Origin of the sequence: Alcaligenes sp. WGS1538, assembly GCF_043187505.1 — a bacterium.
Taxonomy (GTDB): domain Bacteria; phylum Pseudomonadota; class Gammaproteobacteria; order Burkholderiales; family Burkholderiaceae_B; genus Alcaligenes.
This window is the reverse complement of record NZ_CP171109.1, coordinates 2,421,963-2,477,338: the sequence shown is the minus strand read 5'-3', so window position 1 is coordinate 2,477,338 and position 55,376 is coordinate 2,421,963. Positions and strand designations below refer to the sequence as shown.

Annotated in this window: 58 protein-coding genes (1 of these 58 only partly in view); 48 read left to right on the top strand and 10 right to left on the bottom strand. The window is 64.5% G+C overall.

Translation table 11 applies throughout. From position 1 onward, the window contains the following. On the bottom strand, positions 1-97 hold the start of the coding sequence (locus ACF3ND_RS11530; protein WP_394060559.1) for an MFS transporter. The gene continues 1,421 nt to the left of window position 1, outside the view; the window shows 97 of its 1,518 coding nt (coding positions 1-97); it begins with the start codon at positions 95-97; its stop codon lies off the left edge, out of view. 85 nt (positions 98-182) lie between these two features. Between ACF3ND_RS11530 and ACF3ND_RS11525 the strand changes: the two genes are divergently transcribed. After that, complete coding sequence (locus ACF3ND_RS11525; protein WP_394060557.1) at positions 183-1,049, top strand: LysR family transcriptional regulator; 867 nt, start codon at positions 183-185, stop codon at positions 1,047-1,049. Between the two features lie 6 nt (positions 1,050-1,055). Here the strand turns inward: ACF3ND_RS11525 and gph are convergent, their stop codons facing one another. The 3 genes from gph to ompA all read right to left on the bottom strand — a co-directional run bounded on the left by gph (position 1,056) and on the right by ompA (position 3,169). Beyond that, entirely contained in the window at positions 1,056-1,751 is a 696-nt protein-coding gene (gene gph / locus ACF3ND_RS11520; protein ID WP_394065827.1) for a phosphoglycolate phosphatase, read from the bottom strand. Between the two features lie 10 nt (positions 1,752-1,761). Further along, positions 1,762-2,490 (bottom strand): bifunctional 2-polyprenyl-6-hydroxyphenol methylase/3-demethylubiquinol 3-O-methyltransferase UbiG, encoded by a 729-nt coding sequence (gene ubiG, locus ACF3ND_RS11515; RefSeq protein WP_394060555.1) that lies wholly within the window; start codon positions 2,488-2,490, stop codon positions 1,762-1,764. Between the two features lie 82 nt (positions 2,491-2,572). Further along, complete coding sequence (gene ompA / locus ACF3ND_RS11510) at positions 2,573-3,169, bottom strand: outer membrane protein OmpA (RefSeq protein WP_394060553.1); 597 nt, start codon at positions 3,167-3,169, stop codon at positions 2,573-2,575. A 438-nt stretch (positions 3,170-3,607) separates the two neighbouring features. Here ompA and gyrA point away from each other — a divergent pair, with 438 nt between their 5' ends. The 15 genes from gyrA (at position 3,608) to cysM (ending at position 19,857) form a co-directional block, all read left to right on the top strand. Then, positions 3,608-6,292 (top strand): DNA gyrase subunit A, encoded by a 2,685-nt coding sequence (gyrA, locus tag ACF3ND_RS11505; protein ID WP_394060551.1) that lies wholly within the window; start codon positions 3,608-3,610, stop codon positions 6,290-6,292. Then, the gene (gene serC / locus ACF3ND_RS11500) at positions 6,292-7,401 is read left to right on the top strand and encodes a 3-phosphoserine/phosphohydroxythreonine transaminase (RefSeq protein ID WP_394060549.1); all 1,110 of its coding nucleotides are present in this window, start codon (positions 6,292-6,294) and stop codon (positions 7,399-7,401) included. The genes gyrA and serC overlap by 1 nt, the downstream gene beginning before the upstream one ends. Next, positions 7,394-8,485 (top strand): prephenate dehydratase, encoded by a 1,092-nt coding sequence (pheA, locus tag ACF3ND_RS11495; protein WP_394060547.1) that lies wholly within the window; start codon positions 7,394-7,396, stop codon positions 8,483-8,485. The genes serC and pheA overlap by 8 nt, the downstream gene beginning before the upstream one ends. A 2-nt stretch (positions 8,486-8,487) precedes the next feature. Next, a complete protein-coding gene (gene hisC / locus ACF3ND_RS11490) occupies positions 8,488-9,615 on the top strand; it encodes a histidinol-phosphate transaminase (protein WP_394060546.1) in 1,128 nt (375 codons plus the stop codon). A 2-nt stretch (positions 9,616-9,617) separates the two neighbouring features. Then, positions 9,618-10,523: a prephenate dehydrogenase gene (locus tag ACF3ND_RS11485; RefSeq protein ID WP_394060544.1), complete on the top strand. Its 906-nt coding sequence runs from the start codon at positions 9,618-9,620 to the stop codon at positions 10,521-10,523. Continuing rightward, on the top strand, positions 10,520-11,842 hold the full coding sequence (aroA, locus tag ACF3ND_RS11480; protein WP_394060542.1) for a 3-phosphoshikimate 1-carboxyvinyltransferase: 1,323 nt from the start codon (positions 10,520-10,522) through the stop codon (positions 11,840-11,842). The genes ACF3ND_RS11485 and aroA overlap by 4 nt, the downstream gene beginning before the upstream one ends. Beyond that, positions 11,839-12,519, top strand: coding sequence for a (d)CMP kinase (gene cmk / locus ACF3ND_RS11475; RefSeq protein ID WP_394060540.1), 681 nt, complete (start codon positions 11,839-11,841; stop codon positions 12,517-12,519). Before aroA ends, cmk begins: the two co-directional genes overlap by 4 nt. An 84-nt stretch (positions 12,520-12,603) precedes the next feature. Continuing rightward, positions 12,604-14,322 carry a 30S ribosomal protein S1 gene (rpsA, locus tag ACF3ND_RS11470; RefSeq protein ID WP_394060538.1) on the top strand — a complete coding sequence of 573 codons (1,719 nt, stop codon included), beginning with the start codon at positions 12,604-12,606 and terminating at the stop codon, positions 14,320-14,322. A 5-nt stretch (positions 14,323-14,327) separates the two neighbouring features. Then, entirely contained in the window at positions 14,328-14,687 is a 360-nt protein-coding gene (locus tag ACF3ND_RS11465) for an integration host factor subunit beta (protein WP_394060536.1), read from the top strand. A gap of 115 nt (positions 14,688-14,802) precedes the next feature. Next, positions 14,803-15,144: a lipopolysaccharide assembly LapA domain-containing protein gene (locus ACF3ND_RS11460; protein ID WP_394060534.1), complete on the top strand. Its 342-nt coding sequence runs from the start codon at positions 14,803-14,805 to the stop codon at positions 15,142-15,144. Positions 15,145-15,163: 19 nt separating this feature from the next. Continuing rightward, entirely contained in the window at positions 15,164-16,417 is a 1,254-nt protein-coding gene (gene lapB, locus ACF3ND_RS11455; RefSeq protein WP_394060532.1) for a lipopolysaccharide assembly protein LapB, read from the top strand. Further along, on the top strand, positions 16,414-17,343 hold the full coding sequence (gene rfaE1, locus ACF3ND_RS11450; protein WP_394065826.1) for a D-glycero-beta-D-manno-heptose-7-phosphate kinase: 930 nt from the start codon (positions 16,414-16,416) through the stop codon (positions 17,341-17,343). The genes lapB and rfaE1 overlap by 4 nt, the downstream gene beginning before the upstream one ends. Next, a complete protein-coding gene (gene rfaD / locus ACF3ND_RS11445; protein ID WP_394060530.1) occupies positions 17,340-18,338 on the top strand; it encodes an ADP-glyceromanno-heptose 6-epimerase in 999 nt (332 codons plus the stop codon). The genes rfaE1 and rfaD overlap by 4 nt, the downstream gene beginning before the upstream one ends. A 109-nt stretch (positions 18,339-18,447) precedes the next feature. Then, positions 18,448-18,834, top strand: a complete 387-nt coding sequence (locus ACF3ND_RS11440; RefSeq protein WP_394060528.1) for a ComEA family DNA-binding protein — start codon at positions 18,448-18,450, stop codon at positions 18,832-18,834. 117 nt (positions 18,835-18,951) lie between these two features. Further along, complete coding sequence (cysM, locus tag ACF3ND_RS11435) at positions 18,952-19,857, top strand: cysteine synthase CysM (protein WP_394060526.1); 906 nt, start codon at positions 18,952-18,954, stop codon at positions 19,855-19,857. Here the strand turns inward: cysM and mltB are convergent. Continuing rightward, on the bottom strand, positions 19,854-21,047 hold the full coding sequence (gene mltB, locus ACF3ND_RS11430; protein ID WP_394060524.1) for a lytic murein transglycosylase B: 1,194 nt from the start codon (positions 21,045-21,047) through the stop codon (positions 19,854-19,856). The two genes, cysM and mltB, sit on opposite strands and share 4 nt — an antisense overlap. 11 nt (positions 21,048-21,058) lie before the next feature. Between mltB and ACF3ND_RS11425 the strand changes: the two genes are divergently transcribed. The 6 genes from ACF3ND_RS11425 to ACF3ND_RS11400 all read left to right on the top strand — a co-directional run bounded on the left by ACF3ND_RS11425 (position 21,059) and on the right by ACF3ND_RS11400 (position 26,988). Continuing rightward, positions 21,059-21,982 (top strand): histone deacetylase family protein, encoded by a 924-nt coding sequence (locus tag ACF3ND_RS11425; protein WP_394060522.1) that lies wholly within the window; start codon positions 21,059-21,061, stop codon positions 21,980-21,982. A 79-nt stretch (positions 21,983-22,061) separates the two neighbouring features. After that, the gene (locus tag ACF3ND_RS11420) at positions 22,062-22,811 is read left to right on the top strand and encodes an electron transfer flavoprotein subunit beta/FixA family protein (RefSeq protein WP_394060520.1); all 750 of its coding nucleotides are present in this window, start codon (positions 22,062-22,064) and stop codon (positions 22,809-22,811) included. Beyond that, complete coding sequence (locus ACF3ND_RS11415; RefSeq protein WP_394060518.1) at positions 22,812-23,741, top strand: electron transfer flavoprotein subunit alpha/FixB family protein; 930 nt, start codon at positions 22,812-22,814, stop codon at positions 23,739-23,741. A 265-nt stretch (positions 23,742-24,006) separates the two neighbouring features. Continuing rightward, positions 24,007-25,827: an acyl-CoA dehydrogenase gene (locus tag ACF3ND_RS11410; RefSeq protein WP_394060516.1), complete on the top strand. Its 1,821-nt coding sequence runs from the start codon at positions 24,007-24,009 to the stop codon at positions 25,825-25,827. Between the two features lie 172 nt (positions 25,828-25,999). Next, the gene (locus tag ACF3ND_RS11405) at positions 26,000-26,641 is read left to right on the top strand and encodes a peroxiredoxin (RefSeq protein ID WP_394060514.1); all 642 of its coding nucleotides are present in this window, start codon (positions 26,000-26,002) and stop codon (positions 26,639-26,641) included. Between the two features lie 155 nt (positions 26,642-26,796). After that, on the top strand, positions 26,797-26,988 hold the full coding sequence (locus ACF3ND_RS11400) for a hypothetical protein (RefSeq protein ID WP_394060512.1): 192 nt from the start codon (positions 26,797-26,799) through the stop codon (positions 26,986-26,988). A 55-nt stretch (positions 26,989-27,043) separates the two neighbouring features. Here the strand turns inward: ACF3ND_RS11400 and ACF3ND_RS11395 are convergent, their stop codons facing one another. Continuing rightward, positions 27,044-27,814, bottom strand: a complete 771-nt coding sequence (locus tag ACF3ND_RS11395; protein ID WP_394060510.1) for a biotin/lipoate A/B protein ligase family protein — start codon at positions 27,812-27,814, stop codon at positions 27,044-27,046. After that, positions 27,811-28,086: a lipoate protein ligase C-terminal domain-containing protein gene (locus tag ACF3ND_RS11390; RefSeq protein WP_394060508.1), complete on the bottom strand. Its 276-nt coding sequence runs from the start codon at positions 28,084-28,086 to the stop codon at positions 27,811-27,813. Before ACF3ND_RS11390 ends, ACF3ND_RS11395 begins: the two co-directional genes overlap by 4 nt. Before the next feature lie 269 nt (positions 28,087-28,355). Between ACF3ND_RS11390 and rplS the strand changes: the two genes are divergently transcribed. After that, positions 28,356-28,730 (top strand): 50S ribosomal protein L19, encoded by a 375-nt coding sequence (rplS, locus tag ACF3ND_RS11385; protein WP_003799181.1) that lies wholly within the window; start codon positions 28,356-28,358, stop codon positions 28,728-28,730. Between the two features lie 61 nt (positions 28,731-28,791). Continuing rightward, positions 28,792-29,544, top strand: a complete 753-nt coding sequence (locus tag ACF3ND_RS11380; protein WP_394060504.1) for an NUDIX hydrolase — start codon at positions 28,792-28,794, stop codon at positions 29,542-29,544. A 36-nt stretch (positions 29,545-29,580) separates the two neighbouring features. On the opposite strand, the gene rsgA is transcribed toward ACF3ND_RS11380, so the two are convergent. After that, the gene (gene rsgA, locus ACF3ND_RS11375) at positions 29,581-30,483 is read right to left on the bottom strand and encodes a ribosome small subunit-dependent GTPase A (RefSeq protein ID WP_394060502.1); all 903 of its coding nucleotides are present in this window, start codon (positions 30,481-30,483) and stop codon (positions 29,581-29,583) included. Beyond that, complete coding sequence (locus ACF3ND_RS11370; protein ID WP_394060500.1) at positions 30,480-31,727, bottom strand: M48 family metallopeptidase; 1,248 nt, start codon at positions 31,725-31,727, stop codon at positions 30,480-30,482. Before ACF3ND_RS11370 ends, rsgA begins: the two co-directional genes overlap by 4 nt. Positions 31,728-31,771: 44 nt before the next feature. On the opposite strand from ACF3ND_RS11370, the gene orn reads away from it, so the two are divergent. The 15 genes from orn to ACF3ND_RS11295 all read left to right on the top strand — a co-directional run bounded on the left by orn (position 31,772) and on the right by ACF3ND_RS11295 (position 46,086). Further along, entirely contained in the window at positions 31,772-32,317 is a 546-nt protein-coding gene (gene orn, locus ACF3ND_RS11365; RefSeq protein WP_394060498.1) for an oligoribonuclease, read from the top strand. Positions 32,318-32,601: 284 nt separating this feature from the next. Continuing rightward, complete coding sequence (gene paaA / locus ACF3ND_RS11360) at positions 32,602-33,594, top strand: 1,2-phenylacetyl-CoA epoxidase subunit PaaA (RefSeq protein WP_394060496.1); 993 nt, start codon at positions 32,602-32,604, stop codon at positions 33,592-33,594. A gap of 93 nt (positions 33,595-33,687) precedes the next feature. Further along, positions 33,688-33,972, top strand: coding sequence for a 1,2-phenylacetyl-CoA epoxidase subunit PaaB (gene paaB / locus ACF3ND_RS11355; RefSeq protein ID WP_394060494.1), 285 nt, complete (start codon positions 33,688-33,690; stop codon positions 33,970-33,972). A gap of 8 nt (positions 33,973-33,980) precedes the next feature. Beyond that, positions 33,981-34,745, top strand: a complete 765-nt coding sequence (gene paaC, locus ACF3ND_RS11350) for a 1,2-phenylacetyl-CoA epoxidase subunit PaaC (RefSeq protein WP_394060492.1) — start codon at positions 33,981-33,983, stop codon at positions 34,743-34,745. A gap of 5 nt (positions 34,746-34,750) precedes the next feature. Beyond that, positions 34,751-35,251 carry a 1,2-phenylacetyl-CoA epoxidase subunit PaaD gene (gene paaD / locus ACF3ND_RS11345; RefSeq protein WP_394060490.1) on the top strand — a complete coding sequence of 167 codons (501 nt, stop codon included), beginning with the start codon at positions 34,751-34,753 and terminating at the stop codon, positions 35,249-35,251. A 13-nt stretch (positions 35,252-35,264) separates the two neighbouring features. Then, positions 35,265-36,347: a 1,2-phenylacetyl-CoA epoxidase subunit PaaE gene (gene paaE, locus ACF3ND_RS11340; RefSeq protein WP_394060488.1), complete on the top strand. Its 1,083-nt coding sequence runs from the start codon at positions 35,265-35,267 to the stop codon at positions 36,345-36,347. A gap of 135 nt (positions 36,348-36,482) precedes the next feature. Then, positions 36,483-38,147, top strand: a complete 1,665-nt coding sequence (paaN, locus tag ACF3ND_RS11335) for a phenylacetic acid degradation protein PaaN (RefSeq protein ID WP_394060486.1) — start codon at positions 36,483-36,485, stop codon at positions 38,145-38,147. Between the two features lie 15 nt (positions 38,148-38,162). After that, positions 38,163-38,954: a 2-(1,2-epoxy-1,2-dihydrophenyl)acetyl-CoA isomerase PaaG gene (paaG, locus tag ACF3ND_RS11330; RefSeq protein ID WP_394060484.1), complete on the top strand. Its 792-nt coding sequence runs from the start codon at positions 38,163-38,165 to the stop codon at positions 38,952-38,954. Continuing rightward, entirely contained in the window at positions 38,954-39,412 is a 459-nt protein-coding gene (paaI, locus tag ACF3ND_RS11325; protein WP_394060482.1) for a hydroxyphenylacetyl-CoA thioesterase PaaI, read from the top strand. The genes paaG and paaI overlap by 1 nt, the downstream gene beginning before the upstream one ends. Before the next feature lie 73 nt (positions 39,413-39,485). Next, positions 39,486-40,799, top strand: a complete 1,314-nt coding sequence (gene paaK, locus ACF3ND_RS11320) for a phenylacetate--CoA ligase PaaK (protein ID WP_394060480.1) — start codon at positions 39,486-39,488, stop codon at positions 40,797-40,799. 124 nt (positions 40,800-40,923) lie between these two features. Then, positions 40,924-41,382: a holo-ACP synthase gene (gene acpS, locus ACF3ND_RS11315; protein ID WP_394060478.1), complete on the top strand. Its 459-nt coding sequence runs from the start codon at positions 40,924-40,926 to the stop codon at positions 41,380-41,382. Further along, positions 41,379-42,434, top strand: coding sequence for a beta-N-acetylhexosaminidase (nagZ, locus tag ACF3ND_RS11310; RefSeq protein ID WP_394060477.1), 1,056 nt, complete (start codon positions 41,379-41,381; stop codon positions 42,432-42,434). Before acpS ends, nagZ begins: the two co-directional genes overlap by 4 nt. Continuing rightward, positions 42,397-44,220, top strand: a complete 1,824-nt coding sequence (gene uvrC / locus ACF3ND_RS11305; protein ID WP_394060475.1) for an excinuclease ABC subunit UvrC — start codon at positions 42,397-42,399, stop codon at positions 44,218-44,220. Before nagZ ends, uvrC begins: the two co-directional genes overlap by 38 nt. Positions 44,221-44,257: 37 nt before the next feature. Further along, complete coding sequence (gene pgsA / locus ACF3ND_RS11300; protein ID WP_394060473.1) at positions 44,258-44,830, top strand: CDP-diacylglycerol--glycerol-3-phosphate 3-phosphatidyltransferase; 573 nt, start codon at positions 44,258-44,260, stop codon at positions 44,828-44,830. A 2-nt stretch (positions 44,831-44,832) separates the two neighbouring features. Continuing rightward, positions 44,833-46,086, top strand: coding sequence for an MFS transporter (locus ACF3ND_RS11295; protein WP_394060471.1), 1,254 nt, complete (start codon positions 44,833-44,835; stop codon positions 46,084-46,086). Between the two features lie 63 nt (positions 46,087-46,149). Here the strand turns inward: ACF3ND_RS11295 and queF are convergent, their stop codons facing one another. Next, positions 46,150-46,977, bottom strand: a complete 828-nt coding sequence (queF, locus tag ACF3ND_RS11290) for an NADPH-dependent 7-cyano-7-deazaguanine reductase QueF (protein ID WP_394060469.1) — start codon at positions 46,975-46,977, stop codon at positions 46,150-46,152. Positions 46,978-47,282: 305 nt separating this feature from the next. Here queF and aceA point away from each other — a divergent pair, with 305 nt between their 5' ends. The 9 genes from aceA (at position 47,283) to ACF3ND_RS11245 (ending at position 55,361) form a co-directional block, all read left to right on the top strand. Next, the gene (aceA, locus tag ACF3ND_RS11285; protein ID WP_394060467.1) at positions 47,283-48,590 is read left to right on the top strand and encodes an isocitrate lyase; all 1,308 of its coding nucleotides are present in this window, start codon (positions 47,283-47,285) and stop codon (positions 48,588-48,590) included. A 435-nt stretch (positions 48,591-49,025) separates the two neighbouring features. Beyond that, positions 49,026-49,994 (top strand): hypothetical protein, encoded by a 969-nt coding sequence (locus ACF3ND_RS11280; protein ID WP_394060465.1) that lies wholly within the window; start codon positions 49,026-49,028, stop codon positions 49,992-49,994. Between the two features lies 1 nt (position 49,995). After that, entirely contained in the window at positions 49,996-50,184 is a 189-nt protein-coding gene (gene ccoS, locus ACF3ND_RS11275; protein WP_394060463.1) for a cbb3-type cytochrome oxidase assembly protein CcoS, read from the top strand. A 176-nt stretch (positions 50,185-50,360) separates the two neighbouring features. Then, positions 50,361-51,845, top strand: a complete 1,485-nt coding sequence (ccoN, locus tag ACF3ND_RS11270; protein WP_394060461.1) for a cytochrome-c oxidase, cbb3-type subunit I — start codon at positions 50,361-50,363, stop codon at positions 51,843-51,845. 10 nt (positions 51,846-51,855) lie between these two features. Continuing rightward, positions 51,856-52,515 (top strand): cytochrome-c oxidase, cbb3-type subunit II, encoded by a 660-nt coding sequence (ccoO, locus tag ACF3ND_RS11265; protein ID WP_394060460.1) that lies wholly within the window; start codon positions 51,856-51,858, stop codon positions 52,513-52,515. Then, positions 52,516-52,689 carry a cbb3-type cytochrome oxidase subunit 3 gene (locus ACF3ND_RS11260; RefSeq protein WP_394060458.1) on the top strand — a complete coding sequence of 58 codons (174 nt, stop codon included), beginning with the start codon at positions 52,516-52,518 and terminating at the stop codon, positions 52,687-52,689. Beyond that, on the top strand, positions 52,682-53,596 hold the full coding sequence (gene ccoP / locus ACF3ND_RS11255) for a cytochrome-c oxidase, cbb3-type subunit III (RefSeq protein WP_394060456.1): 915 nt from the start codon (positions 52,682-52,684) through the stop codon (positions 53,594-53,596). Before ACF3ND_RS11260 ends, ccoP begins: the two co-directional genes overlap by 8 nt. A 38-nt stretch (positions 53,597-53,634) precedes the next feature. Continuing rightward, positions 53,635-55,134, top strand: coding sequence for a cytochrome c oxidase accessory protein CcoG (ccoG, locus tag ACF3ND_RS11250; protein ID WP_394060454.1), 1,500 nt, complete (start codon positions 53,635-53,637; stop codon positions 55,132-55,134). A gap of 20 nt (positions 55,135-55,154) precedes the next feature. Continuing rightward, complete coding sequence (locus ACF3ND_RS11245; RefSeq protein ID WP_394060452.1) at positions 55,155-55,361, top strand: FixH family protein; 207 nt, start codon at positions 55,155-55,157, stop codon at positions 55,359-55,361. Positions 55,362-55,376: the final 15 nt, after the last annotated feature.

The following is a 55,376-nucleotide window of genomic DNA, read 5'->3' as shown; positions in this document are numbered from 1 at the left end:
TGAGCAGCAGCGCTACCGAGACAATGGCCAGGACCAGCCAGCGCCGGCTTGTGGTCGGGTGGGTCTGGGCTTGGTTGGGCGTCGTGGTGAAGGACATGGGAAAGCGTCGTTGTTGCGAAGCGTTTATGATCCATCAATAATAACTGCGTACAAAGTTAAATAGCATCTATAAATTTGATAGCATGGATTGGACCCTGGAAAGAATGAGGCACTTCGTGGCCGTGGCCGAGGCCGGCTCCATGACTCAGGCCGCCCGGAACCTGGGCAAGGTGCAGTCGGCGCTGAGCACATCCATAGGTTTGCTGGAAGCGGACCTGAATCTGGAATTGTTCGATCGTTCCCGGCGCGCGCTGAGGCTGACGGCGGCCGGCGAGGTCATGTTGCTGGAGGCGCATGCCTTGTTGCGCCAGGCCGATGTCCTGGAGCGGCGCGCCCTGGAGTTGTCCCAGGGGCAGCCCGCACGCCTGGAGATCGCCCTGGACGAAGCCCTGCCCCTGGAGCCGGTGTCGCTGCTGCTCAAGGAGCTGGCGGCCCGCTGGCCGGCGCTGGAGCTGACGGTGCTCAACGGCACGGCCTCGGAAGTGATGGCCTACGTGGCCGAGGGACGCTCCCGGATCGCTTTCCAGTTCGACCGCGGCCCCGCTGCGGCGCAGTTCGCGCAGCGCTACATAGGCACCGTGCCGCAAGCCATCTGCGTGGCGCGCACGCACAGCCTGGCGCGCCAGGGGCAGGTCAGCCGCAAGGATCTGGCCGGCCATCGCCAGCTGCTGATGCACATCGAAGGCGCGGAGCAGGCCGTCATCAGCCCCAGCGTCTGGCGTTCGGACAGCTTCTACGTGATCGCGGACATGGTGGCCGATGGTCTGGGCTGGGCCATCCTGCCCCTGAACATCGCCGAATACGAGAACCTGCGCGCCAAGCTGCGGCAGCTGCATTGCAAGGAGATGGTCCTGCCGCCTCTGGCGGTGCGCATGCTGTGGCGGCAGGGCGAGGCCTTGCCGCCGGCCGTTCTGTGGATGCAGCAACGCCTGTCGGCGCTGCTGCCCTGAGGAGAATCAGCAGGCCAGGGGGGAGGCGGCCTGGTGCCGGCCCTGGGCCCAGCGTTGGACGCCCTCCCAGATTTCGGCGACATCGTGGGCGATCAGGTCCGCCTTCCAGCTGGGTATGGCCGGGTCCTGCGCGCAATAGCCGTAGGCCGCCACCATGGTGGCCATGCCGGCGGCCTGGCCGGCCTGTATGTCGCGCTGGTCGTCACCCACGTAAAGGCAGTGCTGCGGCTGGAAGCCGGCTTTTTCGGCGGCGTAGAGCAGGGGGGCGGGATGCGGCTTGGCATGGCCGGTGGTGTCTCCGCCCACGGTGACGGCGCAGGCCTGCTCCAGGCCCAGGTGGCGTATCAGGGGCAGCGCCAGGTATTCCAGCTTGTTGGTGACGATGCCCCAGGTGTACTGGTTGTGCTGCAGCTGCTGCAGCATCTCGGCCACGCCTTCGAACAGATGGGTGAGCGAAGTCATGTTGGCCTCGTAGTCCTGCAGGAACTGCGCGCGCAGCTGGGCGTATTCGGGATGGTCCGGGTTCATGTCCAGGGCCGCCTTGAGCAGGCCGCGGGCCCCATGCGAAGCGTGGGGGCGCAAGGTCTCGTAGGGCAGGGCGGCCAGGCCGCGCTGCAGGCGCAGCCGGTTGGCGGCGGCGGCCAGGTCGGGGGCGGAGTCGGCCAGGGTGCCGTCGAAATCGAACAGGACGAGTTTCTTCATGGACATGGGGTCAGTCTTGCCGGCGGGTGGCCACCAGGTAATTGACGGAGGTGTCGCCGGACAGGCGATAGTGATCGGTGATGGGGTTGTACTCCAGGCCTTTCAGCTCTTCGGCCTCCAGTCCGCAGTGGCGCGCCGTCTGGATCAGTTCGCTGGGCTTGATGAAGCCTTCGTAGCTGTGCGTGCCCTTGGGGATCAGGCGCAGCACGTATTCCGCGCCCACGATGGCGAACAGAAAGGACTTGGGATTGCGGTTCAGGGTGGAGAAGAACACCCAGCCGCCCGGTTTGACCAGGCGCGAGCAGGCGCGGATGATGGAGCCCGGGTCCGGCACGTGCTCGAGCATCTCCATGCAGGTCACCACGTCGAAGCGCCCGGGGTGCCGTTCGGCCATGTCCTCGGCGCTGACGGTCTCGTACTGCACGGGTACGCCCGATTCCAGGCTGTGCAGCCGCGCGATCTTCAGGGAACGTTCGGCCAGGTCTATGCCGGTGACTTCGCCGCCGGCCTGCGCCAGGCTTTCGGACAGGATCCCGCCGCCGCAGCCCACGTCCAGCACCTGCTTGCCCTGCAGCGGACCGGTGTGTGAAAGAATCCAGTCCAGGCGCAGCGGGTTGATGGCGTGCAGCGGCTTGAATTCGCTGGTCGGATCCCACCAGCGGGAGGCCAGTGCGCTGAACTTGTCGATTTCTGCCTGATCGACGTTGGCGGTCGCGGCAGTAGGTGTGGAGACTGTCATGGTTCACCCAAAAAATTAAGGCCCCGCGAAAGCGGAGCCTTAATTGTAGCCTTAGCTACGGAAATGCGTGGCGCAGCAGGAATTACTTGCGGTTGCCGACGATTTCGATTTCCACGCGACGGTTCTGAGCGCGGCCTTCGCGGGTCTTGTTGGACGCCACGGGTTGGCTTTCGCCCTTGCCTTCAGCGTAGATGCGGTCAGCAGGAACGCCCTTGCTGATCAGGTACTGCTTGACGGTGTTGGCGCGACGCTCGGACAGCTTCTGGTTGTAAGCTTCGGTACCGATGGAGTCGGTGTGACCGGTGGCGATCAGGGTTTCCAGATTGATGGACTGAACGGTTTCAGCCACTTGATCCAGGACCTGGCGGCCTTCTGGCTTCAGCGTTGCCTTGTCGAAGTCGAAGAACGTGTCGGCGTTCAGGGTCACTTTGGTGACGGTGGGAGCTACGACGGGAGCTTCGGGAGCCTGAGCAACGGGCACACCGTCACAACCTGGAATGCCCGTGGCGGGAGTCCAGAAGTTGTTACGCCAGCACAGTTCGTTGGTGCCGTTCTTCCAAACGTCGCCAAACGGGTTGCGCCAGTTGTTGATCTCGCCGGATTCCTGTGCGGAAACTGCACCGGAGGCCGATACAGCGGCAATGGCGAGTACAAGTGCGATTTTGGAGGGTTTGTTCATATTTCTCCTCGTTGAGCTGATGCTGTTAAGTGACCGCAGCGAACCCCTGCCGCCGATTTACGGAACCAGTATAGCAATGCCCTGAACGGATCAAAGAATTGCGCTGGGTTTCATGCGTGTTAGCTCGAATCTTAAGACATTTCGGTCCCATGCGTTAGGTTGACGGGGAACGATTCGGCCAGATAAACGGAATTAACCCCGTTCTTTCCCGTTATTGTTGGTTTTAGGCAACAGGGCGTGAAGCGGGAGCGGGAGGCTGCGGACGGGAGGGCATGATCAGCCGGCACACTTCTTTTTCACGTCCGACCCCCCGCATCCGGACGGGGCGGGCGCGCCTGAATCGTCCGCTGCGTCCCTCTATGTGAAAGTGCTAGAATTTCCTCTTGTCCCGTTTACGGCTGGCTTACTGCTTAACCCATATCTATAAAGAATTAACCTATGGATTCCTTTGCCAAGGAGACGCTTCCCGTTTCACTTGAAGAGGAGATGCGCCGCAGCTACCTCGATTACGCCATGAGCGTGATCGTTGGCCGTGCTCTTCCCGACGTGCGAGATGGTTTGAAGCCTGTGCATCGCCGTGTCTTGTTTGCCATGCACGAACTCAACAACGATTGGAATCGTGCCTACAAGAAATCGGCCCGTATCGTCGGCGACGTCATCGGTAAATACCACCCGCACGGTGATTCCGCCGTTTACGACACCATCGTGCGCCTGGCGCAGGATTTCTCCATGCGCTACACGCTGGTGGACGGACAAGGCAACTTCGGCTCCATCGACGGCGACAATGCCGCCGCCATGCGCTATACCGAAATCCGCCTGGCCAAGATCGCGCACGAGCTGCTGGCCGACATCGACCAGGAAACCGTGGACTTCGTGCCCAACTACGACGGCAGCGAAAAAGAGCCGGCCCTGCTGCCATCGCGCCTGCCCAACCTGCTGGTCAACGGCAGCTCGGGCATCGCGGTGGGCATGGCCACCAACATCCCGCCGCACAACCTGGCCGAAGTGGTCAACGGCTGCCTGTATTGCCTGCGCAATCCGGAGTGTTCGGTCGATGAGCTGATCGAGCACATCCCTGCGCCCGACTTCCCGACCGGCGGCATCATCTACGGCATGTCCGGCGTGCGCGAAGGCTACCGCACCGGCCGCGGCCGCGTCATCATGCGCGCCAGCACGCACTTTGAAGACATGGAGAAGGGCAACCGCCAGGCCATCGTGGTCGACGCCATTCCCTACCAGGTCAACAAGAAGTCCCTGCAGGAGCGCATCGCCGAGCTGGTCAACGAAAAGCGCATCGAGGGCATCTCGGACATCCGCGACGAATCCGACAAGGACGGCATGCGCCTGGTGATCGAGCTCAAGCGCGGCGAAGTGCCCGAAGTGGTGCTGAACAACCTGTACAAGAACACCCAGCTGCAGGAAACCTTCGGCATGAACATGGTGGCCCTGGTCGACGGCCAGCCCCGCCTGCTGAACCTGAAGCAACTGGTGGAGTATTTCCTGAGCCACCGCCGCGAAGTGGTCACGCGCCGCACCGTGTTCCAGTTGCGCAAGGCGCGCGAACGCGGCCACGTGCTGGAAGGCCTGGCCGTGGCGCTGGCCAATATCGACGACTTCATCGAGATCATCAAGGCCGCGCCCACGCCGCCGGTGGCCCGCCAGGACCTGATGGCACGCTCCTGGGACTCCAGCCTGGTGCGAGAGATGCTCGCGCGCGCCGACACCAGCGCCATCGTGGGCGGCCGCCAGGCCTATCGCCCCGACGATCTGGGCGCCGAGTTCGGCATGGGCGAGGACGGCCTGTACCGCCTGAGCGAAGTGCAGGCCCAGGAAATCCTGAACATGCGCCTGCAGCGCCTGACCGGCCTGGAGCAGGACAAGATCGTCCAGGAATACCGCGAAGTCATGGACAAGATCGCCGACCTGCTGGACATCCTGGCCAGCCCCGCGCGCGTCTCGGCCATCATCGGCGACGAGCTGATCGCCCTGCGCGACGAATTCTCCGCCACCGGCAAGGACCTGCGCCGCTCCCAGATCGAGCACAACGCCACCGAGCTGGACACCGAGGACTTGATCACCCCCATGGACATGGTGGTGACGCTCTCGCACAGCGGCTACATCAAGAGCCAGCCGCTGTCCGAATACCGCGCCCAGCGCCGCGGCGGCCGCGGCAAGCAGGCCACCGCCATGAAGGAAGACGACTGGATCGACCAGCTCTTCATCGCCAATACGCACGACTACCTGTTGTGCTTCTCCAACCGCGGCCGGGTCTACTGGCTCAAGGTCTGGGAGGTGCCGCAAGGCTCGCGCAACTCGCGCGGCCGCCCCATCGTCAACATGTTCCCGCTGGAGGACGGCGAGAAGATCACGGTGGTGCTGTCGGTCAAGGAATTCAGCGAGGACCAGTTCGTGTTCATGGCCACCTCGCGCGGCACGGTCAAGAAGACTCCGCTGTCGGATTTCTCCAATCCCCGCAAGGCCGGCATCATCGCCGTGGGTCTGGACGAGGGCGACTACCTGATCGGTGCGCAGCTGACCGACGGCGTGCACGACGTCATGCTGTTCTCGGATGCCGGCAAGGCCGTGCGCTTTGACGAAGGCGACGTCCGCCCCATGGGCCGTGCGGCGCGCGGCGTGCGCGGCATGATGCTGGAGGACGGCCAGTCCGTCATCGCCCTGCTGGTGGCCGAAGATGAAAGCCAGTCCGTGCTGACCGCCACCGAGAACGGCTACGGCAAGCGCACCCCCATTGCCGAGTACACCCGCCATGGCCGCGGCACCAAGGGCATGATCGCCATCCAGACCTCGGCCCGCAACGGCAAGGTCGTGGGCGCCGTGCTGGTGCGCGATACGGACGAGATCATGTTGATCACCACCGGCGGCGTGCTGGTGCGCACCCGCGTTGCGGAGATCCGCGAGATGGGCCGCGCCACGCAGGGCGTCACCCTCATCAGCGTGGACGACGACAGCCAGCTCTCGGGCGTGTACCGCGTGGTCGAGACCGACGACGAGGTCGAGGCAAGCCTGGCCGAAGAGGGCCAGGCCGAGGACGGCCAGATCCAGGACAATCAGTCCGACTCCGCCGACGGACAGGCGAACACTACAGGCAAGGAAGACGTGTGATGCGCGTATGGAATTTTTCGGCAGGCCCGTCGATGCTGCCTTTGGAAGTGCTGGAGCAGGCCGCCGCCGAAATGACGGACTGGCGCGGCACGGGCATGTCCATCATGGAAATGAGCCATCGCGGCAAGGACTACATGGGCGTGCGCGACGAGGCCGAGGCCGACCTGCGCGCCCTGCTGGCCGTGCCCGATGATTTCGCGGTGCTGTTCGTGCAGGGCGGGGCGCAAGGCCAGAACGGCCTCATTCCCCTGAACCTGATCCAGCGTAATGGCAGCGGCAAGGCCGACTACGTGCTTTCGGGAAGCTGGTCGGTCAAGTCCTACGAAGAAGCCAAGCGCTACGGCGACATCCAGGTGGCCGGCACCAGCGGACACGAATGGCAGGACCTGGGCCGTACCTGGTCGCCCTGGACATGGTTCCAGGAACCCGCGCAATGGAAGGTGCGCCCGGACGCCGCCTACGTGCACGTGTGCACCAACGAGACCATAGGCGGGGTCGAATTCAACGACATGCCCAGCCTGGACGTGCCGCTGGTGGCCGACGTTTCCTCCAATATCCTGTCGCGTCCCATCGACTTCTCGCGCGTGTCGCTGGCCTATGCCGGCGCCCAGAAGAACGCGGGCATGTCCGGCATTGCCCTGATGATCATCCGCAAGGACCTGCTGGGCCATGCCATGGACGTCTGTCCCTCGGCCTTCAATTACGCCAATATCGCCGCCCAGCAGTCCATGTTCAACACGCCGCCCACGTACTCCATCTACATGGCCGGCCTGGTGTTCAAGTGGCTGCTGCGCCAGGGCGGGGTGGCCGCCATCCAGGAGCGCAACGCCGCCAAGGCGCAGGCCCTGTACGGCTACCTGGACGCCTCGGAGTTCTACTCCAACAAGGTGCATCCTGCGTACCGCTCCCGCATGAACGTGCCGTTCCTGCTGCGCGACGAGTCCCTGAACGGCGCCTTCCTGGAGCAGGCGCAGGCCGCCGGCCTGACTTCCCTGAAGGGGCACAAGAGCGTGGGCGGCATGCGCGCCTCGATCTACAACGCCATGCCGCTGGAGGGCGTGCAGGCGCTTATCGAATTCATGAACGACTTTGAACGACGGAATGGCTAATACCTTAACTGAACGCCTGCTGCCCTGGCGCAACCGCATCGACGAGCTGGATCGCCAGATTCTGGAATTGCTGAACGAGCGCGCCCGCGCGGCGCTGGAAGTCGGCAAGATCAAGCAGGACTTCAATGCGGACGAGGTCATCCTCAAGCCCGAACGCGAGGCGCGCATCGTGCGCCGGCTGCAGTCGGAGAACAAGGGGCCCTTCACGCCGGCCGCCGTCGAGGCGGTGTGGGGGCAGATCATCTCGGCCTGTCGCGGACTGGAGAGCGTGCTGCGCGTGGCCTACCTGGGCCCGCAGGGTTCGTTCTCCGAACAGGCGGCCTATGAGCACTTCGGCCACGCCCTGGACGGCCTGCAATGCGACTCCTTCGACGAAGTCTTTCGCAGCGTGGAAGTCGGCCAGGCCGATGTGGGCATGGTGCCGGTGGAGAACTCCACCGAAGGCGCGGTGAACCGCACCCTGGACCTGCTGCTCAATTCGCCGCTGCGCGTGCTGGGCGAGCGTTCCATCCGCGTGCACCACAATCTGCTGACCCAGTCCGGGACCATGGAAGGGGTCACCCGCGTCATGGCCCATCCGCAGGCCCTGGCGCAATGCCAGAACTGGCTGCAGAAGCATTACCCCCAGTTGCTGCGCGAAGCGGCCTCCAGCAATGCCGAGGCCGCGCGCATCGCCGCCGACGATCCCACCGTGGCCGCGATCGCGGGGAACACGGCGGTCACCGCCTGGAACCTGGGCGTGGTGGAGTCGGGCATCCAGGACGACCCGCACAACCGTACCCGTTTCCTGGCCATCGGCAACATCGAGTCCCTGCCCAGCGGCAACGACAAGACCAGCATCATCCTGGCCGTGCCCAACCGGGCCGGCGCCGTCTACGACATGCTCTCGCCGCTGGCCGTGCACGGCGTGTCCATGACGCGCCTGGAGTCCCGCCCGGCCCGCACCGGCCAATGGGAATATTATTTCTACGTCGACCTGATCGGTCACCGCGACGAGCCCGCCATGGCGGCCGCCCTGACCGAACTGAAGAAACAGGTCGCCTTCTTCAAGATCCTGGGGTCCTACCCCGTCAACGATTTCTGATCATGACAAGCACACGCGCAGCACTGGAGGCGGCCGTCGCCGACCATATCCTGGCCATCGCCCCTTATCAGCCCGGCAAGCCCGTCAGCGAGATCGCCCGGACTTTCGGCCTGGAGGAGGGCAGCATCGTCAAGCTGGCCTCCAACGAAAACCCGCTGGGCATGTCCGATTCCGTGCGCAGCGCCGTGGCGCGGGCCGTGCAGGAGCTGGGCCGCTATCCCGATCCCAACGGCTTCGACCTGAAGCAGGACCTCTCGCGCCGCTACCAGGTGCCGGCCGACTGGATCACGCTGGGCAATGGCTCCAACGATCTGCTGGAGCTGATCTCTCTGGTGCTGCTGGGGCCCGATGTCTCCTGCGTGTACGCCGAACACGCCTTCACGGTCTACAAGCTGTGCACCCAGGAGCGCGGCGCGCGCCACATCATGGTGCCGGCGGTGGATTACGGCCACGACCTGAACGCCATGCTCGAGGCCATCCGGCCCGACACGCGCCTGCTCTTCATCGCCAATCCCAACAATCCCACGGGCACCTTCCTGCCCGGGGAGCAGATCGAGGCCTTCCTTGCCCAGGTCTGGGAGCGGCATGGCCGCCAGGTCACGGTGGTGCTGGACGAGGCCTACAACGAATACCTGGATCCCGACCTGCGCTTTGACAGCGCCGACATGGTGCGCCGCTACCCCAATCTGATCGTCACGCGCACCTTTTCCAAAGCCTATGGTCTGGCCGGCCTGCGCATTGGCTACGCCTTGGCGCAGGCGGAGCTGACGGACATCCTTAACCGGGTGCGCCAGCCCTTCAACGTCAACAGCGTGGCGCTGGAGGCGGCCCGCGCCGCCCTGGCCGATCAGGACTTTCTGCAGCGCAGCTACGAATTGAACCTGGCCGGCAAGCAGTTCCTGGGCCAGTTCTTCGAGTCCCTGGGCTTGGAGTACGTGCCCAGTCACGGCAACTTCATCCTGGTGCGCGTGGGCGATGCGGCGGGAATCAACCTGGCCCTGCTCAAGCAGGGCGTCATCGTGCGGCCCGTGGCCGGCGACGGCCTGCCCGAGCATCTGCGCATCACCATCGGCTTGCCGGAAGAGAACCAGCGCTTCGCGCAGGCTCTGACCGGCATCTTGCGGGCTTGACCATGACGGCACTGCCAGAGTCAGTGACGCCGGCGCCACTGATTCCGGTGCTCGCCGTGGTGGGAGCAGGGCTGATCGGCGGCTCGCTGGCCCTGGCGCTCAAACGCGCCGGCGCCGTGGGCCGGGTGCTGGGCGTGGGCCGACAGCTCAAGACGCTGCGCCGCGCGCAGGAACTGGGCCTGATCGACGAGATCGCGACCCTGGAACAGGCGGCCGCGCAGGCCGACCTGATCATGCTGGCGACTCCCATCGGCGCCATGGGCTCCGTGCTGCGCGCCTTGCGGCCCCATTTGCGCGACGACACCCTGGTCAGCGACGCGGGCAGCACCAAGGTCGACGTGGTGCAGACCGCCCGCGAGGCGCTGGGCGAGCGTATCGGCCAGTTCATCCCCGGTCATCCTATCGCCGGCGCCGAGACCCTGGGCCCCGATGCCGCGCGCGCCGACCTGTACGAAGGCCGCAATGTCATCCTGACTCCCCTGGAAGAAAATCGCCCGCCGGCGCGTGAGCGGCTGATCGCCGTCTGGGAGCGTTGCGGCGCGCGCGTCATGCTGATGGACCCGCCCACCCATGATCAGGTGCTGGCCTCGGTCAGCCACGTGCCCCACTTCCTGTCGTCGGTATTCATGTGGCAGGTGGCCTCCAGTGCGAATTCGGATCAGCGTTTCGCCCTGGCCGGCACGGGTTTTCGTGATTTCACCCGCATCGCCGCCGGCTCGGCGGAAGTCTGGCGGGACATTTTCCTGAGCAACCGGAGCGCCGTGCTGGCCGAGCTCAAAGAGGTGCGCCTGGCGCTGGACCAGGCCGAGCAGGCCTTGCAGGACGGCGACGGCCAGGCCTTGTATGAATTTCTGGAGCGCGCCGCCCTGGCGCGACGTTTTTGGGCGAGCAGGAGCGGTTTGCAATGAGCCAGAGTGATCGTATTGTCTTGAACCCCGTCACCCGGGCCCGCGGCGAGCTCGAGCTGCCCGGGTCCAAGAGCATTTCCAACCGTGCGCTGCTGCTGGCGGCGCTGGCGCGGGGGCGCACCCGCCTGGAGGGGCTGCTGCATTCGGACGATACCCGCGTCATGCTGGCCGCGTTGCGGCAGATGGGCGTGGAGGTGCAGGACCTGGGGCAGGGAACGGTGGAGATCGAGGGCGGGGCGCCGTTTGCGCTGCGCGACGCCGACCTGTTCCTGGGCAATGCCGGCACGGCCTTCCGCTCGCTGACCGCCGCGCTGGCCCTGATGGGCGGGCGCTTCACCCTGAGCGGCATTCCCCGCATGCACGAGCGCCCCATCGGCGACCTGGTGGACGCTTTGCGCAGCCTGGGCGCGGACGTGCGCTGCCTGGGCAAGGAAGGCTATCCGCCGCTGGCCATAGGCGCGGCCCCGCAAGGGGACGCGCGCAGCGTCTCCGTCAAGGGTTCGGTGTCCAGCCAGTTCCTGACGGCCTTGCTCATGGCCGCGCCCCTGCTGACCGCCCAGACCGGGCAGGATCTTTGCATAAGCGTGGACGGCGAGCTGATCTCCAAACCCTACATCGAGATCACGCTGGCCATGATGGCCCGATTCGGCGTGGCGGTACGCCGCGACGGCTGGCGCAGCTTCACGGTGCCGGCCGGCGCCGCCTATGCCAGTCCCGGCCTGTACCCGGTGGAGGGGGACGCTTCTTCTGCCTCCTATTTCATCGCACTGGGCGCCCTGGGCGGCGGGCCGGTGCGCATACGCGGCGCGGGCACGGACAGTTTGCAGGGCGACATCCAGTTCGCCGACGTGGCCCAGGCCATGGGCGCGCACATCGAACGCCACCCGCAGGAGCTGGTGGTCAGCGGGCCCCGCGTGGCGGACGGCGAGCGGCTCAAGGCCTTCGACATGGACTTCAATCGCATCCCCGACGCGGCCATGACGGCCGCGGCCATGGCCATGTTTGCCGACGGACCCTGCACGCTGCGCAATATCGCCAGCTGGCGCGTCAAGGAGACCGACCGGATCCACGCCATGCACACGGAACTGGCCAAGCTGGGCGCCCGGGTGCAGTCCGGCCCCGACTGGCTGACGGTGCATCCCATCGCGCAGACGGACTGGCGGCCGGCCAGCATCCACACCTACGACGACCATCGCATCGCCATGTGTCTTTCGCTCGCCAGCTTCGGCCCCGTGCCGGTCACGATCCTGGACCCGGGCTGCGTCAGCAAGACTTTTCCTGATTATTTCTCCGTTTTCCAGAAGCTGGTGCAGGCATGACCGAAACTTCTTCCATTCCCGTCATCACGATCGACGGCCCCACCGCTTCCGGCAAGGGCACCATCGCCCACCAGGTGGCCGAGCGCCTGGGCTGGCACACGCTGGACAGCGGCGCCCTGTACCGCCTGACGGCGCTGTCCTGCCTGCGCCGCCAGGTGGACGCCAAGGACGAATCCGAGGTCCAGCGCGTGGCGGCCGATCTTGATATCCGTTTCCAGCATCCCCGCATTTTCCTGGAGGGCGAGGACGTCACCGAAGCCATACGCCAGGAGCAGGTAGGCAATCTGGCCTCGCAGGTGGCGGTCATGCCCGGCGTGCGCGGCGCGCTGCTGCAGCGCCAGCGCGACTTCCGCGTCGCCCCGGGACTGGTGGGCGACGGCCGCGACATGGGCACGGTCGTGTTCCCCGACGCGCCTCTGAAGATCTTCCTGCTGGCCGACGCCGAAGTGCGCGCTGAAAGAAGATGTAAACAGTTGAACGAAAAGGGGATTTCTGCTAATCTAGCGAGTCTTTTAGCGGACCTTCGCGCGCGCGACGAACGCGACCGCACGCGGGCCCACGCTCCATTGGTGCCTGCGCAGGACGCCCACATCGTGGATTCGTCCCGGCTCAGCATCGAAGAAACCGTAAATATCGTGCTCGACCTCTGGTCGGGCGTGTCGTTCCCGTCGGCGTGATCCTGCGCCGAGCGGGTTTTGTTCACTCCACCGGGTTCGCCTGGTGTGTTTTTTAACAGCCACTGTGGCTGATGGATTGATTTAATGTCCACTAACCTTCACACAGACGCAACGGGCGGCGAAAGCTTTGCCGATTTGTTTGCAGAAAGCATCAAAAACCAAGACCTGAAAAGCGGCGAAGTCATCTCCGCCGAAGTTCTGCGCATCGACCACAACTATGTTCTGGTCAACGCCGGTCTGAAGTCCGAGGCCCTGATCCCCCTCGAAGAGTTCCTGAACGACCAGGGCGAGCTGGAAGTCCAAGCTGGCGATTTCGTGTCCGTGGCCATCGATGCTTTCGAGAACGGCTATGGCGACACCATTCTGTCCCGCGATCGCGCCAAGCGCCTGTCGGCCTGGCTGTCCCTCGAGCAGGCGCTCGAGTCCGGCGAGCTGGTCAACGGTACCATCACCGGCAAGGTCAAGGGCGGCCTGACCGTCATGACCAACGGCATCCGCGCCTTCCTGCCCGGTTCGCTGGTCGACCTGCGTCCCGTCAAGGACACCACGCCATACGAAGGCAAGACCCTGGAATTCAAGGTCATCAAGCTGGACCGCAAGCGCAACAACGTCGTGCTGTCGCGCCGCGCCGTGCTGGAAGCCTCCATGGGCGAAGAGCGTCAGAAGCTGCTGGAAACCCTGTCCGAAGGCGCCATCGTCAAGGGCATCGTCAAGAACATCACCGACTACGGTGCGTTCGTGGACCTGGGCGGCATCGACGGCCTGCTGCACATCACCGACATGGCCTGGCGCCGTGTCCGCCACCCATCCGAAGTTCTGCAGGTGGGTCAGGAAATCGAAGCCAAGGTCCTCAAGTTCGACCAGGAAAAGAGCCGCGTCTCCCTGGGCGTCAAGCAGCTGGGCGAAGATCCATGGATCGGCCTGGCCCGTCGCTACCCGCAGAACACCCGCCTGTTCGGCAAGGTCACCAACCTGACCGACTACGGTGCGTTCGTTGAAGTGGAAGACGGCATCGAAGGTCTGGTGCACGTGTCCGAAATGGACTGGACCAACAAGAACGTCGACCCACGCAAGGTCGTGACCCTGGGCGAAGAAGTCGAAGTCATGGTTCTGGAGATCGACGAAGACCGTCGCCGCATCTCGCTGGGCATGAAGCAGTGCCGCGCCAACCCATGGGAAGACTTCGCCATCAACTTCAAGCGCGGCGACAAGGTCCGCGGCGCCATCAAGTCGATCACCGACTTCGGCGTGTTCGTCGGTCTGCCTGGCGGCATCGACGGCCTGGTGCACCTGTCCGACCTGTCCTGGTCCGAGTCCGGCGAAGAAGCCGTGCGCAACTTCAAGAAGGGCGACGAAGTCGAAGCCGTGGTTCTGGGCATCGACACCGACAAGGAGCGCATCTCCCTGGGCATCAAGCAGCTGGAAGGCGATCCGTTCAACAACTTCGTGGCCACCTATGACAAGGGCGCCGTGGTGAACGGCGTGATCAAGTCGGTTGAGCCCAAGGGCGCCGTCGTGACCCTGTCGCTGGACGTCGAAGGCTATCTGCGCGCTTCCGAGATCTCCTCGGGCCGCGTCGAAGACGCCACCACCGTCCTGAAGGAAGGCCAGGAAGTCGAAGCCATGATTCTGAGCGTGGACCGCAAGACCCGTTCGATCCAGCTGTCGATCAAGGCCCGCGACACGGCCGAGACCGCTCAATCCATGGCTCGTCTGTCCGAAGCCAGCGCTTCGTCCGGCACGACCAATCTGGGTGCTCTGCTGCGTGCCAAGCTGGACCAGCAGCAACGTGACGACGGTTAATCAGCGTGACCAAGTCTGAGCTGATCGCGCTGTTGGCCAGCCGCTATCCGCAGCTGGCCCTGCGCGACATGGATTTCGCCGTGAAAACGGTACTGGATTCGATGACCCAGGCCCTGGCCAACGGTCAACGGATCGAAATCCGCGGATTTGGCAGCTTTTCGCTCTCCACCCGCTCTCCGCGGGTGGGGCGCAATCCCAAGTCGGGGGAAAAAGTGCTGGTGCCTGGCAAGCAGGTGCCGCACTTCAAGGCCGGCAAGGAATTGCGCGAACGCGTGGATTCTGTTTTTCTCCAGCAGGAACAGGCTGAAACAGACGACCAGTCGTCGGCGTTCGAGCAGCTGAATGCGCGGGTCCGTCACGGCTAAAGACACCCTTGCAAGCTGATGAAACAGGCCCTTTACAGGGCCTGTTTTGCGTGTGCGCTAAACTACGCTTCCACGTACAATCAGGCATTATAAAAACACTGTTGGAGCCTTAATAATGCGCTATCTAGTCTGGGTACTGCGTTTGCTCGTCTTCGTGATCGTGCTGCTGTTCGCCCTCAAGAACACCGAGCCCGTGCAGGTGAATTTCTTTGCCGAGCACATTATTCAGGACGTTCCCCTCATCGTCGTCATGCTGGGCGCCTTCATCCTGGGCCTGGTCATGGGCTTGCTGCTCATGGTGGGCGCGCTCATGCGCCGACGCCGCGAGAACAATCGCCTGCGCCGCGACATCGATCGCCTGCAGGAGCGGCTGGAGCAGTCCGGCCAGGCGCCGGTCGCCCCTGCGGTCGCCCCTGCGGTCGCCCCCGAAACCGTCGCACCCCTGGCGCCGTTGTAATCAGCCGGAGTAACACACTGTGGATTTTGAAACCTGGTGGCTGGTCTTTGTCCCCATCCTGTTCGCTCTTGGTTGGGTTGCGGCGCGGGTGGATTTCCGGCAAATGATGTCAGAGACCCGCAGCCTGCCCGATTCGTATTTCAAGGGCCTGAATTTCCTGCTGAATGAAGAACCGGACCGCGCCATTGACGCCTTCGTGGAAGTGGCCAAGCTGGATCCGGAGACCACCGAGCTGCATTTTGCGCTGGGCAGCCTGTTCCGCCGCCGCGGCGAGATGGAACGCGCCATTCGTGTGCACCAGAGCCTGTTGTCGCGCGCCGACCTGCCGGCGGCCGACCGCGAGAACGCCCAGTTCCAGATCGCCCAGGATTTCCTGAAGGCGGGCATGCTGGACCGCGCGGAGGCCGCTTTCGAAGCGGTGCGAGAAACCCGCTTCGCCGTTCCCGCCATGCGCGCCCTGATCCGGATCTACGAGTCCGAGCACGACTGGCCCCGCGCCATCGAGGCCGTGCGTCGCCTGCGCGCGCTGGTGGACGAGCCCGTTCCGCAATTGGTGCATTACCAATGCGAACAGGCCGAGACCGCCCTGCAGGGCAGGCAGCCGGACTTCGAGCACGCTTCCAAGGCCCTGGACGAGGCCGACAACGCCATCCGCAAGCTGGGACCGGAGCAGACGACTCAGGCGTCGCAGGCTCGCGTGGCGTCCCTGCGCGCCCGCGTGGCGCGCATGCAGGACCAGGTGGAGCAGGAGCGCGCCTACCTGGTGTCCATCCTGGCCAGTGCGCCGGAATACGTGGGGCTGTATGCCGCCGAGCTGCTCGACAGCTACCGCCGGCTGGGCCGCGAGGACGAAGGCGTGGCCATGCTGCGCAGCCATTACCAGCATCACCCCGGCCTGGACATCTTCAATGTGCTGTTCCGCGTGCTGCGCGAGCGCCAGGGTTACCAGCAGGCCTGGGCCTTCGCCCGCGAAGCCCTGCGCTCGCATCCGTCGCTGCTAGGGCTGGACAAGATGCTGGAAGTGGAGCTGCAGGACGAAAGCCAGCATGCGCAGGCCCGCGCCCAGCAGGAGCCGGGCTTGTCCGCGGCGGCCGACATCGTGGCCGGGGCCGACCTGAGCCTGCTGCGTTCGCTGATCCACAAACACACCCAGCGCCTGGACCGCTATTCCTGCAAGGTCTGCGGCTTCGAGGCGCGGCATTATTATTGGCAATGCCCAGGCTGCAATTCCTGGGAAACCTACGCCCCTCGACGACTCGAGGAACAAAGATAATGGTATTTCCGACACAGGCCGTACAGGCCAGCCGGGTGCTGGTGGTGGGAGACGTGATGCTGGACCGCTACTGGTTCGGCGACGTGGACCGCATCTCGCCCGAAGCCCCGGTCCCGGTGGTCAAGATGGGCCGCACCGAAGACCGTCTGGGCGGCGCGGCCAACGTAGCCCGCAACATCGCCGCGCTGGGCGGCCAGGCCAGCCTGCTGGGCGTCGTGGGCCTGGACGAGGCCGGCGCCAAGGTGCGTGAACTGGCCTTGCATGACCACGTGCAGGCGCATTGGGTGCAGGACCCCGGCATGCCGACCTCGCTCAAGCTGCGTGTGCTGGGCCGCCAGCAGCAGCTGCTGCGGGTGGATTTCGAGCATCGCCCGGGTGTCGGCGCCCTGGAGCAGTTGCGCAAGCAGATGGATGTCTTGCTGGAGGCGCATCAGGTCGTGGTGCTGTCCGACTACGCCAAGGGCTCGCTGGCCCAGGTGGAGGCCCTGATCGCGCTGGCGCGCGAGAAAGGCATACCGGTACTGGTCGATCCCAAGGGCAGGGCCTACCAGCGCTATCATGGCGCCACCATCCTTACGCCCAACCGTTCCGAAATGCAGGAGGCGGTCGGCGCCTGGACGGACGAGGACGATCTGCAGGAGCGCGCGCAGCGGCTGCGCCGCGAACTGGACCTGGAAGCCTTGCTCATCACTCGTTCCGAGCAGGGCATGACGCTGTTCACCGGGCAGGGCAGGGAGCATGTGGATGCGCAGGCGCAGGAGGTGTTCGACGTCTCGGGCGCGGGAGATACCGTGCTGGCGACGCTGGCCGTCATGAGGGCGGCCGGCCTGGGCTGGCTGGATGCGATGCGCTGGGCCAACCGCGCCGGCGGCATCGTGGTAGGAAAATTGGGCACGTCCGTGGTGACGGCAAAGGAATTGGCATGATCGTGGTAACGGGCGGCGCCGGCTTCATCGGCAGCAATCTGGTCCTGGGGCTCAACCGCCAGGGGGTGACGGACATCCTGGTGGTGGACGACCTGACCGACGGCGACAAGTTCGTCAATCTTGTGCACGGACAGATCGCGGACTACATGGACAAGGACGATTTCCGCGCCCGGCTGGCGCGCGACGAATTCGACAATATCGAGGCCATCCTGCACCAGGGCGCCTGCTCGGACACCACCGAGCGCAACGGCCAGTTCATGATGGACAACAATTACCGCGTCACGCTGGAAATATTCGAGTACTGCCAGCGCAAACGCATTCCGCTGCTGTACGCTTCCTCGGCGGCCGTCTACGGCGCCGGCCCCCGCTATGCCGAGGACCTGGCCAACGAGGCGCCGTTGAACGTCTACGGCTATTCCAAGTTCCTGTTCGACCAGGTGCTGCGCCGCGAATTGCCCTCGCTGACCGCGCCCGTGGTGGGGCTGCGCTATTTCAATGTTTACGGTCCCCAGGAACAGCACAAGGGCCGCATGGCCTCGGTGGCCTACCACAATATGCTGCAGTACCGGCGCGACGGCCACGTGCGCCTGTTCGGCGGCTGGGACGGTTACGCGGACGGCGGCCAGCAGCGGGACTTCGTCTTCATCGACGACGTGGTGGCGGTCAACCTGCATTTCCTGGGCCAGGACCAGCAGTCCGGCGTGTTCAATTGCGGCTCGGGCCGTGCGCAGCCGTTCAACGATGTGGCCCAGACCGTGGTCAACACCTTGCGCGAGCACGACGGGCTGGAGCCTTTGCCTCTGGAGGAACTGGTCAATCAGCAGGTCCTGCAATACATCGCCTTCCCGGACGACCTGAAAGGCCGCTATCAGAGCCATACCGAAGCGGACCTGACTCAACTGCGCGCCGCTGGCTACGACAAGCCCTTCCACGACGTGCAAAGCGGCGTGGGCGAGTATGTGCGGCGGCTGCTGCGCAGCGGCGCGCTGAAGTAGGCTGTTTGCGTCCATGCGCAAGTGCGCGCATGGATATCCGGCCGTCCGGACGCCCCGGCCCGGGGCGCCGCGTAGCACCATAAAGGCTCCTTTTCATGGAGCCTTCATCATGTATTCTTCTCTGTTTTCCCGTTCCGTCCCGGTCCCTGTCCGCCGCATGCAGCCTGCATGGCGCGCCGGAGCGGGGCGACTGGCGGCTGCGCTGCTGCTGGCTCTCTCGCCGGGCCTGGCCGCATCGGTCGATCTGAACTCCGCCGGCGCCGAGCAATTGCAGCAGATCAAGGGCATAGGCCCGCGCACCGCGCAGCTCATCCTGGAGGAGCGACAGCGCGGCGGGCCCTTTGATTCCCTTCAGGACCTGGCCGACCGGGTCAAGGGCATAGGCCCCAAGAAGCTCGACACCATGCAGCAATCGGGCCTGACGGTCGGCTCCCCCAAGCAGGAGGGCGGCGCGCCGGCCGCCCGTCCGGCTGCGGATATGCGAAAAAAGCCGTAGCCCTGGGGCGCGTCTCGCTTTAAGCTAATAGGTTGTTGTTTGGACGCCGCTGCCGGCATGCCTTGGCCGGCGGCGGTGCTGCGCCGGATCGAGCGCGTCAGGCAAGGTAGAACGCTGATGAAAAACTATCCCACAATCGAAGATACCGTAGGCCACACTCCCTTGGTGCGGCTGCAACGCATTCCGGGCGAATTCGGCCAGGCCCGCGGCAATGTCATCCTGGCCAAGATCGAGGGCAACAATCCGGCCGGTTCCGTCAAGGACCGCGCGGCCAGCTCCATGATCCGGCAGGCTGAACTGCGCGGCGACATCAAGCCCGGCGACACCCTGATCGAGGCCACCAGCGGCAATACCGGCATCGCGCTGGCCATGATCGCCGCCGTGCGCGGCTACAAGATGGTGTTGATCATGCCCGACAACCTGTCGGTGGAGCGCCGCGCCTCCATGACGGCCTACGGTGCGCAGCTGATCCTGACCCCGGCCAAGGAAGGCGGCATGGAATACGCCCGCGACCTGGCCATGAAGATGCAGGCCGAAGGCAAGGGCAAGGTGCTGGACCAGTTCGCCAACAAGGACAATCCCGCCGCCCATGTGGGTTCCACGGGGCCCGAGATCTGGCAGCAGACCGACGGCCAGGTCACTCATTTCGTGAGCGCCATGGGCACCACGGGCACCATCATGGGCGTGGGCAGCTATCTGCGCAGCAAGAACGACAGGATCGTGGTGGTGGGCGCCCAGCCGGCCGAGGGCTCGCAGATCCCGGGCATTCGCAAGTGGCCCGAGGCTTATCTGCCCAAGATCTACGATCCCGCCAAGGTCGACGAATTCGAATCCATCAGCCAGCAGGAGGCCGAGGACATGACCCGCCGCCTGGCGGCCGAAGAGGGCATCTGCGCCGGCATATCCTCGGGCGGCGCCCTGGTTGCGGCCATGCGCGTGGCCCGCCGGGTGGAGAACGCCACGATCGTTTTCATTGTCTGCGATCGCGGCGACCGTTACTTGTCCACCGGCGTCTTCAATTAATTGGGGTTGCCGTAGCCCATCTGCGCGGCCAGTTCCGAAGCCAGGTCGGCGACCGAGCTGGCGTAGAAGTAGCTGCGGTTGTAGTGGGTGATGGCGAAGAAATTGGGCGTGCCCAGGCGATACTCCGTGGTGTTGCGGGGCTCGTCCACCAGATTCACCACGCCCAGCCGGGCCTGTTGCCAGGGGGCCGCGTGGCTGGCTTGACCATGCGCCGCCGCGCCTGCCTTTCGCAGTTCCGCCCAGGTGCGCTTAGGGAAGATGCCGCCATCCACCATGCCTTGATTGGCGGCGCTCAGGCGCGCCGGCGCAAACACCGGCAGCCCGGGCTCCCAGCCGTGCGCGCGCAGGAAATTGGCGATCGAAGCCATGGCGTCCACGGGGTTGTTGCGCAGGTCTATGCGCCCGTCGCCATTGCCATCCACGGCATAGCGGATCAGGCTGCCCGGCATGAACTGGGGCATGCCCATGGCTCCCGCAAACGACCCTTGCACGATGCGGGCGTCCAGCTCGCCTTCATGGTGCAGCTGGATCAGGTCGGCAAGCTGGTCGCGGAACAGCTGGCTGCGCTCGGGACGGCTGTCGTCCGGATAGGCGAAGCCCAGGGTGAACAGGGCGTCCAGCACCTTGAAGTCGCCCATGATCTGGCCATACACCGTCTCCACGCCCAGGATGGCCACGATGACCGAGGGCGGCACGCCGTAGGCCTGCGAGATGCGGTCCAGGTCGGCGCGGTGCTCTTGCCAGAACGCCACGCCGCGCCGGATGCGCACCGGGTCCACGTTGCGCTGGCGGTAAGTGGCCCAGCTGCGCTTGATTCGTCCGCTCGTGGGGCGCATCAGCTTGACGGCGGTGGGGTTGTACTGCGCCTGCAGCAGCAGGTCCGTGACCACGTCCAGCGGCACCTGGCGGGTGCGGGAGACGTCGCGCGCGTAGGCGGCGATATCCTCGGTCAACTGGCCGGCGGCGGTGAAAAACAGGGTGCGGCCCGAGTGCGACTCGCCCGCGCGGATGGAAGCGGGCTCGGCCAGGGACTTGATGGCGACCACGCCGGCGTTGCGTTCAGGGGCGGTGGAGGAGGCGGGGCCGGCGGCCTCGGCCCGCGGGCTTGCCGTCTTGGGCGGGGTGGCGGCGCAGCCGGCCGTGGTCAGCGCAATCAGCGCCGCTTGCAAAATACGAGTGGGTCTGAACATAATCCATCCTCATGGAGACACTATATATTACCCATCCGGCATGTCATCTGCATGAGATGGGACGATGGCATCCCGAAAGTCCGGAACGGCTGGACGCCATCAATGACCAATTGCTGTCCAGCGGCCTGGCGTCCTACCTGCTGCAGCGCAAGGCCCGGCCGGCCACGGACGAGGACATCCTGCGCGTGCACGATGCCGCCTATCTGCAGCAGCTCAAGCAGCAGCTTCCGCGTCAGGGCTATTTCAACATCGACGCCGACACCCTGATGAACCCCCATACGCTGGAGGCGGCCTATGCCGCCGCCGGCGCGGGCCTGGATGCGGTGGACGGCGTCATGGGCGAGAAGGCGGCCGGCGCGTTCTGTTCGGTGCGCCCGCCCGGCCACCACGCCGAGCGCAACCGGGCCATGGGCTTTTGCTTTTTCAACAATGTGGCGGTCGCGGCGGCCTATGCCATGGCCCGCTACGGGCTGACGCGCGTACTGATCGTCGATTTCGACGTGCACCACGGCAACGGCACCGAACAGATCTTTGCGGGCGACGAGCGGGTGCTGATGTGCAGTTTCTTCCAGTACCCGTTTTTTCCTGGCTCATATCAAGTTCCTCCACCGCAAAACATGGTAAACATACCGGTTGAGGCCTATACAAAGTCGGCGCAGGTCCTGGATGCGTTCAAGCACGAATGCATGCCCCGGATCGAAGCATTCCGACCCGAAATCGTGTTTTTTTCGGCCGGCTTCGATGCACACCGCGAGGATGAAATGGGACAGCTCAGTCTGGTCGAGGCGGACTACGCCGAATTGACCGCCCTGGTGGTCAAGGCCTGTGCGCCCAGCGCCGGGCAGCGCCTGGTCAGCATGCTGGAAGGCGGCTATGACGCGTCGTCCCTGGGGCGCAGCGTGGTGGCCCACTTGAAGGCCCTGGCCGGACTATAGGCGGCCGCACGCGCGGGACAGCGGGCTGTTCCGGAGACAAATCTTTACTTCTATTCAAGATAGCCTTGGAGAAAACTAGATGAAGGTGTTAGTACCCGTGAAACGCGTAGTTGACTATAACGTCAAGGTGCGCGTGAAATCCGACCAGTCCGGGGTGGATATCGCCAATGTCAAAATGTCCATGAATCCTTTCGATGAAATCGCCGTCGAAGAGGCTACCCGCCTGAAGGAAAGCGGCGCGGCGAGCGAGGTGGTGGCGGTATCCTGCGGCGTGGCCCAGAGTCAGGAGACGCTGCGCACCGCGCTGGCCATCGGTGCGGATCGCGCCACGCTGGTGCAGACCGACGCCGAGTTGCAGCCCCTGGCCGTGGCCAAGCTGCTCAAGGCCGTGGTGGACAAGGAACAGCCTCAACTGGTGATCCTGGGCAAGCAGGCCATCGACGACGATTCCAATCAGACCGGCCAGATGCTGGCCGCGCTGCTGGACTGGCCTCAGGCCACGTTCGCCAGCAAGGTCGAACTTTCGGCCGACAGCGTGTCGGTCACCCGCGAGGTCGACGGCGGCCTGGAAACCGTCAAGCTTACGCTGCCTGCCGTCATCACCACCGACCTGCGCCTGAACGAGCCGCGCTATGTCACGCTGCCCAACATCATGAAGGCCAAGAAGAAGACCCTGGAAACCCTGACACCCGAAGAGCTGGGCGTGGACGTTGCGCCGCGCATCAAGACGCTCAAGGTCAGCGAGCCGCCCGTGCGCTCGGCCGGGGTCATCGTGCCGGATGTGGCTACGCTGGTGGAAAAACTGAAGAATGAAGCGAAGGTGATCTAAATGTCGATTCTTGTAATTGCCGAGCACGACAACCAGCAGCTCAAGGCTGCAACCCTCAACACCGTCGCCGCTGCGCAGAAGATCGGCGGCGACGTCCATGTCCTGGTGGCCGGCCACCAGGCCCGCGCCGTGGCCGAGCAGGCCGCCCAGGTGCAGGGCGTGGCCAAGGTGCTGCTGGCCGACGGCCCCTCCCTGGCCGACGGCCTGGCCGAGAACGTGGCCGCCCAGGTGCTGGCCGTGGCTTCGTCCTACGGCCATATCCTGTTCCCCGCCACGGCCTCGGGCAAGAACGTGGCCCCGCGCGTGGCCGCCAAGCTGGACGTGGCCCAGGTGTCCGACATCCTTTCGGTGGAATCGCCCGACACCTTCACGCGGCCCATCTATGCCGGCAACGCCATCGCCACGGTGCAGTCGGGCGATGCCGTCAAAGTCATCACCGTGCGCACGACCTCGTTTGACGCCGTTGCCGCCCAGGGCGGCAGCGCCGCCATCGAAGAGCAGGCCGCCGTCGCCGATTCGGGCCGTTCCTCCTTTGTCAGCCGCGAAGTGGCCAAGAGCGATCGTCCCGAGCTGGCCGGCGCCACGGTGGTCGTTTCCGGCGGACGCGGCCTGGGCAGCGCCGAGAACTTCAAGATGCTCGACGGCCTGGCCGACAAGCTGGGCGCGGCCCTGGGCGCCTCGCGCGCGGCGGTCGACGCAGGCTATGCGCCCAACGACTGGCAGGTGGGCCAGACCGGCAAGATCGTCGCCCCGCAACTGTATGTGGCCGTGGGCATTTCCGGCGCCATCCAGCACCTGGCCGGCATGAAGGATTCCAAGGTCATCGTGGCCATCAACAAGGATCCGGAAGCGCCGATCTTCGGCGTGGCCGACTACGGGCTGGTCGCCGACCTGTTCGAGGCGGTGCCCGAACTGGAAAAAGCGCTGTAAAACCCAGCAGCCTGCCGGTGAGATCGTCGGCAGGCTTTTTTTTACCGCCGGACCGCTCCAAGGTAAAAAGCGCCCCCTCGGGGGATGAGCCCGGTCACAGGACAGTCCCTGCGGACTGTCCCGCGCCTGGCGAATCCGAGCCGCATGCCGACCGCAAGGTGAACGGCATGCCGACGGCGCGGCGTGCGGGGTATTTTTCTTTCATTGCGTGTCCAGCAGGGCGCGGCACTGGCAGCGGCCCTGTCGTTTCTGTGTAGGAGTGTTCATGACTTATCGTGTTCCCACCCAAGACATCCGCTTTGTGCTGAAGGAGCTGGCCGATCTGCCCGGCGTACTGGAATTGCCTGGCTACGAAGAGTTCTCGCCCGAGCTGATCGACGCCATCCTCGACGAGAACGCCCGCTTCGTCGAGCAGGAAGTGGCGCCTCTGAACCGCGTCGGGGATGAGCAGGGCGCGCAATGGAAAGACGGCCAGGTGACGACGGCGCCGGGTTTCAAGAAAGCGTTCGACGAGTTCGCCAAGGCGGGCTGGCAAGGCCTGCAGCACGAACCCGAGCTGGGCGGCCAGGGCCTGCCCAAGCTGATCGGCGCGGTGGCCGGCGAAAACATCAACGCCGCCAACCTGGCTTTTTCCTTGTGTCCGCTGCTGACGGATGGCGTGATCGAAGCCCTTTCCCTGGTCGGCACGCTCGAGCAGAAGGAACGCTTTCTGCCGCCCCTGCTGGAAGGCCGCTGGACCGGCACCATGAACCTGACCGAGCCGCAGGCCGGTTCGGATCTGGCCCAGGTCGCCACTCGCGCGGTGCGCCAGGACGACGGCAGCTACCGGCTGAGCGGCCAGAAGATCTTCATCACTTACGGCGAGCACGATCTGGCCGAGAACATCGTCCATCTGGTGCTGGCGCGCACGCCGGACGCCCCGCCCGGCGTCAAGGGCATTTCCCTGTTCATCGTGCCCAAGTTCCTGGTCAAGGAGGACGGTTCCCTGGGGGCGCGCAACGATGTCTGGTGTGCGTCCCTGGAGCACAAGCTGGGCATACATGGCAGCCCCACGGCGGTGCTGCTGTACGGTTCGGGCAAGGGCGACGCGGGCGAGGGCGCCGTCGGCTACCTGGTGGGTGAGGAAAACCGCGGCCTGCAGTACATGTTCATCATGATGAATGCGGCTCGCTATGCGGTCGGCCTGCAGGGCGTGGCCGTGGCCGAGCGAGCCCTGCAGCAGGCCAGCGCCTACGCCCGGGAGCGCGTCCAGGGCGCGCCCTTGAACGGCGGCAAGCAGGCCGTCTCCATCGCCCATCATCCCGATGTGCAGCGCATGCTGCTGCAGATGCGCGCCTTGACCGAAGGCGCGCGCGCCCTGGCGTATTTCGCGGCAGGCATCAACGACAAGGCGCGCTGCAGCGCGGATGAGTCCGTTCGCCGGCGCCACCAGGCGCTGTACGAGTTCCTGGTGCCGGTGGTCAAGGGCTTCTGCACCGAGATGTCGGTCGAGGTCGCCTCGCTGGGCGTGCAGGTGCATGGCGGCATGGGCTTCATCGAGGAGACCGGCGCCGCGCAGCATTATCGTGACGCGCGCATCCTGCCCATCTACGAAGGCACCACGGCCATCCAGGCCAATGACTTCATCGGCCGCAAGGTGCTGCGCGATGCGGGAACGGTCGTCCAGACCCTGTCTCCGCAACTGGAAGAGACCATCGCCCGCCTGCGCGAACGCGCCGACCAGTCCGAGGAGCATGCCTCGGCCCTGAACCTGATCGCCGACCGGCTCGAGGGCGGCATGCAGAACGTCGAGCTGGCGGCCACCTTCACCCTGATGAATGCGCAGCAGAACCTGCCTGCCGTGTTCCTGGGCAGCGTGCCCTTCCTGATGCTGGCCGGTTATGTGTTGGCCGGCTGGCAGATGGCGCGCGCCGCGCTGGCCGCCGAAACGGCGCTGGCCCAGGACAGCCAGGATGTCTTCCTGCGCCGCAAGCTGGCGACCTGCGTGTTCTATGCCAGCCATATCCTGCCGCGAGGCGATGCGCTGGCCCTGTCCATTTCCGATGGCCTGGAGCTCTCGCCGTATCTGTCGGCGGACCTGCTGTAAGGCGTCGTCGGGGAGCGCGGTCCGCTCCCCGGCCCGGCTTCAGATGGCTATAAACTTATAAGCAATGGCTATTTGAAATGAGCCTCTTATGCTGACAAAATCTATCCATCAACATCAATGATCGGATCAGCCGATCTTTCCAACGCCGGCTTATCCAGCAAGGGAGCACACAATGGCAACACTACGTCTGGGCGACACCGCCCCCGACTTCGAGCAGAAATCTTCGGTTGGCACCATCAAATTCCATGAGTTCCTGGGCGACAGCTGGGGCGTGCTGTTCTCGCACCCCGCCGATTTCACGCCGGTCTGCACGACCGAGCTGGGCTACACCGCCAAGCTGGCCGATGAATTCGCCAAGCGCAACGTGAAAGTGCTGGCCGTGTCCGTGGATGACGTCGACTCCCACAACCAGTGGATCAACGACATCAACGACACCCAGAAGACCACGGTCAACTTTCCCATCCTGGCCGACGATGACCGCAAGGTGGCGGATCTGTACGACATGATCCACCCCAACGCCAGCACCACCGCCACCGTGCGTTCGGTGTTCATCATCGACCCCGCCAAGAAAGTGCGCCTGATCATCACCTACCCCGCCAGCACGGGCCGCAACTTCAACGAGATCCTGCGCGTCATCGATTCGCTGCAGCTCACCGACAGCCACAGCGTGGCCACGCCCGTGAACTGGGAAGATGGCGATGATGTGATCATCGTTCCCAGCCTGAAGGATCCTGAAATCCTGAAGCAGAAATTCCCCAAGGGCTACACTGAAATCCGCCCCTACCTGCGCGTGACGCCGCAGCCCAACAAGTAAGCAGCGCTGCCGTCCATGCAAAGCCCCGCGGCCCTTTACGGGCACGGGGCTTTTTTTTTGCGTGGGTCGCGCGCAACAGGGCAGGGCGGGCTCTTGCATGAAATGCTGTTGTTAAGTACAGTACTGTACAAGAAAACAGTAAACCGGAGCCCGCCATGTCCCGCCCAGTCCGCCGTCCCGCCGCTCACGCTTCCGTCCGTTCGCGTTCTTCGTCCGTGCGCTCGCGGCGCAGTCCCTTTTCCGGTCAGTTGTCCATGCGCGCCAAGCTGCTGGATGTGTGCCTGGTGGCTGTCTGGGGAGCCACCATCCCCGGCCTGCTGTGGCTGGGCAGCATGGGCGGGTTTTGAATCCGCCCTTCCGAATGAAGCATGCCAGCCTTGCGGCCGGCTCAAAGGCATATAGTCAAGGAACGATATTCGTCCATTCCGCCGTCAGGAAACGGTCCTGCGCCAGTTGCCGCGCACGCGCCAGTGTGGCGGCGTCCAGTTCCACTTTTTCCAGCGGCGCCTTTTGCTTGAACTCGGTCAGCATGGCCTCGATCACCGCCTCGCGGCTCATGCCGGTCTGGCTGCGTATGGGGTCCACGCGCTTCTTGGCGCTGGTCGTGCCTTTGTCGGACAGTTTTTCCTTGCCAATGCGCAGCACTTCCAGCATCTTGTCGGCGTCGATATCGTAGGCCATGGTCACGTGGTGCAGCACGGCGTTGCCCCGCCGCGCCTGGGCGGCCCCGCCTATCTTGCCGCCGGCGCTGGTGATGTCGTTCAGGGGCTGGTACCAGGCGTCGATGCCCAGGCTGCGCAAGGCGTCGATCACCCATGCATCCAGAAACTCATAGGACTCCTGGAAGGTCATGCCGGCGACGAATTGCCGCGGTACGCTCAGGGAGTACGTAATGGTGTTGCCGGGTTCGATGAACATGGCTCCGCCGCCGCTGATGCGGCGCACCACCTTGATGCCGTGGCGGGCGGCGCCCTCGGGTTCGATCTCGTTGCGCAGGGACTGAAAGCGGCCGATCACCACGGCGGCCTGCTGCCATTCCCATATGCGCAGGGTAGGGGCGCGCACGCCATCGCTGACGTCCTGCGTGATCACCTCGTCCAGCGCCATGTGCAGGGCGGCCGGTTGCGGCTCCATATGGATCAGCTGCCATGGCAATTCGCTCCATCTCGTCATGCCAGGGCCCTCCGCACCACCACGCCAATGGCCTGGAGATCCACGCCGAACATTTCCGTGTCCGGGGGCAGGTTGCGGCTGACCTGCGCGGCAATCTCTTCGGCGCTGCTGTGCACTGACAAGCCCAGCAAGGCTTCGTTGATCAGGGCCAGGGTTTCGGGCGGCTCCAGGAAGAAGTCCCCGCTCAGGCGAGCCTGGCGGATGACGCCGTCATCAACGTCCAGATCGACGACGACCAGCTTCCCACCCGGGACTTTGTATTCGGCATGCATACGGTGTTCTTTCCTCTCGATGCGGCCGCTCTGCGCAGCGGGACGGCGGCCTCCGATTGATGGTTGTATCGCGCGCGCCATGGACCCCGCGCGGATTGTGTCGTATCTTAACGCAGTTAAACGTTCATCGCGTCCGGACGACATGCCGTCCCTGTCTTGTTGAGCCCATGTTTTTAATGGTAGAATCATGGGCTTAACATTTTTTCATCCTCTGTCAGCGCCAATTCATTTTAATTTTTGCGGCTGATACGATGGTTTTGGAGTCAATCGTGGATTTGATCGCTATTCTTGAGCAAGAAGAAATCCAGCGCCTGACCGGTGGCAAGCTGCCTCCCGAGTTCGGTCCTGGTGACACCGTCGTCGTCAACGTGAACGTGGTCGAAGGTACGCGCAAGCGCGTCCAGGCTTACGAAGGCGTGGTTATCGGCCGCCGCAACCGTGGCCTGAATTCCTCCTTCATCGTTCGCAAGATTTCTTCCGGCGAAGCCGTCGAGCGTACGTTCCAGCTGTATTCCCCCCAGATCGCCAGCATCGAAGTCAAGCGCCGCGGCGCTGTGCGTCGTGCTAAACTGTACTATCTGCGCGATCGCTCGGGTAAAGCCGCTCGCATCAAGGAAAAACTCGTTCGTCGTTCGGGCAACTGATTCCCGACGAGCTACGATGCAAAGGCACCCAGGCGGGTGCCTTTGTTTTTACGTGAGAACGATGCCGGCCCCTATCATCAAGCCTCATCGCAGGCCTGTCGTAGTTCCGGGGTTCGACCCCCGCAGCCAGCCATTGGTGGCCCTCGATCCGCTGCCTGACCTGCCATCGCAAGCCCTGCAGCTGGACTTCATGCGCAGCGCTTTCGGCCAGCCCGTCCAGTGGCAGGTCGAACCCTTGTTCCGCAGCTCCTTCCATCCGGATTTCCTGCCCGGGTCGGTCAATATCCGCGCCGCCGTCTGCATCGGCGTCACACAGCGCCCGGACGGCCCGTCCATCATCTTCACTAGGCGCGCCACTCATCTGCACAATCACGCCGGCCAGATCAGCTTCCCCGGGGGGCGCATCGAGCCTTCCGATGTCGGTCCGGTGGAAGCCGCCCTGCGCGAGACCCAGGAGGAAATCGGCATCGAGCCGCGTTTCGTGCGCTACCTGGGCCAGCATCCGATTTTCGTGACCAGCACCCAGTTCGCCATGCGTCCCATCATCGGTGAACTTCAGGCGGGTTTCACCGTCGTGCCCGACAGCGCGGAAGTGGCCGAGGTCTTCGAGGTGCCGCTGTCCGTGCTGCTCGATCCGCAGCGCCATCAGCTGCATCACGCCATCCTGCCCGACGGCACGCAGCGCCAATATTTTTCCATCCCCTGGGGGCCGTATTTCATCTGGGGCGCCACGGCCGTGCTGGTGCGCAATCTGTATCACCACCTATCCGCGGCATGGAATCAGCTGTCGGCCGGCGGAGACGCGCGGCGTTAAGACCTTGAACAGGCTCCAAGGCCACGTACCGGGACGTCAGTAACGCGGCTTGTTCTCGTGCTCGGCCAGCAGGCGCTGGTACAGGGCGTGGCGATCGGGATGTATGGAGCCGGCCTCGATGGCGGCCAGCACGCCGCAGCCCGGTTCGTGCCGATGGCTGCAGTTGTAGAAACGGCAGGATTCGACCGCCTGGCGGAAGTCCGGGAAACCATGGACGATGTCTTCTTGTTCCAGGTGCGACAGGCCGAAGGCCTGGAAGCCGGGGCTGTCGATCAGGTCTCCGCCTTCGGGCAGATGATACAGACGGGTGCTGGTGGTGGTGTGCCGGCCGGTGCCCAGGGCCTGGGAGTGTTCCTGGGTCAGGGCGCGGGCCTCGGGCACCAGCGCGTTGAGCAGAGTGGACTTGCCCATGCCGCTTTGCCCCAGCAGCAGCGTGCGCTTGCCGGCCAGCCAGGGAGCCAGGGCCTGGCGCGTCTGCGCGGGGTCCAGGGCCACCATTTCCAGGATGGGCACGCCCAGGGCGGCCGTGGGCGCCAGCTTGGCCCGCGCCCGGTCCAGGGACGCCGACAGGTCGGCCTTGTTCAGGATGATGACCGGGGCGATGTCCGCGCTCCAGGCGGCCACCAGGGCGCGGCCCAGCAGGTCTTCGGAGTAGGCGGGTTCGGGCGCGACCACGATCAGCAGCTGGTCGATGTTGGCGGCGAACTGCTTGGTGCGGAAGTCGTCCGACCGGTACAGCAGGTTGCATCGTTCCTGTACGCGCTCGATCACGCCTTCGTCCTTGCCCTGCCGCAGCACGTCCACCTGGTCGCCCACGGCGATGCCGGCTTTCTTGCCGCGCGGAAAGCACTTGATGCTCTGGCCGTCGGGCAGCTCGACGAAGTAGTGGCGGCCATGGGCGGCCGTCACCAGGCCGCTGAGTGTGTTTTTGCTTGTCATGCCAGGCTTTTGAGGTGTCTTACGCGGTCGACGGCGTTGGGGTGGCTGTCGTAGAAGGCGGAATGGATGGGGTCGGGCGTTAGCGTGGCCGCATTGTCGTTGTAGAGCTTGAGCAGCGCCGAGATCAGTTCGCCGGCCTGGCTGTGGCCGGCGGCGAAACGGTCGGCCTGGTATTCGTCGCGGCGCGAGAAGTAGGCGGCCACCGGCCCCATCCAGAACGTGAAGGTGGGCACGACCAGAAAGAACAGGATCAGTGCCAGAGCGTCATTGGGGCGGCCCAGCTGGGGAATGACGCCCAGGCTGGTATAGAAGCCAACCTGGGACCAGGCCCAGCCGGCCAGCAGGAAGAAGACCAGCGAGGAGAGCAGGCTGATCAGCAGGCGGCGCTGGATGTGGCGATGCTTGAAGTGGCCCAGCTCGTGGGCCAGCACGGCCTCGATCTCGGCGGGCTGCAGCTTGTTGAGCAGGGTGTCGAAGAAGACGATGCGTTTATGACGGCCCAGACCCGTGAAGTAGGCGTTGCCGTGCGCCGAGCGCCGCGAGCCGTCCATGACGTACAGGCCGTCGGCCTGGAAGTCGCAGCGCTGCGCCAGGGCGGCGATGCGTTCTCGCAGCTCGGCGTCCTCCAGGGGCTTGAAGGTGTTGAAGAGTGGGGCGATGACGCGCGGATAGAGCCACAGGACCAGCAGGTTGAACGCCACCCACAATCCCCAGGCATACCAGGGCCAGGAGGGGCCGGCCCATTCCATGAAGCCCAGCAGGGCGGCGCACAGGGGGGTGCCCAGCGCCAGCACCAGCAGCAGCGCCTTGAGCGTGTCGGCCACGAACAGGCCGGGGGTCATGCGATTGAAGCCGAAGCGCGCCTCCAGCACGAATTTGCGGTACCAGGCGAAGGGCAGGCCAGCCGCTCCCATGATGGCCAGCACCGCGCCGATCAGGATCAGCTGGCGCAGCAGTTCGTGGTCGATCAGCCGCCCCAGGGCGACGTCCAGCCATTGCAGCCCGCCCATCAAGGTCAGGGCCAGCAGCAGAAAGGCTTCCATCAGCCGCTCGATCAGGGCCAGGCGCGTGCGCGCAATGGTGTAGCGTGCGGCGCGCTGGTGGCTGTGCAGGCTGATGCGGCCGGCGAACTCGGCCGGCACCTGGTTCTGGTGCCGGTAGACGTGCCGGATCTGGCGCATGCCCAGCCAGAAGCGCAGGAATACGTCGCACAGCAGGAAGATGACGAACAACAAGGTCAGCATGAGCACGGGCAATATGTAAAATAGGCGTTTTGAGGAATGATTATATGGCGGTTCAAACACAGCGTCTGGTCTGGCTCGACATGGAAATGACGGGCCTGGATCCGGACAAGGAGCGCATCATCGAGGTGGCCGTGGTGGTGACCGAGGCCGATCTGACCGTGGTGGCCGAAGGTCCCGTCCTGGTCGTGCACCAGAGCAACCAGCTGCTTGACGCCATGGACGCCTGGAACAAGGGCACGCACGGCCGCAGCGGCCTGATCGACAAGGTCAAGGCGTCCACACTGAATGAGGAGCAGGCCGAGGACATTCTGCTGGATTTCCTGAAGCAGCATCTGCCGGCCGGCAAGTCGCCGCTGTGCGGCAATACCATCAGTCAGGACCGCCGCTTCATGTACCGCTACATGCCGCGCCTGGAGGCCTTCTTCCATTATCGCAACCTGGATGTCAGCACTCTCAAGGAGCTGGCCTTGCGTTGGAAGCCCGAAGTGGTCAAAAGTTTCGTCAAGCAGAGCCGCCACGAGGCCCTGGCCGATATCTACGAATCCATCGCCGAGCTCAAGCACTACCGCGAGCATTTCATCCAGCTCTAAGACCGTCGCGGCGGTCCGCGTCCGCGGCCGGCTCTCGGCGTCCGCGTGCGGCGGCTGGCGCTCCTGCGCCGCGCGCCTGCTTTTCTGGCCCGGGGATGGTTCAAAGCCACCCGCCAGGCCCTTTTTTCAGGTCTAGGTATTTACCCTTAAACCCCCCTCTGTGCTCTCATATGATACGGTTTTTTGATTGACATCAAATTTTTCGTATTAAATAATTAAGCGTATATGGTTTGCGCTGAAACAAAGTCTTTTGGCGCTGTCTGCACTATTACCGGGGGTTTGTCATGTATGCACAACTCGTAGAGACCGGCGTCAAGCAGGTCAAAGGCATGGACGACATGTCCGAGCAGGAGCGTCAGTTCCAGCAGCGCATCGACGACGGCGTGCGCATCGAGGCCAAGGACTGGATGCCCGAGGCCTATCGCAAGACGCTGGTGCGCCAGATTTCCCAGCACGCCCACTCCGAGGTGGTGGGCATGCTGCCCGAGGGCAACTGGATCACGCGCGCGCCGTCGCTCAAGCGCAAGGCCATCCTGATGGCCAAGGTTCAGGACGAGGCCGGCCACGGCCTGTACCTGTACAGCGCCGCCGAGACACTGGGCGTCAGCCGCGAACAATTGGTCGGCGACCTGCTGTCGGGCAAGGCCAAGTACTCCAGCATCTTCAACTACCCCACGCTGAACTGGGCCGACATCGGCATGATAGGCTGGCTGGTGGACGGCTCGGCCATCATCAACCAGATCCCGCTGTGCCGCTGCTCCTACGGCCCGTATGCGCGCGCCATGGTGCGTGTCTGCAAGGAGGAATCCTTTCACCAGCGCCAGGGCTATGACCTGCTGATCCAGATGTGCCTGCACGGCACGCCCGAGCAAAAGGCCATGTGCCAGGACTCCATCAATCGCTGGTGGTGGCCTGCCTTGATGATGTTCGGCCCTTCGGACGCCGATTCCACCAACAGCGCCCAGTCCATGCAGTGGAAGATCAAGCTGTTCTCCAACGACGAACTGCGCCAGAAGATGGTGGATCAGACCGTGCCCCAGGCCGAGTACCTGGGCCTGACCATTCCCGATCCGGACCTGCGCTGGAACGAGGAGCGCGGGCACTACGATTTCGGTGAAATCGACTGGGAAGAGTTCTGGGCGGTCATCAAGGGCAACGGTCCCTGTAACCGCGAACGGCTGCAGGCGCGCGTCAAGGCCCACGAAGACGGCGCCTGGTTCCGCGACGCCCTGGACGCTCATGCCCAGAAGCAGCAAGCGGTCCGCAAGGTCGCCTGAATGTTTTTGCACGGGGAGCGCCGTCGCTTCCCGACCCGATCCGATACGCAGCGCGCGTCCACTGTTCGCCGCTGCACAGCGAGGAATTGAAGTATGAGCAAGCATGATTGGCCTCTCTGGGAGGTCTTTATCCGCAGCCAGCACGGCCTGGCCCACAAGCATGTGGGCAGCCTGCATGCGCCTGACGCGGAAATGGCGATCAACAACGCCCGCGACGTCTACACCCGCCGCAACGAAGGCGTGAGCATCTGGGTCGTTCGCGCGGCCGACATCGCCGCCTCCAGCCCGGACGACAAGGGCGCGCTGTTCGAACCGTCCAACAGCAAGGTCTACCGCCATCCCACCTTCTTCCCGATGCCCGACGGCATCAATATGTAGGAGGCCGCATGGACAAGGCGCTGTTTTCCTATGCCCTGAGACTGGGCGATTCGACCCTGGTGCTGGCCCAGCGCCTGGGCGAATGGACCGGCCACGGCCCGGCCCTGGAAGAAGAGCTGGCCAGCGCGAATACCGCGCTGGACCTGCTGGGCCAGGCGCGCATGTGGCTGACGCTGGCCGGCGAGACGGAAGGGCAGGGCCGCGATGAAGACCGTCTGGCCTACCACCGCGACGCCCACCAGTACACCAACTACCTGCTGGTCGAACGCGACAACGGGCACTACGGCGACACCTTGATGCGCCAGTTCCTGTTCGACAGCTGGCATTTCTTCCTGTTGGAAGAACTGGTGCGTTCGTCCGACGAGCAGATCCGGGCCATCGCCCAGAAGGCTCACAAGGAAGTGATGTATCACCTGCGTCGTTCCAGCGACCTGATCGTGCGCCTGGGCGACGGCACGCCCGAGAGCCATGCGCGCATGCAGCAGTCTCTGGACGACGCCTGGCGCTTCGTGGGCGAGTTGTTCCTGGATGACGAGGTGACGCAGTCCCTGGCCGAACGCCAGGCCGCGCCGCTGATGGCGGGCCTGTGGGCGCCGTGGCTGGATTACGTCAGCCAGGTGCTCGAACGCGCCACGCTGCGCCGCCCGCCGGAGCAGGACGCGCAGCACAAGGCCTATCGTGGCGGCCCGCAGGGGCGCCATACGGAGGCGTTGGGATATCTGCTGGCGGAGATGCAGCATCTGCCGCGCATGTATCCCGACGCTCGCTGGTGAGCGTCATGACCTCGACCTGGACGCCCGAGCAGGTCATGCAGCGCCTGGCCCGCATCCCCGATCCGGAGATCCCGGTGATCTCCCTGCTGGACCTGGGCATCGTACGCGACGTGCGCCGGGAAGGCGAGTTGTGCGTGGTCACCATCACGCCGACCTATTCCGGATGCCCGGCCATGTACGAAATCACGCGCATGATCGAAGAGGCCCTGCATGAAGAGGGCCTGGATCAGGTGCGCGTGGACACGCAGCTATCGCCGGCCTGGACCACGGACTGGATGAGCGAGCAGGGCAGGCAGGCGCTGCGCGGCTACGGCATTTCGCCGCCCGCCCAGCGGTCGGTGGACATCTCGGGGCTGCTGCGCCAGCCCGAAGCGCCTGTGGTGGCCTGTCCTCAATGCGGCTCCACGCACACCCGGGTGATCAGCCAGTTCGGCTCCACGCCCTGCAAGGCGCTGTATCGCTGCATAAGCTGCGGCGAACCTTTCGATTACTTCAAGGCGCATTAATATAGGCCCTAATATGAGTCAGTTTTATTCCCTCCCGGTGGCCTCGGTCTCGCGCAGCACCCGCGATGCGGTGGTGGTGGCCTTTGCCGTGCCGGATGAATTGCAGGACGTGTTCCATTTCCGCCCCGGCCAGTACCTGACCCTGCGCACGCACCTGGACGGCCAGGAATTGCGCCGTTCGTACTCGATCTGCGCGGCTCCCCACGATCGCCTGCTGCGCGTGGCCATCAAGCGCGTCAACGACGGCGCCTTCTCCACCTGGGCCAACAGCCATCTGGAGGCCGGCGCCATGCTGGAGGTCATGCCGCCGGACGGGCATTTCACGGTGGAGTTCGACCCCGCCCAGGCGCGCCGCTACGTGGCCTTCGCCGTGGGCAGCGGCATCACGCCCATCCTGTCCCTGGTGAAGACGGCCCTGAACACCGAGCCGGACTCCTCGTTCACGCTGTTCTTCGGCAATCGCGCTTCCTCGGCCATCATGTTCCGCGAAGAAATCGAGGACCTGAAAAACACCTATATGGAGCGCTTCTCCATCGTGTATATCATGAGCCGGGAGACGCAGGACATCGACCTGTTCAATGGCCGGCTCGACGGCGACAAGGTGCGCCAGCTGATGAAGCTGTGGTTCGATCCGTCCACGGTGGACGTGGCCTTCGTCTGTGGTCCGCAGGACATGACCGAGCAGGTCATTGCCGCCTTGCAGGAAAACGGGCTGGAGAAGTCGCAGATCAAGTTCGAGCTGTTCGGCGCTCCCAAGGGGCCGCGCGCCCTGCGCACCGGCGAGGAAGCGCGCAAGGCGCCGGGCAAGGAGCAGTGCGAGCTGACGATCATCCAGGATGGCGTCACGCGCAGCCTGACCATAGACAAGAACAGCGCCAGCGTGCTCGATTCGGCGCTGCAGCAGGGCCTGGAACTGCCTTACTCCTGCAAGGGCGGGGTCTGTTCGACCTGCCGCTGCAAGGTGGTGGAGGGCGAAGTGGACATGGACGCCAATTTCGCGCTGGAAGACTACGAGGTGGCGCGCGGCTTCGTGCTGAGCTGCCAGAGCTTCCCGGTCAGCGACCGCCTGGTCATCGATTTCGACCAGGAAACCTGAGGCAGGGCCGCCCCAAGGTAAAAAGCGCCCTTGGCAGCAAGCAGGCGAGAGCCTGGGCCGCGTGAGGAGCATTTTTCAGGAACAACAGCATGGTCCGGCCGGTCCGGACCATGCCCGGAGTCAGGAGCAAATTGCATGGCAATCGATTTTTTCAAGACGCACCAAGCCACCCTGGACCAGGCCCTGGCCAGCATCAACGAGCGCACGTTCTGGAGCGCCTACCCCGAGAACCCCAGCCCCCGCACTTACGGAGAGAGCGCCGCCCAGCAGGGCCAGGCAGCTTTCGAAGCCTATCGTGGCAAGCCGTTTCCCCTGACGCTGGAAGGCGCCCAGGGCGAGACCGGCGACGAGCAGTCGCCGTTTGGCTTCGCGCTGGACATCCGCTATCCCAAGGTTCCCGTCGACCAGCTGATCGCCCAGTCGCAACTGGCGCTGGAGAGCTGGCGCGATGCCGGGCCGCAGGCCTGGGTGGGCGTGTGCCTGGAGATCCTGCACCGCCTGAACCAGCGCAGCTTCGAGATGGCCAACGCCGTCCAGCACACCACCGGACAAGGCTTCATGATGGCCTTCCAGGCCGGCGGCCCGCACGCCCAGGAGCGCGCCCTGGAAGCCGTGGCCTATGCCTGGCAGGAAATGGCCCGCATTCCCGGCCTGGTGGATTGGGTCAAGCCCCAGGGCAAGCACGACCCCATCCAGATGAAGAAACAGTTCAAGGTCGTGCCGCGCGGCATAGGCCTGGTCATCGGCTGCTCCACCTTCCCGACCTGGAACGGCTATCCCGGCCTGTTCGCCTCCCTGGCGACCGGCAACACCGTCATCGTCAAGCCGCATCCGGGCGCCATCCTGCCCCTGGCCATCACCGTGGCCGTGGCGCGCGAGGTGCTGGCCGAAGCCGGCTTCAATCCCAATGTGGTGCTGCTGGCCGCCCATGAACCTCAGGAAGACACCGCCCAGCAGCTGGCCCTGCATCCGGCCGTCAAGCTGATCGACTTCACCGGCAGCAGCCTGAACGGCAACTGGCTGGAAGCCAATGCCCGCCAGGCCCAGGTCTACACCGAGAAGGCCGGCGTGAACCAGGTCATCATCGATTCGGTCGAGGACTTCAAGGCCGTGGCGCGCAACCTGGCGTTTTCTTTCGCCCTGTACTCGGGCCAGATGTGCACGGCTCCGCAGAACATCTACGTGCCGCGCGACGGCATACGAACCGCCGACGGCGTCATGAGTTTCGACGAGGTCGCCCAGGGCCTGGCGCTGGCTGTGCAGAAGCTGGTGTCCGATCCCGCCCGCGCGGTGGAGATCACCGGCGCCGTGCAGAATGAAGCCTGCGCACAGCGCATCGACGCCGCCCGTCAGCTGGGCATGCCCATCCTGGCCGACAGCCAGACGCTGGAGCATCCCGCATTCCCCGGGGCGCGCGTGCGCACGCCCCTGCTGCTGCAGGCGCGCGCCGACCAGCCCGAGATCCAGAAGGAGTGGTTCGGCCCCATCGCGTTCGTGGTGCAGACCGATTCGACCCGGCACAGCATCGAGCTGGCCGGCCGCAGCATCGTCGAACACGGCGCTCTGACGCTGTCGGCCTACAGCACCGATGAGCAGGTGACGGCCGAGATCCAGCGCATGGCCGAGCGCGCCGGCGTGTCCCTGTCGCTGAACCTGACCGGGGCCGTTTTCATCAACCAGACGGCGGCCTACAGCGATTTTCACGGCACGGGCGCCAACCCGGCCGCCAACGCCTCGCTGTCGGACTCGGCCTATGTGGCCAACCGTTTCCGTGTAATCCAGACCCGTTGGCATTTCTGAAAGGACGATGGCCGGATGATTTACCAGAATATCCAGTTTGAACTGCAGGACGGCGTGGCCCGCATCACGCTGAACCGCCCCGACAAGCTCAACAGCTTCACCGCCGACATGCATGCGGAGCTGGCCGACGCGCTGAGCCGCGTCGAGCAGCAGTCCGGGCTGCGCGTGCTGGTGCTGACCGGCAATGGCCGCGGCTTCTGTGCCGGACAGGACCTGTCCGAGCGCCAGATGAGCGCGGGCGATGCGCCTGTGGACCTGGGCGCCACTATCGAGAAGTTCTATGCGCCGCTGGTGCGCCGTCTGCGCGCGCTGGCCGCCCCCGTGGTGGTGGGCGTGAACGGCGTGGCGGCCGGCGCCGGCGCCAATCTGGCCCTGGCGGGCGATATCGTCATCGCGCGCCGCTCGGCCAGCTTCATCCAGCCTTTCTGCCGGTTGGGCCTGCTGCCCGACACGGGGGGCACTTTCTTCCTGCCCCGGCTGGTGGGGCCGGCCCGGGCCATGGGCCTGGCGCTGCTGGGCGACAAGCTGCCGGCCGAGCAGGCCGCGCAGTGGGGCCTGATCTGGGAATGTGTGGCCGACGAGGACTTCGAGGCGCGCCTGGACGAGCTGGCCCGCCATTTTGCGCAGGCGCCCACCAAGGGCCTGGCCTACGCCAAGAAAGCCATCTACGCCAGCGACGCGCACTCGCTGGACCAGCAGCTGGACATGGAGCGCGACCTGATGCGCGAACTGGGAGCCAGCCAGGACTACCGCGAGGGCGTCGATGCCTTCCTGGCCAAACGCGCACCTGTTTTCAAGGGGATGTAATGGATAACGTCGTTGTTCCGGAAGACGCACAGCAACTGGCCGAGCAGGTCAGCGAACATATGTACGGCAATGACCAGGCCTCCCAGGCGCTGGGCCTGAGCCTGGATGCGGTCGCGCCCGGCCAGGCCAACATGAGCATGACGGTGCGCGCCGACATGCTCAATGGCCACAAGACCTGTCATGGCGGATTCATCTTCGCCCTGGCCGACAGCACCTTCGCCTTCGCCTGCAATTCGCGCAACGCTCCCACGGTGGCCTCGGGGTGCACCATCGATTACCTGGCGCCCGCCTTCGAGGGCGACGTGCTCACGGCGCGCGGCGTGGAAGCGTCGCTGGCCGGACGCACCGGCGTATACGATATCGAGGTGGTGAACCAGAATGGCCGGCGCATCGCCCTGTTCCGGGGGCGCTCGTACCGTCTGAACGGCACGGTGCTGGGCGGGATCGAAAAGAAATAGTTTTATTGACGAGACACCCTGCGGACCCGGGGGGGTCTGTAGTACCAAACGAGTGGCAGGGCAGGAGTACACCATGACAGCAATTCAAGAACAAGTCGGCCGCGATGCCATCGAGCACGCCAGCGTCGACGAAATCCGCAATCTGCAGCTGGAGCGCCTGAAGTGGACGCTGCGGCATGCCTACGAGAACGTGCCCCATTATCGTCGCAAGTTCGACGAGGCGGGCGTGCATCCGGACGATCTGAAGCAGTTGTCCGACCTGTCCAAGTTCCCGTTCACGACCAAGCAGGACCTGCGCGACAACTACCCCTTCAATATGTTCGCCGTGCCCCGCGAGCAGGTGGTGCGCGTGCACGCCTCCAGCGGCACCACCGGCAAGCCCACGGTGGTGGGCTACACGGCCAAGGACATCTCCACCTGGGCCGACCTGTTCGCCCGCTCCATGTGGGCGGCCGGCGCGCGTCCCGGCGACATCGCGCACGTGGCCTACGGCTACGGCCTGTTCACCGGCGGCCTGGGCGCGCACTACGGCGCCGAGCGCCTGGGCTGCACGGTCGTTCCCATGTCCGGCGGCCAGACTGAAAAGCAGGTGCAGCTGATCCAGGACTTCCGCCCCGACGTGATCATGGTCACGCCTTCCTACTTCTGCAACATCATGGAGGAAATGGAGCGCCAGGGCATGGATCCGCGCGACACCTCGCTGCGCATCGGCATTTTCGGCGCCGAGCCCTGGACCGGCCAGATGCGCCTGGACATCGAGCAGCGCGCCGGCATCGACGCCGTGGACATCTACGGCCTGTCCGAAGTCATGGGGCCGGGCGTGGCCATGGAATGCGTGGAGAGCAAGGATGGCCCGGTGGTCTGGGAGGATCATTTCTTCCCCGAGATCATCAATCCCGAAACCGGCGAGCCCGTGGCCGACGGCGAGAGCGGCGAGCTGGTGTTCACCTCGCTCAGCAAGGAGGCCATGCCGGTCATCCGCTATCGCACCCGCGACTTGACGCGCCTGCTGCCGCCCACCTCGCGCAGCATGCGCCGCATCGGCAAGATCACCGGCCGCAGCGACGACATGCTGATCGTGCGCGGCGTCAATCTGTTTCCCACCCAGGTCGAGGAACTGGTCCTGAAGATGCCCGAGCTGGGCGCCCAGTATCAGCTCGTGCTCAGCCGCAGCGGCAACCTGGACGAGCTGGAAGTGCTGACCGAGGTGCGCGCCGAGCACAATCACCTGGACGAGGCGGCCCGCGAGCAGCTGGCGCGCCGCCTGTGCCACTCCATCAAGACCTTCATCGGCGTGAGCGCGCGCGTGCGGGTGCAGTCGGCCGGCACGGTCGAGCGCACCATCACCGGCAAGGCCAAGCGCGTGGTGGACCGGCGCACGTTCTGATCGCCGCGACGGCGTGCGCGACGGCCCTGCCCAGGCAGGGCCGTTTTTGTATTCGCCCGTCTCACGGTATCATTCAGTCTGGCAGGCGGCGCAAGCCGTCTTTCTGTTTTTTCCGTGGCCGACCATGTCCGACACAGTTCCCGGCGCCATTGCCGGCATAGGCACCGACCTGATCCGCATCGAGCGGATCGAACGCGCGCTGGCCCGTCACGGCGAGCGCTTCGTCACCCGCATCCTGGGCGAACAGGAGCGCGTCGTCTATGCGCGCCGCGCCGCACGCGATCCGCAGCGCGGGCTGCGCTACCTGGCGACCCGCTTTGCCGCCAAGGAGGCTTTTTCCAAGGCCATCGGCCTGGGCATGCACATGCCCATGGCCTGGTCGCGCATGCAGACCCTGAACGCGCCCGGCGGCCGGCCCGTGGTGCGCCTGTCCGGGGAACTGCAGATCTGGTTCGAGGCGCGCTTTGGCGCCGCCCACATTTCCCTGACGGACGAGTCCGACATGGCCATGGCCTTTGTCGTGCTGGAGCGCAAGCCCCAAACCGGCCGCCATTCCTCCCTATCCGAGTCTGAAACCAAATGAGTCCTTCTCCGCAAGCAGTACTGCCTCCCGGTCCGGTCATGGTCGACGTGCAGGGCACCACCCTGACCGAACAGGAGCGCCTGCGACTGCGCCATCCCCTGGTAGGCGGCGTCATCCTGTTCAGCCGCAACTTCCAGGACCGCGCACAGCTGACGGCCTTGTGCCAAGCCATCCATGCCGAGCGCGATGAGCCGCTGCTGATCGCCGTGGACCATGAGGGCGGGCGCGTGCAGCGCTTCCGGGAAGACGGCTTCACCACCTTGCCGGCGATGAGCCAGCTGGGCGAGCTGTGGACGCGCGACGCCGTCAAGGCGGCGGCGGTCGCCGCGGACACCGGTTACGTGCTGGCCGCCGAGCTGCGCGCCTGCGGCGTGGACATGAGCTTCACGCCCGTGCTGGACCTGGACTGGGGAGTCAGCAAGGTCATCGGCGACCGCTCCTTCCATCGCAGCCCGCGTGCGGTCTCCATGCTGGCGGCCGGCCTGATCCGGGGCCTGAACAAGGCGGGCATGTCCGCCTGCGGCAAGCATTTCCCCGGCCATGGCGCCGTGCAGGCGGACTCCCATCACGAGATTCCCGTGGACGACCGTCCGCTGGAGCAGATCCTGGACGAGGACGCCGCTCCTTACGGCTGGCTGGGCACCTTGCTGCTGCCTTCCGTGATGCCGGCCCACGTGATCTATTCCAAGGTGGATCCCAATCCGGCGGGTTTTTCGCCATACTGGATCCAGCGCGTGCTGCGCAAGGCCCTGGCCTACGACGGCGTGGTGTTCTCCGACGACCTGACCATGGAAGGCGCCTCGGTGGCGGGCGGCATCCTGGACCGCGCCAAGGCGGCCCTGGGCGCCGGCTGCGACATGGTGCTGGTGTGCAATCGTCCCGACCTGGCCGATGAATTGCTGGAGCGCCTGGAGTTCACGCCTGCGCCGGAATCCATAGACCGCATCCGCAAGCTGATGCCAACGACCCCCGCCCTGGACTGGGATGCCCTGCAGGCGGACGAGCACTATCAATATGCCCGCGGACTTCAATCTAAAATCCTTTCTGTCTGAGCTGCCGAATCTGCCGGGCGTGTACCGGCATATCGACGAGCAGGGCGAGGTGCTGTACGTGGGCAAGGCCCGCGACCTCAAGCGCCGCGTCAGCTCGTACTTCCAGAAGAACTTGAGCAGCCCGCGCATTGCCCATATGGTGGCGCGGGTGGCGCGCATCGAGGTCACCGTCACCCGCAGCGAGGCCGAGGCCCTGCTGCTGGAAAACAACCTGATCAAGCGCCTGCGGCCGCGCTACAACATTCTGTTCCGGGACGACAAGTCCTATCCGTACCTGATGATCAGCGCCCATGAGGCGCCGCGCATCGCCTACTACCGCGGCAGCACCAGCGGCAAGGGGCATTTCTTCGGACCCTATCCCAATTCCTGGGCCGTGCGCGAAACCATCCAGATCCTGCAGCGGGTGTTCCGCCTGCGCACCTGCGAGGACAGCGTCTACGCCAACCGGACCCGCCCCTGTCTGTTGCATCAGATCGGACGCTGTTCGGCGCCTTGCGTGGATCTGGTCTCGCCGGAGCAGTACCAGCAGGACGTCCAGCGCGCCATCCGCTTCCTGGATGGCCATACCTCCGAGATCCTGGACGATCTGCAGGCCCGCATGATGAAGGCGTCCGAAAACCTGGACTTCGAGCAGGCCGCCGTGCTGCGCGACCAGATGAAGGCCCTGTCCGCCGTATTGCAGCAGCAGAGCATGGAGCAGGTCGGCAACGACGATGTGGACGTCATCGTGGTGGCCAATGCGGGCGGCAAGTTCTGCGTCAACCTGGCCATGGTGCGCGGCGGCCGCCATCTGGGCGACCGGGCTTTTTTCCCGACGCAGATCAACGACGACACGCCCGGCGACGTGCTGGCGGCTTTCATCGCCCAGCATTACCTGGAGCGCCGCATGCCGCCGGTGCTGGTCTGCTCGCACGCTTTGCCCGATCCGGACCTGATGCCCCTGCTGGCCGAGCAGACCGGGGTCAAGGCGCGGGTGCTGACGCGCCCGCAGGGCGTGCGCAGGACCTGGCTGGAACAGGCGGCCAAGAACGCCGAGCTGGCGCTGGCGCGCGTGCTGAGCGAGTCCACGGCGCGCGCCGAGCGCACCCGGGCGCTGGCCGATGCCCTGCAACTGGACCTGGACGAGGCCCAGCTGGACGCCTTGCACATCGAATGCTTCGACATCAGCCATACGGCCGGGGAGGCCACGCAGGCTTCCTGCGTGGTGTACAGGCAGCACGCCATGCAGCCCTCGCTGTATCGTCGCTACAACATCGCCGGCATCACGCCGGGCGATGATTATGCCGCCATGCGCCAGGTCCTGAACCGCCGCTTCGCGCGCGTGGCCGAGGGGCTGGCCGAGCTGCCGGACATCGTCCTGATCGACGGCGGCAAGGGGCAGGTGGAGATCGCCCGGCAGGTGTTCGTGGAGCTGGGCCTGGACATTCATGTGCTGGTCGGGGTGGCCAAGGGCGAGAAACGCAAGGTCGGCCTGGAAACGCTGGTCTTTGCCGACGGCCGGCCGTCCGTGGCGCTGGGCGTGGAGTCCGCCGCCCTGATGCTGGTGGCCCAGGTGCGCGACGAGGCGCACCGTTTCGCCATCACCGGCATGCGCGCCCAGCGGGCCAAGGCGCGCAACGTGTCCCGGCTGGAGGATATCGAAGGGGTCGGCGCCAAGCGGCGCCAGCGGCTGCTGGCGCGCTTTGGCGGCTTCAGCGGGGTGGCCGACGCCAGCATCGACGAGCTCAGTTCGGTCGAGGGAATATCCACCGAACTGGCCGAGCGCATTTATCATGCTTTACGATAGGCGTGAGCCTTCGTCCATTTAGGTTGGTATCCGAGCTATGCCTTTCAATCTGCCCATCGCCCTTACGTGGCTTCGCATCGTCCTGATCCCCTTGATCGTGGCGCTTTACTATCTGCCCGACAGCTGGCTGTCCGAGCCTTCGCGCGATCTGTGGGCGGCCCTGGTCTTCATCGTGGCGGCCTTGACGGACTGGTTCGACGGCTGGCTGGCGCGGCGCTGGAACCAGACCTCGTCCTTCGGCGCCTTCCTGGATCCGGTGGCCGACAAGCTGATGGTGAGCGCGGCCCTGCTCGTGCTGCTGGACCTGAACCGGGTGGACGCCTTCATCGCCCTGATCATCATAGGCCGGGAAATCACCATTTCCGCGTTGCGGGAATGGATGGCCAAAATCGGGGCCAGTGGTAGTGTGGCGGTTCACCGGCTCGGCAAGTTCAAGACGGCGGCGCAGATGGTGGCCATCCCCTGCCTGCTGTACTGGTACCCCATCATGGGCCTGCCGACCCGCATCATCGGCCAGGCGCTCATCGTCGTGGCAGCGGTACTGACTGTCTGGTCCATGTGCTATTACTTGCAGAAGGCCTGGCCGGAAATCAAGAAAAAGCAGAACTGAGCATGTCTGATACGCAAACTTCCACGCTGGACGGGCAGCTCGCCCCCAGCTCGCGCGACTGGCGGGTGATCGGGGTCATCGGGATCGCCCATGCCAGTTCGCATTTCTTCCAGCTGATCCTGCCCACGCTGTACATCTCCCTGGGCCAGGAATTCGGTTATGACTTCCTGACGCTGGGCGGGCTGGTCACCACCTTCTATCTGGTGTCCTGCCTGGGGCAGGCCTCCTCGGGCTTCCTGGTCGATCGGGTGGGCGCCTATCCGGTGCTCAAGGTGGGGCTGGCCTGCTTCGTGGTGGCGGCCCTGCTCATCGGCATGGCCAACGGCTATGCCATGCTGCTGGCCGCCGCACTGATCGGCGGGGTGGGCAACGCCGTCTTCCATCCGGTGGACTATTCCATCATCAACCACCGGGTCAGCCCGGCGCGCCTGGGCCATGCCTTCAGCACGCACGGCCTGACGGGCAACCTGGGCTGGGCGCTGACGCCGGTCTTCATCACGTCCCTGACCATTTATTTCAACTGGCGCGTCGCCGTGCTGGCCGCCGCCGCCCTGATCGCGGCCGTGCTGGCGCTGGTACTGCTCAACCGCGAGGCGCTGGCCGGCGCGTCCGTTGCGCGCGAGGCGGACGGAGCCAGGCCGCAGGACAAGGAGCCCATCTGGGTGACGCTGTCCACCTTGCTGTCCCGGCCTTCGCTATGGGGAGCGTTCCTGTTCTTCGCCTTCGCCACGGCCGCCATGGCGGTGGTGCAGAACTACACCATTCCCATGCTGCACAACACCTACGGCATCGACAAGGTGCTGGCCGGTTCGGCGCTGTCCGGCTATATGCTGGCATCGGCGGCGGGCATGCTGGCCGGCGGCTTCATCGCTTCCAGCACGCCGCGCTCCGAACTGATCGTGTTCGTGTCCCTGATCGTCTCCGGCACCTTGCTGCTGGTGCTGGGGGCAGGGTGGGTGGCGCCGGCGCTGGCCCTGTTTTTCGTGGGCGCCGCGGGGTTCTGCTCGGGCATCGCCTCGCCTTCGCGCGACATGCTGATCCGCCGCGTCACGCCCAAAGGATCGACCGGCGCCGTCTATGGACTGGTGTATTCGGGCATGGACGTGGGCTCGTCCCTGGCCCCAGTGGGCTTCGGGCTGCTGCTGGATGCCGGCCTGAACCAGGCGCCCTGGTACGGCGCGGCCATCGGCTATTGGACCGCCGCCGGCCTGGCCGTCTATGTGGCTTCCACCGTCACTCGGGCCTCCCGGAGCTGAAGGAAAGGGGAAAAGCAAAACCGCTGCAACTGCAGCGGTTTTTTTTGCACAACGGCGCGGCCCTTATTGTCGTGCCAGGCGGGGTTCGTCCACGCTGTCCGGATGGCTGCTGCGCCAGGGGTTGATGTCCAGGCCGCCGCGGCGCGTATAACGCGCATATACCAGCAGGCGTTCGGGCCGGCAGCTTTGCATGATGTCGCTGTAGAGCCGTTCCACGCAGTGTTCGTGGAACTCGGTATGGCGGCGCAGAGAGACGATGTAACGCAGCAGGGAGGCGGGATCGATCTGCGGGCCGGTGTAGCGCACCTGCACGCTGCCCCAGTCCGGCTGGCCGGTGACCGGGCAGTTGGACTTGAGCAGGTCGGACACCAGCGATTCAGTGACGACGGGGGCCTCGGGCAGGCAGCGCAGCAGCCCGCTTTGCGGCGTGTAGTCGCGGATCTCGATGTCCAGCTGGTCGATGCACAATCCGTCCAGCGTGCCGATGTTCTGGCCGTCCAGGGCGTCGAGCGGCAGCAGCGTGACGTCCACGGGGGCGCCGGCGACGGAACCCAGGTCCTGGGCCATGCGTTCGCGCAGCGCGTCCATATCGCTCACGATCTCGTCGTTGAAGGAATTCAGGTAGAGCTTGAAGGACTTCGATTCGATGATGCGCGGGCTGTTCCAGGGGATGACGAAGCGCGCGATGGCCACGACCGGTTTGCCTTTGGGGTTGAGCCAGGACATTTCGTAGGCGTTCCAGATGTCGGCGCCGTGCCATTGTTCGGGCGTTTGCAGGGAGCGGCGGTTCAGGGCCCGTTCGATGCCGAACAGCACGGATGGATCGTAGCGACTGGGATAGACCACGTCGTGGCCCAGAGGGGAGTCTTTCAGGAGGGAAGTGCTCGTCATTGGCGGGTAATACGGGAACAAGACAATCAAAAGGCGCGGCGCGCTCGCCGGCCTTGCGTGGCGGGCCCCATTATCCCATATGGTGAAACTACTGTCTCAGCATGCAAAAAAACGCTGCTGCGACGCACATCATGTCGTTTCATAAAAAGGCAACAGGTTTCATATCTCGAAATTTATAAACTAACTTATTGATTACAAGGTAAAAAATATTTAGTCTTATATAAGATACAACACACCATTGCGGCGCAGCATTTGGATAGACTGTAGTCATCTGTTCAACGTCATTTCTGATAGAGGAGTCAACCATGAATGCTCGAGAAGCCGACATCCGGAACCTGCAAAAACGCTGGGCGGAAGATCCCCGCTGGCAAGGCGTCAAGCGAGGCTACAGCGCCGAGGAGGTCATCCGCCTGCGCGGCTCCCTGGTCGAGGAATACACGCTGGCGCGACGCGGCGCAGAGCGGCTCTGGCAATCCATCAACCAGGAGCCCTTCGTCAACGCGCTGGGCGCCCTGACCGGCAACCAGGCCATGCAGCAGGTCAAGGCCGGCTTGAAAGCCATCTATCTATCGGGCTGGCAGGTGGCGGGCGATGCCAATACCGCCGGCGAAATGTACCCTGATCAATCCCTGTACCCCGTCAACTCGGTGCCATCCGTGGTGCGCCGCATCAACAATTCCCTGGCGCGCTGTGATCAGATCCAGTGGATGGAAGGCGTCAACCCCGGCGATGAAGGCTATATCGATTACTTCGCGCCCATCGTGGCCGACGCCGAGGCGGGCTTTGGCGGCGTGCTCAATGCATTCGAGCTGATGAAAGCCATGATCGCCGCCGGCGCGGCCGGCGTGCACTTCGAGGATCAGCTGGCTTCGGCCAAGAAGTGTGGCCACCTGGGCGGCAAAGTCCTGGTGCCCACCCGCGAGGCCGTCTCCAAGCTGGTCGCCGCCCGCCTGGCCGCCGACGTGCTGGACGTGCCCACCATCCTGGTGGCCCGTACCGACGCCGATGCCGCCGACCTGATCACCAGCGATGTGGACGAGTACGACCGCCCCTTCATCCTGGAAGAACGCACGGTCGAAGGCTTCTATCGCACCCGCGCCGGCCTGGACCAGGCCATTGCCCGGGGCTTGGCGTACGCCCCGTATGCGGACCTGGTCTGGTGCGAGACGTCCACGCCGAACCTGGAGTATGCGCGCCAGTTCGCCGAAGCCATCCACCGTCAGTTCCCCGGCAAGATGCTGGCCTACAACTGCTCGCCGTCCTTCAACTGGAAGAAGAATCTGGACGACGCCACCATCGCCAGATTCCAGCGCGAGCTGGGCGCCATGGGCTACAAGTTCCAGTTCATCACGCTGGCGGGCTTCCACGCCCTGAACTACGGCATGTTCGAACTGGCGCACGGCTATGCCCGCCGCCAGATGAGCGCCTTCGTGCAGCTGCAGGAAAAAGAGTTCGCGGCCGCCGAGCTGGGCTTTACCGCCGTCAAGCACCAGCGTGAAGTGGGCACGGGCTATTTCGACGCCGTGACCCAGACCGTGGAGGCCGGCAAGTCCTCGACCACGGCGCTGGCCGGTTCCACCGAGGCCCAGCAGTTCGCGACCTCGGAAGCGTGATCGGGGAGGGCGCTCCCTGAGAGCGCCGCCGCGATGCAGACAGCCCGCCGGCCTGCTCCAGCCGGCGGGCTGTCTTTTTGGCAAGAGGGGAGGGACGTTCCAGACGGTCTTGCCTGGATGAGTCTCTTGATTGCCACTAATTATTTGTATGGCCGGCTTTTTGGTTCTTGTTCATGAAATCGCGGCAAGCGAAAAAACAATCAAGCCGTGCGGGACGATGGCTGCCGCCCTTGAAGGGCGGTATTTTTTTGGTCCGGCCGGCCGAAGGAAAAAAAAGAGGCTGCCAGCGGCAGCCCTAAAGCATTGAACAGTTGATGCCGTGTTGGGGGGATAACGGCCTGAACAAGATGCGTAGGGACAACGATATAGGAAGCAAGCAAAGTCGTATTGATTTAGATCAAGAGTAAAGAAATATCAGTGGTTTATAGTCCTTCCATGCGCGCATATTCCATTTTTTCCCTGCCCAAGCCCCTCACGGACGAACAGCGTTCGCGCAGGCGTCACACCCTGGCCCGGCTGGGCCTGGCCTGGCTGGCCGCCATGCAGGTCATGATGTTCGCCTTTCCCGGCTACATGCGCTCGTTCAGTTCCTCGCCGGACAATATCGAGTCCCTCTCCCAGGCCATCGTGCTCATGAACTGGGCCAGCCTCAGCCTTACCATGCCGGTCATGCTGTACTGCGCCTGGCCCATCATCAAAGGCGCCGTCGCCAGCCTGTCCGAAGGCCGCGTCGGCATGGACGTGCCGGTGGCCCTGGGCATCATCGGCGCCTTCCTGCCCAGCGTGGTCGGCACCTGGACCCATCAGGGCGAAGTCTATTACGACTCGGTCACCATGTTCGTGGCCTTCCTGCTTACCGCCCGCTATCTGGAACTGTGCGCGCGCCAGTCGGTGGCGCAGGGCGGCTCGCACGAGGTCATCGAGCAGTTCCGCCGCTCCGTCAGCGGCCATGCCGACACCCTGGCGTTCTGGTTCGTCACCATCCAGTTGCTGCTGGCCGCCGTGCTGGGCCTGGTCTGGTACTGGCTCGACCCTTCGCACGCCGTGCCCGTGGTGGTTTCGCTGCTGGTCATGAGCTGTCCCTGCGCCATGTCCATGTCCGTGCCCACGGCGGTGGCCTCGGCCCATGCCGGCCTGTCGGCCCGTCCGGCCGCCAGCGAATTCGAAGTCGTGCAGCTCACCCAGCAGACGGGCCGCATCGCCCGCCAGAACCTGTACGGCTCCATCGCCTGGCACCTGCTCATGACGCCCCTGGCCGCCGTGGGCATCGTCGCTCCCTGGCTGGCGGCCATCAGCATGCTGGTTTCCTCGCTGGCGGTCGCCGCCAACTCCTGGCGCATCTATCGCAGCCGGGTGCGCGAAGTCCCCGCGGGCTGGACCGGTCCGGCGGCAGGGCAGGCCTGACATGTTCGGCTCCCTGCTGGTCCTCATACCCATTTCCGTCATGCTGGTCATCCTGATCGGCGTGGCTTTCTGGTGGGCGATCTTCGCCGGCCAGTTCGAAGACGCCCACACCGCGGCCGATTCCATTCTCCAGGATGACGACACGACCGCCCGCCCTCCTCGGCGGGGGCGTCCTCCCGATACCCGCTGATTATTCTTTTTCAAGCCCCTGGGACTGTTGGCGACAGGCAGTCCAGGGGGCTGGAACGCGCGCGTTTGCGCGGCTTTCCAAGGCTTCTTGATGCACATCAAGGAGCCGTTTATCGACTTGCAGGATGATGCTGGTAGTTGTCGCTTGTATTAACAATGTTTGTTTAGGGGAAGCAAATGGGCACTTCCGATACGGTCGGAAACAACGCCGAAGTCTTCAATTACGGAGTGGTGCGGCAATTCACCATCATGACCGTATTTTGGGGCGTCATAGGCATGGCAATGGGCCTTTTCATTGCCTTGCAGCTGATCTGGCCAGAACTCAATTTCAACACTCCATGGCTCAGCTACGGGCGCCTGCGTCCGCTGCACACCAACGCCGTGATCTTCGCGTTCGGCGGCACCGGCCTGTTCGCCACGTCCTACTACGTGGTGCAGCGCACCTGTCAGGCCCGCCTGTTCAGCGACAAGCTCGCCGCCTTCACCTTCTGGGGCTGGCAGGCCGTCCTGGTGGCCGCCGTCATCACCTTGCCCATGGGCTACACCAGCAGCAAGGAATACGCGGAACTGGAATGGCCCATCGACATCCTGATCACCCTGGTCTGGGTGGCTTATGCCATCGTGTTCTTCGGCACCATCGTCAAGCGCCGCGTGCGCCACATCTACGTGGCCAACTGGTTCTTCGGCTCCTACATCCTGACGATCGCCGTCCTGCACATCTTCAACAACCTGGAACTGCCCGTCAGCTTCATGAAGTCCTACTCGGCCTATGCCGGCGTGCAGGACGCCATGGTGCAGTGGTGGTACGGCCATAACGCCGTGGGCTTCTTCCTGACGACCTCCTTCCTGGGCATGATGTACTACTTCATTCCCAAGCAGGCCAACCGTCCCATCTATTCCTATCGCCTGTCCATCGTCCACTTCTGGGCGCTGGCCTTCACCTACATGTGGGCGGGTCCTCACCACCTGCTGTACACCTCGCTGCCCGACTGGACCCAGTCCCTGGGCATGACTTTCTCGCTGATCCTGCTGGCTCCATCCTGGGGCGGCATGATCAACGGCATCATGACCCTGTCCGGCGCCTGGCACAAGCTGCGCACCGACCCCATCCTGAAGTTCATGGTCGTCGCCCTGTCCTTCTACGGCATGTCCACCTTCGAAGGCTCCATGATGGCCATCCGCACGGTGAACGCGCTGTCGCACTACACCGACTGGACCATCGGCCACGTGCACTCCGGCGCCCTGGGCTGGGTGGCCATGATCACCTTCGGTTCGCTGTACTACCTGATTCCTCGTCTGTACGGTCGCACCGCCATGGCCAAGCCCCGCCTGATCGAACTGCACTTCTGGCTGGCCACCCTGGGCGTGGTGCTGTACATCGCCGCCATGTGGATCGCCGGCGTGATGCAGGGCATGATGTGGCGCGCCACCGGCGCCGACGGCACCCTGACCTACAGCTTCGTGGAAGTCGTGAAGGCCACTTATCCCTTCTACGCCATCCGCGCTCTGGGCGGCCTGCTGTTCGTGACCGGCATCCTGATCATGGCATGGAACACCTTCCTGACCATCAAGGGCCAGCCACGCGTCAACCCCGTCGTGCCTCTCAAGAATCCAGACGCCCGCGATCCAGCCCTGGTGGGCGCAACCACCGTGCTGGCGTAAGGAGTAAACCATGGCTAACGAAACCAACAAGCGCTTTTCTCACGCAACCATTGAGAAAAACATCGGGCTGATGATCATCCTCAGCATCCTGGTCATCTCCTTTGCCGGCCTGGTGCAGATCGTGCCGCTGTTCTTCCAGCACTCGACCACCCAGCCTACCGAAGGCACGGTGCCCTACGAGCCGCTGAACCTGATCGGCCGAGACATCTACATCCGCGAAGGCTGCGTCGGCTGTCACTCGCAGCAGATCCGCATGCTGCAGTCCGAGGTGCAGCGCTATGGCCCTTACTCGCTGGCCGGCGAATCCGTGTACGACTATCCCTTCCTGTGGGGCTCCAAGCGTACCGGCCCCGACCTGGCCCGCGTCGGCCAGCGCTACAGCGACGAATGGCATCGCATCCACCTGCGCAATCCGCGCGACGTCGTCAAGGAGTCCAACATGCCTGCCTATCCATGGCTGCAGCACAACTCCGTCGAAGGCGAGAACGTGCAGGACCGCATGAAGGTGCTGCGCAAGCTGGGCGTGCCCTACACCGACGAACAGATTGCCAAGGCGCCCGAGCAGCTCAAAGGCAAGACCGAGGAAGACGCCCTGGTGGCGTACCTGCAGGGTCTGGGCGTGAAGAGCCGCGCCGCCGCCGCCAAGGCCGTGGAACAAGGAGCCCATTAAATGGCCATGGTCAACGCCGTAGTAACGTTTCTGGCGATGCTGACCTTCCTGGGCATTTGCTGGTGGGCGTTCTCCCGGGGACGCCGCCAAGCCAACCAGGAAGCCGCGCTTCTGCCTTTTGCCTTGCCCGACGAGGGACGCAACGATGAAAACCTTGGGGGTTTGAATGAGTGACTTTTTCAACAATGGCTGGAGCATCTGGATTTCCGCCATCGCCCTGGGCGGCATCGTCTTCTGCCTGTGGCTGCTGTTTACGCAACGTTCGTTCCTGGGCAAGAATGTCCAGGTCGAGGAGACCGGCCACGTCTGGGACGGTGACCTGACCGAGCTGAACAATCCCGTGCCGCGCTGGTGGACCGTCATGTACATCGGCCTGTGCATCTTCGCCCTGGGTTACCTGGTGCTGTATCCCGGCCTGGGCGCTTACAAGGGCGAGCTGGGATTCACCTCCGGCAAGCAGGTCAAGCAGCAGCAGGAAGAGATCAACGCCCGCCTGGAGCCCGTGTACGCCCGCTACCGCGAGATGCCCATCGAGGATATCGCCCGCGACCACGAGGCCCGTGAGATCGGCCAGCGCCTGTTCCTGAACAACTGCGCCCAGTGCCACGGCTCGGACGCCAAGGGCGCGCCCAGCTTTCCCAACCTGGCCAACAAGGCCTGGCTGTGGGGCGGCGAGCCTGAGCAGATCCTGCACACCATCACCGAAGGCCGCACCGGCATGATGCCGCCGCAGTCGCAGCTGACGCCCGCCCAGGCTTCGGATGTGGCCCAGTACGTGCGTTCGCTCTCGGGCCTGGCCGCGGATCCGCTGCGCATCGTTCCCGGCAAGCGCGTGTTCGACAGCACCTGCTTCGCCTGTCACGGCGCCGACGGCAAGGGCAATGTGCTGCTGGGCGCGCCCGACCTGACCGACGACTACTGGCTGTATGGCAGCTCCGAGGCCACCATCGTCCAGACCGTCCTGCAAGGCCGCAGCAACCAGATGCCGGCTCAGAAAGGCACCCTGACGCCCGAGCAGATCCGTCTGCTGGCCGGCTGGGTCTGGGGCCTGTCCAATGCGGAACCTGCTCAAGCCAAGTAATTTGTTTTTGAATCGATCTGACGTCTTCAGGACCTACAATGAGTAGTGAAGCTCCCCAAGCCCGCGCCGACAGTGCGCAGGAAAACGTCCCCAAGTGGCAGCCGCCACGCAACGGCAAAGGAGCGGGAGGCACCTCGCCGCAGGTCGAGAAGGCGCTGGTCGATGTACGCAAGAAGATCTATCCCCGCTCCGTCACGGGCGTGTTCGCCCGCTGGCGGGTCTGGATGGTGTATCTCACGCAGATCATCTTCTATGGTCTGCCCTGGATCGAATGGCATGGCCGCCAGGCCGTGCTGTTCGACCTGCTGGAACGCAAGTTCTACATCTTCGGCATGATCCTCTGGCCGCAGGACGTCATCTACCTGACCGTCCTGCTGCTGATCTCCGCCTTTTCCCTGTTCCTGTTCACGGCCATGGCCGGGCGGCTGTTCTGCGGCTACGCCTGTCCCCAGACCGTCTACACCGAAATCTTCATGTGGGTCGAGCGCAAGGTCGAAGGCGACCGGCTAGCCCGCATCCGCCTGGACGAACAGCCCTGGACGCCCAGGAAGCTGCGCATCAAGGCCACCAAGCATTTCCTCTGGATCGTCATCGCGCTCTGGACGGGCTATACCTTCATCGGCTATTTTGCCCCCATCCGCGAGCTGGGCGGCGAGCTCATCGCCCTGACGCTGGGTCCCTGGCAGTGGTTCTGGCTGCTGTTCTACGCCTTCGCCACCTGGGGCAACGCCGGCTTCATGCGCGAGGCCGTGTGCAAGTACATGTGTCCCTACGCTCGTTTCCAGAGCGTCATGGTGGACCGCGACACCTTCGTGGTCACCTACGACTTCGTGCGCGGTGAAAAACGCGGCGGGCGGTCCCGCAAGATCGACCACAAGGAAGCCGGCATGGGCGACTGCGTGGATTGCAGCCTGTGCGTGCAGGTCTGTCCGACCGGCATCGACATCCGCGACGGCCTGCAGTACATGTGCATAGGCTGCGGCGCCTGCGTGGACGCCTGCGACCAGGTCATGGACAAGATGGGCTATGAAAAGGGCCTGATCCGCTACACCTCGGAGCGCGCCATCAAGGATAGGCTGACGCAGTCGCAGGTGCGCCGGCGCATGCTGCGCCCGCGCGTCATCTCCTATATCCTGATCCTGGCCGTCATCTGCGGCGCCTTCGTCTACACCCTGGCCACGCGCACCCCGATGCGGGTCGACGTCATCCGCGACCGCGGCGCGCTGGGACGCGAGGTGCCGGGCGGCCTGATCGAAAATGTCTTCCGCCTGCAGGTCATCAACACGTCCGAAGAATCCATGGAGCTGCAGCTGTCCGTCAGCGGGCTGGAGGGAGCGCGCATCACCTTGACCGAGAACGGCAGCGACCGCATCCATGTGGACGCCGCCGCCAACAAGCTCCTGCCCGTCGTGGTGCAGGTGCCGGTCAACAGCGCCAAGCCGGGCCTGTATGATATTTCCATCCAGGCGGTGGGCGAGCACGAGAACGGTCAGAAGACCTATGTGAACGAACGCAGCAGTTTTTATATTCCTCAATGATTTTTCAGGGAGAGCAAGTCATGGATAAAAGTACCGACAGTCAACCGTGGTGGCGCGAACCCTGGCCCTGGCTGCTCATGGCCGGCCCGGCGCTGGCCATCGTGGGCTGCGCCATCACCATCGTCCTGGCCTTCCAGAATTTCAGCGATCAGGATGTGAACGACGGCGGGGTCAAGCAGGGCCTGGTCGTCAGCAAGCCTGCTCCCGCTCAGGACAAAAACCGATAGATAGCTTCCCCGGTT

Coding starts and splice junctions, on each gene's coding strand:
- paaG (WP_394060484.1), top strand. CDS start 38,163: ATGATTTACCAGAATATCCAGTTTGAACTGCAGGACGGCGTGGCCCGC.
- aroA (WP_394060542.1), top strand. CDS start 10,520: ATGAGCCAGAGTGATCGTATTGTCTTGAACCCCGTCACCCGGGCCCGC.
- hisC (WP_394060546.1), top strand. CDS start 8,488: ATGACAAGCACACGCGCAGCACTGGAGGCGGCCGTCGCCGACCATATC.
- cmk (WP_394060540.1), top strand. CDS start 11,839: ATGACCGAAACTTCTTCCATTCCCGTCATCACGATCGACGGCCCCACC.
- serC (WP_394060549.1), top strand. CDS start 6,292: ATGCGCGTATGGAATTTTTCGGCAGGCCCGTCGATGCTGCCTTTGGAA.
- orn (WP_394060498.1), top strand. CDS start 31,772: ATGGCGGTTCAAACACAGCGTCTGGTCTGGCTCGACATGGAAATGACG.
- ACF3ND_RS11370 (WP_394060500.1), bottom strand. CDS start 31,727: ATGCTGACCTTGTTGTTCGTCATCTTCCTGCTGTGCGACGTATTCCTG.
- acpS (WP_394060478.1), top strand. CDS start 40,924: ATGTCCGACACAGTTCCCGGCGCCATTGCCGGCATAGGCACCGACCTG.
- pgsA (WP_394060473.1), top strand. CDS start 44,258: ATGCCTTTCAATCTGCCCATCGCCCTTACGTGGCTTCGCATCGTCCTG.
- queF (WP_394060469.1), bottom strand. CDS start 46,977: ATGACGAGCACTTCCCTCCTGAAAGACTCCCCTCTGGGCCACGACGTG.
- ACF3ND_RS11410 (WP_394060516.1), top strand. CDS start 24,007: ATGACTTATCGTGTTCCCACCCAAGACATCCGCTTTGTGCTGAAGGAG.
- pheA (WP_394060547.1), top strand. CDS start 7,394: ATGGCTAATACCTTAACTGAACGCCTGCTGCCCTGGCGCAACCGCATC.
- ACF3ND_RS11460 (WP_394060534.1), top strand. CDS start 14,803: ATGCGCTATCTAGTCTGGGTACTGCGTTTGCTCGTCTTCGTGATCGTG.
- cysM (WP_394060526.1), top strand. CDS start 18,952: ATGAAAAACTATCCCACAATCGAAGATACCGTAGGCCACACTCCCTTG.
- paaN (WP_394060486.1), top strand. CDS start 36,483: ATGGCAATCGATTTTTTCAAGACGCACCAAGCCACCCTGGACCAGGCC.
- ACF3ND_RS11280 (WP_394060465.1), top strand. CDS start 49,026: ATGCGCGCATATTCCATTTTTTCCCTGCCCAAGCCCCTCACGGACGAA.
- ACF3ND_RS11420 (WP_394060520.1), top strand. CDS start 22,062: ATGAAGGTGTTAGTACCCGTGAAACGCGTAGTTGACTATAACGTCAAG.
- ACF3ND_RS11485 (WP_394060544.1), top strand. CDS start 9,618: ATGACGGCACTGCCAGAGTCAGTGACGCCGGCGCCACTGATTCCGGTG.
- ccoS (WP_394060463.1), top strand. CDS start 49,996: ATGTTCGGCTCCCTGCTGGTCCTCATACCCATTTCCGTCATGCTGGTC.
- ACF3ND_RS11245 (WP_394060452.1), top strand. CDS start 55,155: ATGGATAAAAGTACCGACAGTCAACCGTGGTGGCGCGAACCCTGGCCC.
- rpsA (WP_394060538.1), top strand. CDS start 12,604: ATGTCCACTAACCTTCACACAGACGCAACGGGCGGCGAAAGCTTTGCC.
- ACF3ND_RS11380 (WP_394060504.1), top strand. CDS start 28,792: ATGCCGGCCCCTATCATCAAGCCTCATCGCAGGCCTGTCGTAGTTCCG.
- ccoP (WP_394060456.1), top strand. CDS start 52,682: ATGAGTGACTTTTTCAACAATGGCTGGAGCATCTGGATTTCCGCCATC.
- paaB (WP_394060494.1), top strand. CDS start 33,688: ATGAGCAAGCATGATTGGCCTCTCTGGGAGGTCTTTATCCGCAGCCAG.
- nagZ (WP_394060477.1), top strand. CDS start 41,379: ATGAGTCCTTCTCCGCAAGCAGTACTGCCTCCCGGTCCGGTCATGGTC.
- ACF3ND_RS11405 (WP_394060514.1), top strand. CDS start 26,000: ATGGCAACACTACGTCTGGGCGACACCGCCCCCGACTTCGAGCAGAAA.
- uvrC (WP_394060475.1), top strand. CDS start 42,397: ATGCCCGCGGACTTCAATCTAAAATCCTTTCTGTCTGAGCTGCCGAAT.
- paaI (WP_394060482.1), top strand. CDS start 38,954: ATGGATAACGTCGTTGTTCCGGAAGACGCACAGCAACTGGCCGAGCAG.
- ACF3ND_RS11415 (WP_394060518.1), top strand. CDS start 22,812: ATGTCGATTCTTGTAATTGCCGAGCACGACAACCAGCAGCTCAAGGCT.
- ccoO (WP_394060460.1), top strand. CDS start 51,856: ATGGCTAACGAAACCAACAAGCGCTTTTCTCACGCAACCATTGAGAAA.
- paaE (WP_394060488.1), top strand. CDS start 35,265: ATGAGTCAGTTTTATTCCCTCCCGGTGGCCTCGGTCTCGCGCAGCACC.
- ompA (WP_394060553.1), bottom strand. CDS start 3,169: ATGAACAAACCCTCCAAAATCGCACTTGTACTCGCCATTGCCGCTGTA.
- ACF3ND_RS11525 (WP_394060557.1), top strand. CDS start 183: ATGGATTGGACCCTGGAAAGAATGAGGCACTTCGTGGCCGTGGCCGAG.
- paaD (WP_394060490.1), top strand. CDS start 34,751: ATGACCTCGACCTGGACGCCCGAGCAGGTCATGCAGCGCCTGGCCCGC.
- gyrA (WP_394060551.1), top strand. CDS start 3,608: ATGGATTCCTTTGCCAAGGAGACGCTTCCCGTTTCACTTGAAGAGGAG.
- mltB (WP_394060524.1), bottom strand. CDS start 21,047: ATGTTCAGACCCACTCGTATTTTGCAAGCGGCGCTGATTGCGCTGACC.
- ACF3ND_RS11425 (WP_394060522.1), top strand. CDS start 21,059: ATGGAGACACTATATATTACCCATCCGGCATGTCATCTGCATGAGATG.
- ACF3ND_RS11295 (WP_394060471.1), top strand. CDS start 44,833: ATGTCTGATACGCAAACTTCCACGCTGGACGGGCAGCTCGCCCCCAGC.
- rsgA (WP_394060502.1), bottom strand. CDS start 30,483: ATGACAAGCAAAAACACACTCAGCGGCCTGGTGACGGCCGCCCATGGC.
- ccoG (WP_394060454.1), top strand. CDS start 53,635: ATGAGTAGTGAAGCTCCCCAAGCCCGCGCCGACAGTGCGCAGGAAAAC.
- paaC (WP_394060492.1), top strand. CDS start 33,981: ATGGACAAGGCGCTGTTTTCCTATGCCCTGAGACTGGGCGATTCGACC.
- paaA (WP_394060496.1), top strand. CDS start 32,602: ATGTATGCACAACTCGTAGAGACCGGCGTCAAGCAGGTCAAAGGCATG.
- ACF3ND_RS11390 (WP_394060508.1), bottom strand. CDS start 28,086: ATGCATGCCGAATACAAAGTCCCGGGTGGGAAGCTGGTCGTCGTCGAT.
- ACF3ND_RS11260 (WP_394060458.1), top strand. CDS start 52,516: ATGGCCATGGTCAACGCCGTAGTAACGTTTCTGGCGATGCTGACCTTC.
- ACF3ND_RS11440 (WP_394060528.1), top strand. CDS start 18,448: ATGTATTCTTCTCTGTTTTCCCGTTCCGTCCCGGTCCCTGTCCGCCGC.
- rfaD (WP_394060530.1), top strand. CDS start 17,340: ATGATCGTGGTAACGGGCGGCGCCGGCTTCATCGGCAGCAATCTGGTC.
- ACF3ND_RS11395 (WP_394060510.1), bottom strand. CDS start 27,814: ATGACGAGATGGAGCGAATTGCCATGGCAGCTGATCCATATGGAGCCG.
- ccoN (WP_394060461.1), top strand. CDS start 50,361: ATGGGCACTTCCGATACGGTCGGAAACAACGCCGAAGTCTTCAATTAC.
- ubiG (WP_394060555.1), bottom strand. CDS start 2,490: ATGACAGTCTCCACACCTACTGCCGCGACCGCCAACGTCGATCAGGCA.
- paaK (WP_394060480.1), top strand. CDS start 39,486: ATGACAGCAATTCAAGAACAAGTCGGCCGCGATGCCATCGAGCACGCC.
- ACF3ND_RS11400 (WP_394060512.1), top strand. CDS start 26,797: ATGTCCCGCCCAGTCCGCCGTCCCGCCGCTCACGCTTCCGTCCGTTCG.
- gph (WP_394065827.1), bottom strand. CDS start 1,751: ATGAAGAAACTCGTCCTGTTCGATTTCGACGGCACCCTGGCCGACTCC.
- aceA (WP_394060467.1), top strand. CDS start 47,283: ATGAATGCTCGAGAAGCCGACATCCGGAACCTGCAAAAACGCTGGGCG.